This window comes from Chthonobacter albigriseus, from assembly GCF_013839445.1.
In the GTDB taxonomy this organism is placed as follows: Bacteria; Pseudomonadota; Alphaproteobacteria; order Rhizobiales; family Pleomorphomonadaceae; genus Chthonobacter; species Chthonobacter albigriseus.
The window spans coordinates 52846-108126 of record NZ_JACDIT010000003.1 but is presented as its reverse complement, the minus strand read 5'-3'; the positions used below and the strand labels follow the sequence as shown (position 1 = coordinate 108126).

Annotated in this window: 54 protein-coding genes (2 of these 54 cut by a window edge); 27 read left to right on the top strand and 27 right to left on the bottom strand. The window is 67.9% G+C overall.

All coding sequences use genetic code 11. The annotated features are described in order from the left end of the window. From HZ321_RS10795 to HZ321_RS10775, 5 genes are all read right to left on the bottom strand, one after another. A protein-coding gene (locus HZ321_RS10795) for a flagellin N-terminal helical domain-containing protein (protein WP_181702308.1) crosses the window boundary here: on the bottom strand, window positions 1-1143 show its 5' portion. 303 nt of this gene lie to the left of the window's left edge; only the first 1143 of its 1446 coding nucleotides appear in the window; the start codon lies at window positions 1141-1143; its stop codon lies off the left edge, out of view. A 351-nt stretch (window positions 1144-1494) separates the two neighbouring features. Then, complete coding sequence (locus tag HZ321_RS10790) at window positions 1495-1917, bottom strand: flagellar protein FlaG (protein ID WP_181702307.1); 423 nt, start codon at window positions 1915-1917, stop codon at window positions 1495-1497. A gap of 183 nt (window positions 1918-2100) precedes the next feature. Then, window positions 2101-2583, bottom strand: a complete 483-nt coding sequence (locus HZ321_RS10785; protein ID WP_181702306.1) for a flagellar protein FlgN — start codon at window positions 2581-2583, stop codon at window positions 2101-2103. After that, window positions 2580-2891, bottom strand: coding sequence for a rod-binding protein (locus HZ321_RS10780; protein WP_181702305.1), 312 nt, complete (start codon window positions 2889-2891; stop codon window positions 2580-2582). Before HZ321_RS10780 ends, HZ321_RS10785 begins: the two co-directional genes overlap by 4 nt. Continuing rightward, window positions 2891-4024 carry a flagellar basal body P-ring protein FlgI gene (locus tag HZ321_RS10775; RefSeq protein ID WP_244635795.1) on the bottom strand — a complete coding sequence of 378 codons (1134 nt, stop codon included), beginning with the start codon at window positions 4022-4024 and terminating at the stop codon, window positions 2891-2893. The genes HZ321_RS10780 and HZ321_RS10775 overlap by 1 nt, the downstream gene beginning before the upstream one ends. Window positions 4025-4248: 224 nt before the next feature. Here HZ321_RS10775 and HZ321_RS10770 point away from each other — a divergent pair, with 224 nt between their 5' ends. Next, window positions 4249-4686: a flagellar assembly protein FliX gene (locus tag HZ321_RS10770; RefSeq protein WP_181702304.1), complete on the top strand. Its 438-nt coding sequence runs from the start codon at window positions 4249-4251 to the stop codon at window positions 4684-4686. Between the two features lie 138 nt (window positions 4687-4824). Continuing rightward, window positions 4825-5241 (top strand): RNA polymerase-binding protein DksA, encoded by a 417-nt coding sequence (dksA, locus tag HZ321_RS10765; RefSeq protein WP_181702303.1) that lies wholly within the window; start codon window positions 4825-4827, stop codon window positions 5239-5241. Window positions 5242-5730: 489 nt separating this feature from the next. On the opposite strand, the gene flgH is transcribed toward dksA, so the two are convergent. Genes flgH through flgF form a run of 4 tightly spaced genes read right to left on the bottom strand, consistent with a single transcriptional unit; the run spans window position 5731 to window position 9039 of the window. Continuing rightward, on the bottom strand, window positions 5731-6489 hold the full coding sequence (gene flgH / locus HZ321_RS10760) for a flagellar basal body L-ring protein FlgH (protein WP_181702302.1): 759 nt from the start codon (window positions 6487-6489) through the stop codon (window positions 5731-5733). After that, a complete protein-coding gene (gene flgA / locus HZ321_RS10755) occupies window positions 6486-7478 on the bottom strand; it encodes a flagellar basal body P-ring formation chaperone FlgA (protein ID WP_181702301.1) in 993 nt (330 codons plus the stop codon). Before flgA ends, flgH begins: the two co-directional genes overlap by 4 nt. A gap of 11 nt (window positions 7479-7489) precedes the next feature. Beyond that, window positions 7490-8275 (bottom strand): flagellar basal-body rod protein FlgG, encoded by a 786-nt coding sequence (gene flgG, locus HZ321_RS10750; RefSeq protein ID WP_181702300.1) that lies wholly within the window; start codon window positions 8273-8275, stop codon window positions 7490-7492. 20 nt (window positions 8276-8295) lie between these two features. After that, entirely contained in the window at window positions 8296-9039 is a 744-nt protein-coding gene (gene flgF, locus HZ321_RS10745; protein WP_181702299.1) for a flagellar basal-body rod protein FlgF, read from the bottom strand. Between the two features lie 299 nt (window positions 9040-9338). Here flgF and HZ321_RS10740 point away from each other — a divergent pair, with 299 nt between their 5' ends. The 5 genes from HZ321_RS10740 (at window position 9339) to HZ321_RS10720 (ending at window position 17044) form a co-directional block, all read left to right on the top strand. Beyond that, on the top strand, window positions 9339-9857 hold the full coding sequence (locus HZ321_RS10740) for a flagellar basal body-associated FliL family protein (protein WP_181702298.1): 519 nt from the start codon (window positions 9339-9341) through the stop codon (window positions 9855-9857). Between the two features lie 13 nt (window positions 9858-9870). Beyond that, the gene (gene fliM / locus HZ321_RS10735) at window positions 9871-11082 is read left to right on the top strand and encodes a flagellar motor switch protein FliM (RefSeq protein ID WP_181702297.1); all 1212 of its coding nucleotides are present in this window, start codon (window positions 9871-9873) and stop codon (window positions 11080-11082) included. Next, a complete protein-coding gene (locus tag HZ321_RS10730) occupies window positions 11079-11831 on the top strand; it encodes a DUF6468 domain-containing protein (RefSeq protein ID WP_181702296.1) in 753 nt (250 codons plus the stop codon). Before fliM ends, HZ321_RS10730 begins: the two co-directional genes overlap by 4 nt. After that, entirely contained in the window at window positions 11828-12967 is a 1140-nt protein-coding gene (locus HZ321_RS10725) for a MotE family protein (RefSeq protein ID WP_181702295.1), read from the top strand. Before HZ321_RS10730 ends, HZ321_RS10725 begins: the two co-directional genes overlap by 4 nt. 114 nt (window positions 12968-13081) lie before the next feature. Further along, window positions 13082-17044 carry a hypothetical protein gene (locus tag HZ321_RS10720; RefSeq protein WP_181702294.1) on the top strand — a complete coding sequence of 1321 codons (3963 nt, stop codon included), beginning with the start codon at window positions 13082-13084 and terminating at the stop codon, window positions 17042-17044. 192 nt (window positions 17045-17236) lie between these two features. Here the strand turns inward: HZ321_RS10720 and fliP are convergent, their stop codons facing one another. Both fliP and HZ321_RS10710 read right to left on the bottom strand, forming a co-directional pair. Next, complete coding sequence (gene fliP, locus HZ321_RS10715; RefSeq protein ID WP_425305392.1) at window positions 17237-17929, bottom strand: flagellar type III secretion system pore protein FliP; 693 nt, start codon at window positions 17927-17929, stop codon at window positions 17237-17239. Window positions 17930-18023: 94 nt separating this feature from the next. Further along, a complete protein-coding gene (locus HZ321_RS10710; RefSeq protein ID WP_181702292.1) occupies window positions 18024-19769 on the bottom strand; it encodes a flagellar biosynthetic protein FliO in 1746 nt (581 codons plus the stop codon). A 291-nt stretch (window positions 19770-20060) separates the two neighbouring features. On the opposite strand from HZ321_RS10710, the gene flgB reads away from it, so the two are divergent. The 8 genes from flgB (at window position 20061) to HZ321_RS10670 (ending at window position 27422) form a co-directional block, all read left to right on the top strand. Continuing rightward, the gene (gene flgB, locus HZ321_RS10705) at window positions 20061-20468 is read left to right on the top strand and encodes a flagellar basal body rod protein FlgB (protein WP_181702291.1); all 408 of its coding nucleotides are present in this window, start codon (window positions 20061-20063) and stop codon (window positions 20466-20468) included. Window positions 20469-20487: 19 nt separating this feature from the next. Then, window positions 20488-20898 (top strand): flagellar basal body rod protein FlgC, encoded by a 411-nt coding sequence (gene flgC, locus HZ321_RS10700; RefSeq protein WP_181702290.1) that lies wholly within the window; start codon window positions 20488-20490, stop codon window positions 20896-20898. A gap of 32 nt (window positions 20899-20930) precedes the next feature. Next, entirely contained in the window at window positions 20931-21269 is a 339-nt protein-coding gene (gene fliE, locus HZ321_RS10695) for a flagellar hook-basal body complex protein FliE (protein ID WP_181702289.1), read from the top strand. 23 nt (window positions 21270-21292) lie between these two features. After that, window positions 21293-21556 carry a flagellar biosynthesis protein FliQ gene (gene fliQ, locus HZ321_RS10690; RefSeq protein ID WP_181702288.1) on the top strand — a complete coding sequence of 88 codons (264 nt, stop codon included), beginning with the start codon at window positions 21293-21295 and terminating at the stop codon, window positions 21554-21556. A gap of 5 nt (window positions 21557-21561) precedes the next feature. Continuing rightward, window positions 21562-22326: a flagellar biosynthetic protein FliR gene (gene fliR / locus HZ321_RS10685; RefSeq protein ID WP_181702287.1), complete on the top strand. Its 765-nt coding sequence runs from the start codon at window positions 21562-21564 to the stop codon at window positions 22324-22326. A 10-nt stretch (window positions 22327-22336) separates the two neighbouring features. Further along, a complete protein-coding gene (gene flhB / locus HZ321_RS10680) occupies window positions 22337-23413 on the top strand; it encodes a flagellar biosynthesis protein FlhB (protein WP_181702286.1) in 1077 nt (358 codons plus the stop codon). Between the two features lie 168 nt (window positions 23414-23581). Next, complete coding sequence (gene cckA / locus HZ321_RS10675; protein WP_244635793.1) at window positions 23582-26152, top strand: cell cycle histidine kinase CckA; 2571 nt, start codon at window positions 23582-23584, stop codon at window positions 26150-26152. Window positions 26153-26201: 49 nt separating this feature from the next. Next, the gene (locus tag HZ321_RS10670; RefSeq protein WP_181702285.1) at window positions 26202-27422 is read left to right on the top strand and encodes a cytochrome P450; all 1221 of its coding nucleotides are present in this window, start codon (window positions 26202-26204) and stop codon (window positions 27420-27422) included. A 7-nt stretch (window positions 27423-27429) separates the two neighbouring features. On the opposite strand, the gene HZ321_RS10665 is transcribed toward HZ321_RS10670, so the two are convergent. Next, window positions 27430-28350, bottom strand: coding sequence for a pseudouridine-5'-phosphate glycosidase (locus HZ321_RS10665; protein ID WP_181702284.1), 921 nt, complete (start codon window positions 28348-28350; stop codon window positions 27430-27432). Further along, on the bottom strand, window positions 28347-29288 hold the full coding sequence (locus HZ321_RS10660; protein WP_181702283.1) for a PfkB family carbohydrate kinase: 942 nt from the start codon (window positions 29286-29288) through the stop codon (window positions 28347-28349). The genes HZ321_RS10665 and HZ321_RS10660 overlap by 4 nt, the downstream gene beginning before the upstream one ends. A gap of 204 nt (window positions 29289-29492) precedes the next feature. Here HZ321_RS10660 and recA point away from each other — a divergent pair, with 204 nt between their 5' ends. From recA to HZ321_RS10645, 3 genes are all read left to right on the top strand, one after another. Continuing rightward, window positions 29493-30575, top strand: a complete 1083-nt coding sequence (gene recA, locus HZ321_RS10655) for a recombinase RecA (RefSeq protein WP_181702282.1) — start codon at window positions 29493-29495, stop codon at window positions 30573-30575. A 247-nt stretch (window positions 30576-30822) separates the two neighbouring features. Then, window positions 30823-33483, top strand: coding sequence for an alanine--tRNA ligase (gene alaS / locus HZ321_RS10650; RefSeq protein ID WP_181702281.1), 2661 nt, complete (start codon window positions 30823-30825; stop codon window positions 33481-33483). A 149-nt stretch (window positions 33484-33632) separates the two neighbouring features. Further along, window positions 33633-34859, top strand: a complete 1227-nt coding sequence (locus HZ321_RS10645) for a cyclic nucleotide-gated ion channel (protein WP_181702280.1) — start codon at window positions 33633-33635, stop codon at window positions 34857-34859. A 100-nt stretch (window positions 34860-34959) separates the two neighbouring features. On the opposite strand, the gene HZ321_RS10640 is transcribed toward HZ321_RS10645, so the two are convergent. Continuing rightward, complete coding sequence (locus tag HZ321_RS10640) at window positions 34960-36171, bottom strand: NADP-dependent isocitrate dehydrogenase (RefSeq protein WP_181702279.1); 1212 nt, start codon at window positions 36169-36171, stop codon at window positions 34960-34962. 211 nt (window positions 36172-36382) lie between these two features. On the opposite strand from HZ321_RS10640, the gene HZ321_RS10635 reads away from it, so the two are divergent. From HZ321_RS10635 to rpsD, 5 genes are all read left to right on the top strand, one after another. Next, complete coding sequence (locus tag HZ321_RS10635) at window positions 36383-38065, top strand: DUF1800 domain-containing protein (protein ID WP_181702278.1); 1683 nt, start codon at window positions 36383-36385, stop codon at window positions 38063-38065. Window positions 38066-38073: 8 nt separating this feature from the next. After that, complete coding sequence (locus tag HZ321_RS10630; RefSeq protein ID WP_181702277.1) at window positions 38074-39222, top strand: DUF1501 domain-containing protein; 1149 nt, start codon at window positions 38074-38076, stop codon at window positions 39220-39222. A gap of 93 nt (window positions 39223-39315) precedes the next feature. Further along, on the top strand, window positions 39316-40134 hold the full coding sequence (locus tag HZ321_RS10625; protein ID WP_181702276.1) for an RNA methyltransferase: 819 nt from the start codon (window positions 39316-39318) through the stop codon (window positions 40132-40134). Between the two features lie 5 nt (window positions 40135-40139). After that, window positions 40140-40910: a glutamate racemase gene (murI, locus tag HZ321_RS10620; protein ID WP_181702275.1), complete on the top strand. Its 771-nt coding sequence runs from the start codon at window positions 40140-40142 to the stop codon at window positions 40908-40910. A 234-nt stretch (window positions 40911-41144) separates the two neighbouring features. Next, window positions 41145-41762, top strand: coding sequence for a 30S ribosomal protein S4 (rpsD, locus tag HZ321_RS10615; protein ID WP_181702274.1), 618 nt, complete (start codon window positions 41145-41147; stop codon window positions 41760-41762). Window positions 41763-42258: 496 nt separating this feature from the next. Here rpsD and grxD read toward each other — a convergent pair whose 3' ends face one another. From grxD to purL, 3 genes are read right to left on the bottom strand one after another with little or no spacing between them, the layout of a single operon-like run. After that, window positions 42259-42597, bottom strand: coding sequence for a Grx4 family monothiol glutaredoxin (gene grxD / locus HZ321_RS10610; protein ID WP_181702273.1), 339 nt, complete (start codon window positions 42595-42597; stop codon window positions 42259-42261). A 57-nt stretch (window positions 42598-42654) separates the two neighbouring features. After that, window positions 42655-42891 (bottom strand): BolA family protein, encoded by a 237-nt coding sequence (locus tag HZ321_RS10605; RefSeq protein WP_181702272.1) that lies wholly within the window; start codon window positions 42889-42891, stop codon window positions 42655-42657. 23 nt (window positions 42892-42914) lie between these two features. Then, complete coding sequence (gene purL, locus HZ321_RS10600; RefSeq protein WP_244635790.1) at window positions 42915-45122, bottom strand: phosphoribosylformylglycinamidine synthase subunit PurL; 2208 nt, start codon at window positions 45120-45122, stop codon at window positions 42915-42917. A 192-nt stretch (window positions 45123-45314) separates the two neighbouring features. On the opposite strand from purL, the gene HZ321_RS10595 reads away from it, so the two are divergent. Continuing rightward, window positions 45315-45908, top strand: coding sequence for a Uma2 family endonuclease (locus HZ321_RS10595; protein WP_181702270.1), 594 nt, complete (start codon window positions 45315-45317; stop codon window positions 45906-45908). Between the two features lie 9 nt (window positions 45909-45917). Here HZ321_RS10595 and HZ321_RS10590 read toward each other — a convergent pair whose 3' ends face one another. The 8 genes from HZ321_RS10590 to purC form a co-directional block, all read right to left on the bottom strand. Further along, window positions 45918-47327 (bottom strand): pyridoxal phosphate-dependent decarboxylase family protein, encoded by a 1410-nt coding sequence (locus tag HZ321_RS10590; RefSeq protein ID WP_181702269.1) that lies wholly within the window; start codon window positions 47325-47327, stop codon window positions 45918-45920. An 88-nt stretch (window positions 47328-47415) separates the two neighbouring features. Then, window positions 47416-48087, bottom strand: coding sequence for a phosphoribosylformylglycinamidine synthase subunit PurQ (gene purQ / locus HZ321_RS10585; protein ID WP_181702268.1), 672 nt, complete (start codon window positions 48085-48087; stop codon window positions 47416-47418). A gap of 109 nt (window positions 48088-48196) precedes the next feature. Further along, complete coding sequence (locus HZ321_RS10580) at window positions 48197-49537, bottom strand: flavin monoamine oxidase family protein (RefSeq protein WP_244635810.1); 1341 nt, start codon at window positions 49535-49537, stop codon at window positions 48197-48199. A gap of 145 nt (window positions 49538-49682) precedes the next feature. After that, the gene (locus tag HZ321_RS21665) at window positions 49683-49802 is read right to left on the bottom strand and encodes a phosphoribosylformylglycinamidine synthase-associated small membrane protein (RefSeq protein ID WP_194304010.1); all 120 of its coding nucleotides are present in this window, start codon (window positions 49800-49802) and stop codon (window positions 49683-49685) included. A 7-nt stretch (window positions 49803-49809) separates the two neighbouring features. After that, the gene (gene purS / locus HZ321_RS10575; RefSeq protein WP_181702266.1) at window positions 49810-50052 is read right to left on the bottom strand and encodes a phosphoribosylformylglycinamidine synthase subunit PurS; all 243 of its coding nucleotides are present in this window, start codon (window positions 50050-50052) and stop codon (window positions 49810-49812) included. Window positions 50053-50072: 20 nt separating this feature from the next. After that, window positions 50073-50495, bottom strand: a complete 423-nt coding sequence (locus HZ321_RS10570; protein ID WP_181702265.1) for a type II toxin-antitoxin system VapC family toxin — start codon at window positions 50493-50495, stop codon at window positions 50073-50075. Further along, window positions 50492-50752, bottom strand: a complete 261-nt coding sequence (locus HZ321_RS10565) for a hypothetical protein (RefSeq protein WP_181702264.1) — start codon at window positions 50750-50752, stop codon at window positions 50492-50494. Before HZ321_RS10565 ends, HZ321_RS10570 begins: the two co-directional genes overlap by 4 nt. Before the next feature lie 81 nt (window positions 50753-50833). Further along, window positions 50834-51631, bottom strand: a complete 798-nt coding sequence (purC, locus tag HZ321_RS10560) for a phosphoribosylaminoimidazolesuccinocarboxamide synthase (RefSeq protein WP_181702263.1) — start codon at window positions 51629-51631, stop codon at window positions 50834-50836. Between the two features lie 320 nt (window positions 51632-51951). Here purC and HZ321_RS10555 point away from each other — a divergent pair, with 320 nt between their 5' ends. Together HZ321_RS10555 and HZ321_RS10550 are read left to right on the top strand one after the other, a co-directional pair. Continuing rightward, window positions 51952-52275, top strand: a complete 324-nt coding sequence (locus HZ321_RS10555; RefSeq protein WP_181702262.1) for a DUF1476 domain-containing protein — start codon at window positions 51952-51954, stop codon at window positions 52273-52275. A gap of 60 nt (window positions 52276-52335) precedes the next feature. Next, window positions 52336-53097, top strand: coding sequence for an aldolase/citrate lyase family protein (locus HZ321_RS10550; RefSeq protein ID WP_181702261.1), 762 nt, complete (start codon window positions 52336-52338; stop codon window positions 53095-53097). Here HZ321_RS10550 and HZ321_RS10545 read toward each other — a convergent pair whose 3' ends face one another. Next, window positions 53098-53646, bottom strand: coding sequence for an RBBP9/YdeN family alpha/beta hydrolase (locus tag HZ321_RS10545; RefSeq protein WP_181702260.1), 549 nt, complete (start codon window positions 53644-53646; stop codon window positions 53098-53100). Window positions 53647-53880: 234 nt separating this feature from the next. Here HZ321_RS10545 and HZ321_RS10540 point away from each other — a divergent pair, with 234 nt between their 5' ends. Beyond that, a complete protein-coding gene (locus HZ321_RS10540; RefSeq protein WP_181702259.1) occupies window positions 53881-55116 on the top strand; it encodes an MFS transporter in 1236 nt (411 codons plus the stop codon). On the opposite strand, the gene purB is transcribed toward HZ321_RS10540, so the two are convergent. Continuing rightward, window positions 55091-55281 carry the 3' portion of an adenylosuccinate lyase gene (gene purB / locus HZ321_RS10535; protein ID WP_181702258.1) on the bottom strand. The gene runs 1138 nt beyond the window's last position, so the window shows 191 of its 1329 coding nt (coding positions 1139-1329); its start codon lies beyond the right edge, outside the window; it ends in the stop codon at window positions 55091-55093. The genes HZ321_RS10540 and purB overlap by 26 nt on opposite strands.

Below are 55281 nucleotides of genomic sequence, written 5' to 3'. Positions count from 1 at the left end.
GACGTCCGACAGGCCCAGGTTCTGAGCGGTGATGGAGTCACCGTTCTTGGTCTGGATGTCGAGGGTCGAGGTCGACGTCTCGTTGAAGGTGATCGTCAGCTTGTCGCCGCGCAGAAGATTGATACCGTTGAAGGAGCTGTCGTCGGCCAGCTTGTCGAGCTGGTCGCGCAGTTCGTTGAACTGGTCGGCGATCTTCTTGCGGACCTGGTTGCCGCCGATCGTGGTGCCTTCCTGCTGGGTGGTGCCGTCCGTGATCTCAACCGACAGATCGCTGGTGGAGAGGTTCTCCAGGCGCAGGCTGCCGTTGTTGTTGGAGGCGCGGGCGCTGGCGCTGGCCAGCGAGTCGGCATTGATCGCAGCCACGAGCTCGTCGACGCTCTCGGCGGTGTCGGCGGCCGCGGTGGCGGTCGAGATACCGAAGGCGGAGGCGAGGTTGTCAACGCCGGCGCTGTCTTCCGAAGCGACCGAAAGGGTGCGGGCGGAGGAGGCGGTGATGCGCAGTTCGCCGTCGACGACCGAGGCGCGGACGCCCTGGGCGCCGTTGTCGGAGTTGCGCAGCGCGGTGTTGATCTTGTTGGCGATCTCCTTGGCGCTGTCGCCGGCCTTGATGTTGACCTCGACGTCGTCAAGGGCAGTGCCGTTGTCGTCCGTCATGGAGATCGTCATCGTCGAGTTCTCGACGTTGGCGACATCGAAGCCGGAGGACTCGACCGACTGGAGGGTGACGTCACGCTGCGCGCCGAACGAGCCGAGCTTGGCCGCGTCGGTGGCGAAGGAGACGACCTGCCAGGTGTCGGACGTGGCATCGAAGTCGAACGACTCCGTCTGGAACGACTTGTCCTGGCGCGCCTGACGGAGCGTGGACTGCATGGACTCCAGGTTCTTGGTGATGGAGGTGAGGCCGTTGTCGGCCGCCTCGAGCGTCTTCACGCCGTTGGACATGGCGTCCATCAGGTTTGAGAGATCCTTGGAACGGGAGCTCAGCGAAGACGCGGTGAAGAAGTTCGTCGGGTTGTCGAGCGCCGAATTGACCTTCTTGCCGGTGGCAAGGCGGTTCTGGGTCAGCGACATGTTCGCAGCGGTCGACTGCAGCGACAGGAGGTTCTGACGAACCGCAGACGAGAGAGTGACGTTACCAGCCATTTTCCGAGATCCTTCTCAGTACGCGCCTCATTCTTGAGGCATCCCGATCTTCATCTTGAGCCTTCAAGAAACTCTTAAATCGCTCGCAGAAAACCGTGAGTACTTGTGACAAACGGAGGATCCAATGGCCGTGGTTAATGGTGGAATAATAGAGAAAATGCCAACATTTTATGGTGAATGGACGGTAAACTACTTCGCCTTCTATGAAGTAGTCGTAAATCCAGGGCGATCATGGTGAATGCAAGCTGAACGCCGGGGGATCTTGGTTAGCAGATCCTGAACGGCTGCGGCCCGCGCCGGGGGAGGCGCAGGCTGATCGGCGGAAAGGAGCCGCCGATTATCCCGGTTTCGTCAGGCTTCCAGGTCGTAGGCGGCCGTGCGGCCCTGCTGGATGCCGGTGCCCCATGCGGCGATCGAGGCTCGCATTCTGAGGATCGCCTCCTCGGGCACCTGCTCGACCACGTCGCCCGTCTGGACGTCGAGCTTCTTGAAGACGAGGGCTTCCGTCTGGGGGTCCAACTCGACCTTGCGCTTCACCTCAGAGCCCGACGCCGAGAGCTTCTTCTCCCGCGATGCCTTGGCCGTTTCGGTGGTCTCCGCCCGCTGCTCGCCGGCGTAGGGGGTCTTGTCCTCCACCGACTGCCCTTCCTGGGCGTCGGTCACGGCGGAAGGACCCGCCAGGTCGGTGCGGACGGCCGTGTCTTGAGGGGCCGGCGCTCGTGGCGTCGGCGCGATCGAACCGGTGACGACCGGCCTGATGCTGCCGATTTCCATCTGCATCATCCTCCATGAGGGGCGGACGATCCGCCCCGGATGGATGACGCTAGGCATAGAGGTTTGAAAACGTAGTTCAGCGAATCGATAAAACTTTATCGACGTGCGACTTTTCTTCGGAGATTCTGCTGAACGTCCCGAGGCATAGGCGGGACGCTATCTGTCTACCCGAGCAGGGCTTAATCAGAGGTTTCTGTCGAAGGCGAATCCGCGGACGGGAGCCTCCGCCTGGGGGCGGGCAGGGTGGCCGTAGGTTGCCGGCTGGCGGGAGGCGCCCACCTCGTTGGCGACGGAGCGGAGCATCTCCTCGGCGACGTCGCGGGCGGTGGCCAGAACCGCGAGGTTGATCTGCACCTCGGCGCGGAACAGCTCGTGGCGGCGGCGCAGCGATTCCGTACCGACGGGGTCGTAGGCCTGCAGCGTCTCCACCTCGTCGCGGGCGGCGAGCATCAGGCGGGTGTACTCGGCGGCGCGCTCCTCCTTCTGGTGGGAAAGCTCGGAGGCCTCCTTCAGCTTGCCGGCCTTGACGAGACGGGTCTCCTCCTCCAGCAGCACGAGCAGGTCGTCCATCGCGCGGTGGAGGTCCTCGACCACGGCCTTGGCGGTTTGCGCGGAGGTGACGCGGGCCTCGACGGCGGGCCGCGCGGTCTGGGCGGATCTCATCATGGTCCGTGGGTCTCCTGGATCGCTAAGAGTTCGCGGGCGATCGACGGCGCGAGGCCGAGTCCGCCCTTGCGGGTCATGTCCTTGGCGTACTCGTCCATCAGAAGTTCGCGCCAATTTTGTGACCCGGTGCCGGCGCCAGTGACCGGATCGTTGCCGATCTCGGCGGTCATCATCTTCAGAGCATCGGCGAGGTAGACCGATTCGAACTCCTCGGCGATGCGCATCGCCTCGGCCTTGTCGCGGATGGCGCCGGTGCGCGGGCGGTCGGCGGCGGCCTGGATGGAGAGGGTGTCGAGGGCGGTGACCATCAGAGCACCTCGATCTCGGCCTGGAGGGCGCCGGCGGCCTTGATGGCCTGCAGGATGGAGATCAGGTCGCGCGGGCCGAGACCGAGGGCGTTGAGGCCGTCGACCAGCTCCTGCAGGCTGATGCCGGAGCGGACCACCGCCATCTTCTTCTCGCGGCCGTCCTGGACCTCCAGGGTGGTGCGCGGAACCGCCACCGTCTCGCCCTCGGCGAGCGGGTTGGGCTGCGACACCTGGATGTCCTCGGTGACGAGAACGGTCAGGTTGCCCTGAGCGACGGCCACGGTGGACACGCGCACCTCCTGGCCCATCACGATGATGCCGGTCGCCTCGTCGACCACCACCTTGGCCGGCAGGTCGGGCTCGACGATCAGCTGCTCGATGTCGGTGAGGAGATCGACGATGTTGCCGCGGAAACGCTCCGGCACGGTGACGCGCACGGTGGCCGGGTCCAGCGGCTCGGAGACGCCGTCGCCGAGCAGGTCGTTGATGGAGAGGGCGATGCGGCGGGCGGTGGTGAAGTCCGGGTTGCGCAGCGACAGGCGCAGCGAGGTCTGCGCCGCCAGCGTGTAGGGGATCTCCTTCTCGATCACCGCGCCGTTGGCGATGCGGCCCTGGGTGGGCACGCCGCGGGTGATGGTGGCCGCGTCGCCGGAGGCCTGGAAGCCGCCGATGGCGATCGGACCCTGGGCGATGGCGAACACCTCGCCGGTGGCGCCGATCAGCGGCGTGACCAGCAGCGTGCCGCCCTGCAGGCTCTTGGCGTCGCCGATGGCGCTCACCGTCACGTCGATGCGGGCGCCGGCGGTGCCGAAAGGCGGCAGGTTGGCGGTGACGATCACGGCGGCGGAGTTGGCGGTGCGGATGTTGGCGTCGCGGATATTCAGCTTGCCGAGCATCTCGAACATGGTCTGCAGGCTCTGCTTGGTGAAGGGCGAGTTGTTCAGGCTGTCGCCCGTGCCCTGCAGGCCCACCACCAGGCCGTAGCCGATCAGCTGGTTCTCGCGCACGCCCTCAACGTCCACGATGTCCTTGATGCGGGACGCCGCGTTGCCGGCTCCCGTCAGCGACACCAGGGTGAGGACGGCCAACCCCACGAGGCCGATCCAGCGATTGCGCATTGTCGTCCGATCCATGTCCAAAGGCTCCCGGGCCAGCCTCCGCAAGCGGCGTGCCATTCCCAAGGCGAGTCCGGAAAGCTGAACAACCTCTTGCCAGACAACAACAATCCGTTGCCGAGCGTGGCGCGTGGAAAACGTCGCACGGCCGTCGGCGGCAAGAAGTGCCGGGTCGTTAACGCGGTGTTAACTCTGGAGGGGCGTTATTTTCCCGGCAGCGGCAACGAGGGCTCTTCCAAGCGATGCGGATCACCGGACCCGGACGTCCGATCGGCCCCCAGGGCGGGGCGTCGGTGCGCCGAGCCTCCGACGGCGGGGCCAGCTTTGCGCCGGCGTCGGCGGAGACGCCGGCCCGCGGCGCCCAGACCACTTCGGCCGGTCCGCTCTCCAGCCTCGATTCCCTCATCGCCCTCCAGACCATCGAGGAGGATCTGCCGCGGCAGCGGCGGCGGCGGGTGGTCAAGCGCGGACACGACATCCTCGACGTGCTCGACGAGATCAAGATCGGCCTGCTCGCGGGGCAGCTGTCGGGCGTCGCGCTCGACCGCGTCGTGGCCCTGCTCGGGTCCCTGGAACCCTCCGGAGACCCGGCCCTCGACGGCCTTGTGGAGGACATCGCGCTCCGGGCGGAGGTCGAACTCGCCAAGCTCGGCCGCTACTTGGAAAGGACCCGCGGTTGAGCAGTGCCGGCTAACAAATTGCCAATGAACCTTTTTTCGATGCGGGACGCGCGTTGCGGACGGCGCCTTTTTAGCGTTGTGGCAGAGTGACCCAGTGGATATATTCCGCCGCGCGTTGGACCAGGGAGAGGACACCGGATGTCGATCGAGCTGGCTGAAGACTATCGGCCGACCGAGGACGAGCCTTTCATGAACGACCGCCAGCGGGAGTACTTCCGGCGGAAGCTCATGAGCTGGAAGGATGAGATCCTGAAGGAGAGCAAGGAGACTCTCCAGCATCTGCAGGATGAGAACATCAATCTGCCCGACATAGCGGACCGCGCCTCCTCGGAGACCGACCGCGCCATCGAACTCCGCGCCCGTGACCGGCAGCGCAAGTTGATCTCCAAGATCGACTCCGCGCTCAAGCGTCTGGACGACGGGTCCTACGGCTATTGCGAGGAGACCGGCGAGCCCATCTCGCTCAAGCGCCTCGACGCCCGGCCCATCGCCACACTGTCGATCGAGGCGCAGGAACGCCACGAGCGACGCGAGCGCGTCTACCGGGACGACTAGGGTGGTTCGGGTGGCTGGACCGGTCGGCGAGCGTTGCGGTCACCCCCACTCCTACCTTTTCCGCAAGCCTGAGAGCGCGGGTTTCGGCTGAAGAAGCCGGACGTCTTCCGCAGGACTCAATCGTCGTGGTCCGCGGCTGCGGACCACCCACCCATTTTTCGCGGGGCGATGGAGGGTGGGGAAGGGTGCAAAGTCGTTGGTGGTCCGCCTGCGCGGACCATGACGGCCGGGTGGAGGTAAACCTCCGCCCCCTGAACAGCCGGTTTCTCCCATCACCCGAAACCCCATCCCACGGGCGCGGCGTCCGCTTGAGGAGCCGGAGCGCCGCGCCCGTCGGGGGTGGTCGTCCGCGCTGTGGGGAGCTGGCGGGCGACCGTGGAACCCCGCGGGCCCCGTTGGGGAGCCGGGCGCGCGGGGGATCCGCGGCGGCGCCGGACCTGGGGGAACGGCGGCGCTGCGAAAGGCGGGAGAAGTTGAGCGGCAAACGCCTCAGAAGGGCAGCAGGATGTCGAGCACCTGCTGGCCGTAGCGGGGCTGCTGGACGTCGGTGATCTGGCCGCGGCCGCCGTAGGCGACGCGCGCCTCCGCGATCTTGGCGCTGTCGATGGTGTTGTCGGAGGCGATGTCCTCCGGGCGGATCACGCCGGCTATGATCAGTTCGCGCACCTCGAAGTTGACACGGACCTCCTGGCGACCCTCGATCACCATGTTGCCGTTCGGCAGGACCTGGGTCACCACGGCGGCGACGTTGGTGGTCAGTTCCTCGCTGCGGTCCACCGAGCCGCTGCCGGTGGCGCTCATGTTGCCGCTGTTGGAGATCAGGCCGGATGCGTTGGGACCCGGCGAGATCACGTCGGCGATCACCGCGCCCATCGCACCCTGGACGCCGAGGCTGTCAGACGAGGTGCGGGTGCGCTGGGTGGTGTTCTCGATCGAAGCCTCGTCGGTGATCCGGACGCGGACGGTCAGGATGTCGCCGATGGTGCGGGCGCGCTGATCCTTGAAGAAGGTGCGCGAGCCCGACTGCCACAGTGAATTCGGGCTGTAGGCGACCGGCTCGACCTGCGGCATCGGCATCTGCACCGGGCGATAGCCGGGCTGCGCCGTGGGGTTCTCGATCGCCGACAGGGCAGGTGCCTGGCCGACGTTCTTCAACCGGTCCACCGCGGAGCCGCAGGCTGACAGGGTGAGCGCGGTCCCGGCTGCGAACGCGAGACGAAGGACGGTGCGGGCGAGGGGGCGGCTCATGGGGTGCTCTCTGCGATGCTGGCGAAGCGGGGCGTGACCGGTTCGACGCGAACCGTGCCGGCGGAGACGGCGACCGCCTGGATCGTGCGGCGGGACTGTTCGTTGAGGACGCTGACGATTTCGCCGGCGGATGCGTCCGACAGGGCGCGGCCACGAGCGGTCAGGGTCAGGCCGGGGCGCTCGTAGACGATGGTCACGTATTCGTTGCGGCCGACGACCTTCGGCGCATTCACGTCGGAGGCCGACAGCGTATCGCCGGGGCGGAGCTGCCGGCTCGCGGCCATGCCGATCACCGCCTTCATGTCGCCGAGCGCATTGGCGGCGCGCTTGCGGTCCACCCGGGCATAGCCGACGTCGGCGGAGGTGAGGACGGCGCCGCGGGCGACCGGGCGGGAGACCACCGGGACCTCCACCGTGGCGGTCGCGGTGCCACCGAAGTCCAGCGTGCGGGTGGCGCCGCCACCCAGGTCGACCGCAAGCCGGGCGGCGAAGCGGCCGTTGGAACCCTGCATCGACATGGCCAGGATGGTCGCCGGTTCGGCGGCGAGGGTGCTCGCGTGGACCGTCTCCACGAGGCCGTCGAACGCGACCTCGACGTCCGCCGCGTTGATACCGAGGCGGGAGGCGGCAGCCCGGGCAATCACATGCTGGAAGGCGCTGGCGTCGAGCGGCACCGAGGCGCGTACCACCTTGACGGTGTCCGCCTCGACGCCGGAGACCTCCAGGCCGGCCTTGGCGGCCGCTGCGAGCGCGGCGCTGGCCGGGAGGGCGCCGTCGACGCCGGGGTCCGGGGCGCGGAAGACGGGGGTGGAGGCGAGGTCGCCGGCGCCGGCGAACAGGTCGCCCAGGGTGACGACGTCGCCGGTGACGACCACGTCGGCCCGGAGCAGCGCGGCTGCCGCCGCGGGGCGGATCGCGATGCCGGCGGCGATCGCGGCTGCGATGCCGGCCGCCAGCAGAAGGCGCGCGAGGAAGGAGCGGAAGGTCATGGCGTCTCTCCTCAGCGCAGGTTCGCGGTGGCCTGCGCCATCTCGTCGGCGGCGCGGATGATGCGGGAGTTCATCTCGTAGGCGCGCTGGGCGGCGATCAGCGACGACAGCTCGGAGACGGCAACGACGTTGGCGCTTTCCAGGTGGTTCTGGAGGATCGTGCCGTAGCCTTCGTCACCGGGGTTGGCGACCTGCGCGGGGCCGGAGGCGGCGGTCTCGACGAACAGGTTGTCGCCGATCGCTTCCAGGCCGCCCTTGTTGATGAAGCGGGCGAGGGTGATCTGGCCGAGCACCGTGGAGACGGAAGCGTTGCCGACCACCACCTGGACGGAGCCGGTGGCGCTGATCGTAAAGTCCTTGGCGTTCGCCGGGACGGTGATCGCCGGGTTGAGCTGGTAGCCGTCCTGGGTGACCAGCGTGCCGTTGGCGTCGAGCTCCAGCGAGCCGTCGCGGGTGTAGGCGGTGCGGCCGTCCGGCAGCTCGACTTGAAAGTAGCCTTCGCCGCGGACGGCGACGTCGGTCTCCTTGCCGGTCTGCTCGATGTCGCCCTGGGTCATGATTCGGGGCGTCGCGACGGTGCGGACACCGGAGCCGACGGAGACGCCGGTCGGAACCTGGCTGCCGTTCTCGGAGGTTTCCGTGCCGACCCGGCGCATGTTCTGGTAGAACAGATCCTGGAAGTCGGCGCGCTGGCGCTTGTAGCCCGTGGTGCGCATGTTGGCGATGTTGTTGGAGATGACGTTGACGTTCATCTCCTGCGCCATCATGCCCGAAGCCGCGATGCGGAAGGCTTTCATCTCATGTCACTCCTTCGCCCTCAGGCGGTTGTGTCGCCGAGGCGTTCGATGGCCTTGCTGCGCAGGTCGTCGTGTTCGCTGATCATCTTGGAGACGGACTCGTAGGCGCGCGTCACTTCCATCAAGCGCGTCAGCTCGATGATCCCTTCCACGTTGGACTTCTCGATCGAGCCCTGTTTGAGCATGAAATCGGTCGCCGGCAGCGAGGTGCCCGAGGCGGAGAAGGTGTTGTCGCCCTGGTGGGAAAGGACCGCGTCGTCGGCGAAGGAGACGAGGCGCAGGGAGCCGCGGGGGCCGACGTTGGTGGCGACCGTGCCGTCGTTGTTGATCAGCACGTCCTTTTCGTTGGCCGCGAAGACGATCTCGCCGCCTTCGCCCATCACGGCGTGCCCGTCGGCCGTCACCAGGCGGCCGGTCTCGTCGATCTGGAAGTTGCCGGCGCGGGTGTAGCGCTCCTGGCCGCCCTCGGTCATCACCACGAAGAAGGCGTCGCCCTGGATGACGACGTCGAGCGGGTTGCCCGTCGTTTCGGTCGGGCCTTCCTCGAAGTCGGCGGTGGTGTTCCAGTCCTCGACGAAGGAATGCACCTGGTCGCGGCGCTGGAACGTGTTCGCCCGCGCGACCGGCATCTTGTATTCGTCGAGTTCCAGCGAGAGGCGCTTGTAGCCGACAGTGTCCAGGTTGGCCACGTTGTTGGCGATCACGTCCAGCTTGCGCCTGAGCACCAGCTGGCGAGACAGCGCCACGAGGGATGTGTTCTCCATCGTGCCGTATTCCCCAAGTCCGTTGGCAGCGTTGCGCTCCCCAGCGGCGCTACCGACGGCATCCTCGCAGGATGCGTGCCAGCAACGAACCCTTAAGGAAAACAGACGGTTAACCGGAAAGACGGCATTCGACGCAAGGGGCTGAAGCTGCCGGTCGGCAGGTCGGAGCGGCAAGATTTGCCGCACGGTTAACGCTTCATCAACGTTTCGTTAACCTTTGTGGTCCCACCTTCAGCACAGAGCCGGTGAAGGCCGCGGCAGAGTCGCGGGGCCGGCATCCCAATGATGGTTCAGGGGCGATGGCTGACAAGGGCGAAGAGGGCGGGGCCGAAGGCGAGGAGAAGCCGAAAGGCCTGATCGGAAAGCTGCTCGGCAACAAGCTGATCCTGATCGGCGTCGGGGTGGTGCTGCTGCTCGGGGTCGGCGGCGGGGCCTACTTCTTCCTGTTCGCCGGCGGCGAGAAGACGGCGGAGGAGGCGGCACTCGATCATCCCGCGGCGCCGCCTGAGCCGAGCGCCTACTACATGGACCTGCCGGTGATGATCGTGAACCTGTCGTCGGTGGACAACACTGCCGCCTACGTGAAGCTGGCGGTGACGCTGGAGGTGTCCAACCAGGAGATGCTGCAGGTCATCGAGCCCAACATGCCGCGCGTGCTGGACGCCTTCCAGACCTATCTCCGCGAGCTCAGGACCAGCGACCTGCAGGGGTCGGCGGGTCTCTACCGTCTCAAGGAGGAGCTGCAGCGCCGCATCAACGTGGCCGTCTATCCGGCGCGCGTCGACGACGTGCTCTTCAAGAACGTCATCGTCCAGTAACCGGGGTTTGTCGATGGAGAACGAGGACGAAGATCTCTCCGCTGACTGGGGCGCCGCGCTCGCCGAGCAAAAAGGCGACGACATGGACGATCTCGCCGCGGAGTGGGGCGCGGCGCTGGAAGAGCAGGGCGTGGAGAACGCCGACGCGATGGCCGCCCAGTGGGCCGCCACGCTCGACGACACCGACACGGACATGGAGTCGTCCTCGCGCGGCGCCGACCGCGTGCTCAACCAGGAAGAGATCGACAACCTCCTCGGCTTCAACGTCGACGACCACATCGCCAACGACCAGAGCGGCATCCGCGCCCTGATCAACTCGGCGATGGTGTCCTACGAGCGTCTGCCGATGCTGGAGATCGTGTTCGACCGGCTGGTGCGCGAGACCACGACGAGCCTGCGCAACTTCACGTCCGACAACGTGGAAGTCTCGCTCGACAGCATCTCCTCGGTGCGCTTCGACGACTATCTGAACTCGATCCCGCTGCCGGCGATCCTGGCGGTGTTCAAGGCGGAGCAGTGGGACAACTTCGGCCTGATGACCGTCGATTCCTCGCTGATCTACTCCATCATCGACGTGCTGCTCGGCGGCGGGCGCGGTACCACCGCGATCCGTGTGGAGGGGCGGCCCTACACCACCATCGAGATGAACCTCGTCCGGCGGATGATCGAGATCATCCTGGCCGATACGGAGAAGGCCTTCGCGCCGCTCACCCAGATCAAGTTCTCGCTGGAGCGTCTGGAGACCAACCCGCGCTTCGCGGCGATCTCGCGGCCGAAGAATGCAGCGATCCTGATCCAGTTCCGCGTCGACATGGAGGACCGCGGCGGCAAGGTGGAGATGCTGCTCCCCTATGCCACGATCGAACCGATCCGGAACCTGCTCTTGCAGATGTTCATGGGCGAGAAGTTCGGCCGCGACCACATCTGGGAAGGGCATCTCGCCACCGAGATCTTCCACGCCAACGTCGCCGTCGACGCGGTGATGTGCGAGGAGCACTTGCCGCTGTCGATGGTGCTGGATCTGGCGGTCGGGCAGACGCTGCTGTTCAACACCGGACCGGGCGACCCGATCGCGGTGAAGTGCGGCGACATCCAGCTCACCTCCGGCCACATCGGCCGGCTGGGCGAGAACGTCTCCGTCAAGGTGTCCAAGCCGCTCCGCCGCCCGCGCATGACGCTCGCGGCGTTCGAACGGGCCGTCCAGAAGGAAATGGAAAAGACATGACCGGCCTGAACCTCGGAATGGTCATCGAGATCATCGTGGCGGCGCTGCTGGTGCTGACGATCGCCTATTGCATGATCCTCAACCAGCGGCTCACCCGGCTTCGCGCGGACGAGGAGGTGCTGCGCGCCACCATCGCCGAGCTGATCACTGCCACCGAGATCGCGGAGCGGGCGATCCTCGGCCTCAAGGCCACCGCGTCCGACTGCGAGAAGTCGCTCGGCGGCCGGCTGACCTCGGCGGATGCGGCGATCTCGGAGCTCGACCGCAAGATCGCGCTCGGCGACGACGTGCTGCGCCGGCTGGTCGCTGCCGCCTCCGGGCGCGGCGGTGAGCCCCACCGCGAGGCCGCGCCGATGCGCGTGCCGGAGCCGCAGCGCCAGAGCGAACCGCAATACCGTCAGCCGGAGCCGCAGCGTCTGCCCGAACCGCAATACCGTCAGCCGGAGCCGCAGCGTCAGCCCGAGCCTCAATACCGTCAGCCGGCCCCGCGGCCCGCCGCGCCGCCGACGCCCGGTTACGGCTTCGCCATGGCGCAGCCGGCGCCGGAACCGCAGCCGGCCTACTACGGCTACGACGAGCCCCCGGCGCCCGCCGCCTACGCGCCGGCCCCGCAGACCTACGCGCCGCCGCAGGCCCAGCCCCAGGTTCAACAGCGCGAGCCGGTGTCCCGGTCCCTGCAGGCCGCAGCGGAGGCCGCCGCGGAGCGACTCTCCGCCTATCGCAGGGCGCAGCGCGAGGAGGCCGCGTGAAGGATATCCGCTTGCTGCCGATCGTGCTGTTCGCAGTCTCGGCGCTTCTCGTCCTCAAGGTTCTTGGCATGGCGACCGGGTCCGGCTCCTTCGCGGTCGGCCCGGCCACCGCCGTCGCGGCCGGCGGCGGGGAGCACGGCGAGGAAGCTCCCGCCAAGACGCAGGGCGATAATTTCGACGACCCGCTGATCCTCGGCCCGCCAATCGATCTGGCCCGTGAGGCCGAGGAGCTCGCCAAGCAGAAGGCTGCCAGTGGCGGACATGACGCGCCCGCGGCCGACGCCCACGGCGAAGCCCCCGCCGCCGACGCCCACGGCGAAGCTCCTGCCGCAGACGCCCATGGCGACGCTCCTGCCGCGGACGCCCATGGCGAAGCTCCGGCCGCCGACGCACACGCCGAAGCGCCTGCCGCCGACGGACACGCCGAAGCGCCTGCCGCCGACGCGCATGCCGAGGCTCCCGCCGCCGACGGACACGCCGAAGCTCCCGCCGCCGCCAACGCTGAAGCCCCGGCCGCCGCCGCTCACGGCGAAGCCCCGGCCGCTGACGGGCATGGCGGTGGCGAATCGACCCTGCCCGCCAACGTGTCCACCACCCGCCCTGAGGAATTCCAGCCGATGAAGTCTCAGGCGGAGCTGGCGATCGAACGGTCGCTTTCCGAACGCCGGCAGACGCTGGACCAGCGGGAGGACGATCTCACCACCCGCCTCAAGCTCCTGGAGGCGGCAGAGGGGCGCCTGCAGCAGCGGATGGAGGAGATGAAGGGCTTGAAGGCCGCCGTCGATGCCCAGGCCAACGCGGCCCCGCCAGGACCGTCGGAACAGGTCCGCGGCCTTGCCACCATGTACGAGAACATGAAGCCGAAGGCTGCCGCAGCGGTGTTCAACAAGCTGGAGCTGCCCATCCTGATCGAGCTCAGCCGCGCCATGAACCCGCGCAAGATGTCGGCGATCCTGGCGGTGATGGATCCGGAGCGTGCCGGCAGCCTTACCACCGCGCTCGCCGCCTACGGGATGACAGTGCAGGTCCAGGCCCCTCCCGTCACGCCGGATGTGCCCGTCGCCAGTTCGCAGGCTGCGGTTCCGAGCGATGCGCAAGGGCTTGACGCACTGCCGAAGATCATGCCGGCCCAGTAATGCAAAAGCTCGGGATTCCAGCGCTTTCCGCCCTCGGCGCAACAGCCTGTTAAGGGCCCTCGCATAGGCTTCCTGCCAAGTGCGGCCGTGTGTCGGTCCGCAGGCGGGTTGCGTATGGTTCAAATCGTCTCCTCCTGGATGGAACGTTTCGCTGCGTTCCTCCGCCGGCCGATGTCCCTGGCCGGGCGGTGTCTTGCCGGCGTTTTCGTCGTGCTGATGCTGTCGCAGCATGCCCCGGCGGCCGAAAAGGCCACCGTGACGGTGGAGGACTGGGAAACCTACGGCCGCGTGATCCTGGACTTTCCGGATCTCAACATCCTGCCGAAGCACACCATCCGATCCAGCAACGGGGTGCTGGTCATCGAGTTCGCGGCCGAAGCGCCGCTCGACATCTCCCGGATCCCGATCACGCTCGCCCGCTACATCACCATCGCTCGCGCAGATCCGGACGATCGCGGTGCCCGCTTCGCATTGGCCCGCGGCGTTCGCGTCAACACCATGGAAGCCGGCGCCAAGCTTTTCCTCGACTTCCTGCCGTCCGGCTGGTCCGGACCGCCGCCGCGGCTGCCGGACGACGTGGTGGCCGAACTCGCCCGCCGGGCGGAGGAGGCGGCCCTGCAGGCCAAGGAGGCGGCGTTGCTGCGCCAGGTCGGCGACACCAAGGTCCGGCTCGACCTCCGGGTCGGCCGCACGCCGACCTTCTCGCGCTTCGTGTTCGCCTGGAACGTGCCGTTCGAAGCCACGCTGAAGCGGACGGACGGCGTCCTGGCTGTGGCCTTCAACCGCAACGCCCCGGTCGACCTGTCGCCCATCCGGGCCGACCTGCCGCCCTTCGTGGATGACATCGAGATCGATACGGAGGTACCCGACGGCCTCGGTTTCCGCATCCTCGTGGCGCCGGACGCCGACGTGCGGGCCTTCCGCGAGGCGGACACCTATGTCGTCGACATCGAAGGCAAGGTGGGCACCAAAAACGACGATGCCGTCCGGCGGCTCCTCGGAGCGGCCCGCGGCGATGCCGGTGGCACGGATGCGAACAGCAAGGACCTGATCCGCTACAAGGGCAGCATACCCGACGCCTCCGGATCGGAGCAGGCGGGTTCGGTCGCCGAACCGGTGGCGCCGCCGACCGTGCCTCCCGCAAGCCAAGACCATGCCTCGGCCGAACCACATGCCGCGCCCACGGAGCACGCCGCTGCCGATCCGCACGGCGAGGCCGCCTCGCCGGACCCGCATGCCGCAACGGGCGAGCATGCCGCGCCTGCCGAGCATGCCGCCGCCGACCCGCATGCCGAACCCGTCGAGCATGCCGCTGCCGACCCGCATTCCGACCCCGCGCAGCCCGCGGCGGATGCGGAGGCGCCGAAGCCCGCCGCGCCTCTGGCCCACGGCAATCCGGGCGAGATGGCGGAGGTGCCGGAGGGGCGCTCCGTCGACCTGACCGATGCCGTGTTGCGGGTGGAAGCCAAGCGGATCGGCCGGGCGACCCGGCTGGTCTTCCCGTACAAGGCCGAGATCGGCTCGGCGATGTTCACGCGCGGTGGCACGTTGTGGCTGTTGTTCGACGATCCCGCGCCGCTCGGGGTGGAGAGCCTTCAGAACGCGCTGGCCGGCATTGCATCGGTGATCGAGCCGATCACCGTTGGCGAGGCGCGGGGCCTGCGCATCACGCTTGTCGAGCCGCTGCTCGCCACGCTCAACCCAGACGGCACCTTCTGGGTCGTCACCATCGGCGATATGGTCACCCAGCCCATCCGGCCGCTGCAGATCAAGCGGCAGATCCGCGACAACGGCGCGGTTTCGCTGGAGGTGCCGTTCGGTCCGGTGAACGGCATCCACCGGGTGATGGACCCGACCGTGGGCGACGAGATCGTGGTCGTCACGGCACTCGGCCCGCCGCGCGGCCTGACCAAGCCGCAAAGCTTCGTCGATGTCGACGCGCTTTCCTCCGGCCACGGCCTCGCCATCGTGCCGAAGGTCGACGACGTTTCGGTCCTCGCCCGCGAGACCACGGTGGTGATCGACCGCCCGGACGGCATGGCGGTGTCCACTGCCGTGCCGGTCGAACGGGCGTCGCTGCTCGATCTGCCATCGGCGATGGGCGTCCTGTCGACCGAGCGGCAGGCCTTCATGGACCTCGGCGCAGTGGACACTTCGGACCCCCGCAAGTTCTGGGAGCGCCGGCACGAACTGCATGCCGCGGCCGCACAGGCGCAGACGAAAGATGAGAAGGTCAAGGTCTGGTACGAGTTCGCCGAGTTCAACCTGGCGAACAGCCTCGGCTATGAGGCGGGCGGAGTGCTCGACTACATCTCCGCATTGGCGCCGGAGGAGGCTACCTCCAGCCGCATGGGCATTATGCGGGCGGCGGCGGCGGTTCTTTCCAGCCGCTACAAGGACGTGCTCACCTACCTGGAAGGGCCGGAGTTCGCCGATCATCCGGAGGCGGCGATCTGGAAGTCGATCGCGTTGACCGAACTCGGCGACTATCCCGCGGCCCGGCGCAGCTTTCCGCGCGCCGAGGTGGCGGTCGGGCGCTATCCGGTCGCCATCCAGAACAAGTTCCTGATCGCCGGCATCAAGGCGTCGATCGAACTCAACGACTATGGCAAGGCGCGCAGCTTGATGGCGCAGTTGGAACCGAAGACCCTTTCGCCCAACGAACTTGCCTCCATCGACATTCTCAACGCTCGCGCTGCCGACGCCACCGGCCATTCCACGGACGCGATGGAGTTGCTGTCCAAGGCCGTCCAGAACGCGCGGGGCCCTGTCGAAGCGGAGGCGACCTATCGTCTTGTAAACCTGCAGCGGCGCGAGGGGCTGATCACCCCCGACCAGGCTGCCGATCGTCTGGAGCAGCTCGCCATCTCGTGGCGCGGCGACGATGTGGAACTCCGGACGCTCCGCACCCTGGGGCAGCTTTCCGTGGAGCGTGGCGACTTCCGCCGTGGCTTCGAGCTGATGCGGGTCGCCAACGTGGTCGACAGCCAGGCCGAGACCACGCGCCTGATGCAGGAGGAGATGCAGTCGGCCTTTGCCTCGCTGTTTCTCGACGGGAAGGCCGACGACTTGAAACCGGTGGACGCCCTCGCCCTCTACTACGATTTTCGCGAGTTGACGCCGCCCGGGAAGCGGGGCGACGAGATGGTGCGCAATCTCGCCAGCAAGCTGGTCGACGTCGACCTTCTGCCGCAGGCGGCGCAACTCCTCTCCTATCAGGTCGACAACCGGCTCCGTGGCGCCTCCAAGGCAAAGGTCGCGGCGGATCTCGCGCTCGTCTACCTGCTCGACAAGCGCCCGGAACAGGCGCTGATGACGCTCGGCCGGACTCGCCAGGCCGAGCTTCCCGTGGACATCGAGCGCCAGCGGCGGCTGGTCGAGGTGCGGGCCCTGGCCGATACGGGCAAGTATGATCTCGCGCTGGAACTCCTGAAACCGTTGGCCGGCTCGGACGTCGACCGGCTACGCGCCGAGGTTCTCTGGGGCGCCGACCGCCACCAGGAGAGCGGCGAGCAGTTCGAGCGGCTGCTCGGCGGACGCTGGGCGGAAGACCTCGCCCTTGACGAGCGCGAGCAGCACGACGTGCTGCGCGCCGGTGTCGCCTATGCGTTGGCGCAGGACGAGGTCAGCCTGGACCGGCTGCGCAACAAGTTCGGCGGCAAGATGTCGGGCACCAAGAGCGCGTCCGCCTTCGACGTCGTCACCGGCCCGATCGACGGCACCGGAGCCGAATTCAACCAGGTGGCGCAGCAGATCGTCGCCTCCGATTCCGTCACCGCCTTCCTCGCCGAGTACCGCAAGCGCTACCTCACCTCCGGGCGTGCCGGCGCCGCCTATCTCGTCGAGCAGAAGCGCCCCGAGGAAGAGGTGCCCGTGGAGGTGCCCGGTACCGCGCCCGACGGGCCCGTCGATGCGGCTCATGGTCCCGACGCGCAGCATGGCGACCCGCAGGCCCCGGAGGGCGAACACGGGACCGCACCGGCGCCTGACGCCGGCCATGGCGGCGCGGCAGGGCATTCGGCTCCAAGCGCGCTCGCCGATCCCGCCGGTGACGGGCAGGCGGCGCAGGCCGGTTGAGCCGGACCCGTTCAGACTAACCGGGATCGCGCGGCCGGGGATAACTTCGTCTCCAACGGGGATAGTGCGCCACCGAAGTCGACCAGCGGTCCCCTTGGCTCCCCGTCGTCACCGCCGGGATGTTCCAGGGCTACGTAGCGGGCGGGTGAGACTACAAAACACGGAAAAGGCGCTACGTAGCCGCCGGAAGATCTAGGCGCCTGTGTAGGAGCGGATCAGGCTGCCGGCGACCAGCGACCATCCGTCCACCAGAACGAAGAAGATCAGCTTGAACGGCAGTGAAACGACCACTGGCGGCAGCATCATCATGCCCATCGCCATCAGGATGGATGACACGACCAGATCGATGATCACAAACGGCAAGTAGAGAAGGAACCCGATCTCGAAGGCTCGTCTCAGCTCGGAGATCATGAAAGCCGGGATCAGGATGCGAAGGCTGATCTCTTCTGCGGTGGCGGGGGCGGGCTGGTTGGAAAGATCTATGAAGAGCGCGAGGTCTTCTTCCCGGACATGCTGGCGCATGAAGGCGTGGAAAGGAACGACGGCTGCTTCGAAGCCCTGCTGCAGGTCGAGCGTTCCGTCGATGACCGGCTGCACGCCCTCGTCGTAGGCCGTCTGAAAAACTGGGGCCATGATGAACGCGGTCAAGAAGAGCGCAAGTGAAACCATCACCGCGTTGGGTGGTGCGGCCTGCAGACCGATCGCCGTTCTCAGAAGAGACAGGACGACGACGATCCGGGTGAAGGACGTCATCATCACGAGAATGGAGGGGGCGAGGCTGAGGACTGTGATCAGTCCGATCAGCTGGACGGCGCGCTCGGTCAAGGTCTGGCCTTCACCGAGCGAGATCGAGACATCCTGAGCGATCGCGGGGGCGGAGACCATCGCCACCACGAAGGCAGTCACCGCCGCCGCCCGAGGTCCCCACCGCCGCATAGTCATGTCCGCATCTGTCCGCTCGGCGGACCTAAAAAACGGCTCAATTCCGCGGTTTTCCGGGCCGCGGGATATCACCCGCGAGCTCGTCCAGCAGCCGCGCCATCTCGTCCTCCAGGGAGGTGAAGTCCGGATCCTTCTGCTCGTCGGCCCGCACCGGCACCGGCGGCGGGACTACCGGAACCGGGGCGGGGACAGGCTTCGGGGGTTCGGGCTTCCAGACGTCGACGACCGGCTCGATCTTCGGAGAAGGTGTTGATTCGGTTGCAGGTTCCGCTTCGACGAGCAGGTTGTCCAGGTCGTCGGAGAGGCTGTCGGAGAGGTCGAAGTCCGGCGTTGCGGCCTCCGGTTCCGGCGCTGGCGGCTCGACGTTGGGCGGCGGAAGGTCGGGCGCGACCTCGACCGCCGGCAGCACCGCGGCCAGGCCACCGACCCGGGCGATCGTCTCCGGCTCGACGGCCGGAATCCGAACGGCCGGCGGGTTCGCCTCGACCGGCTTCAGGCCAAGATCCTCCGGTTCCACCCGCTCGGCGGGCTGCGGCGGCGGTTCCGGCTTGCGGTCGAACTTCTCGTCGGCGGATTTGATCTGGGCCGGAGTCCGGGGGCGGAACCAGGCGCTGGCGGCGCCGAGCATCGAGCGGTTGAGGTCGTCGGCCGGCGGCGCGGGGGGCGGCGGCGGGGCAACCGGCTCGGGTGCGGACACCACGATTTCCGGCTCCGGTTCGGGCTCCGGCGCGGGCGGTTCGATCGGCGCAGGCTCGACCTTGGGCGTTTCCGCCCGGATCGGTTCGGGCGCCGGAGGCGGCTCGCGGTCGCGCCGGGAAAAGGTGATCGGCCCGCGGGTGTTGCGCATGAAGGCCGGCGGTTCGGTGACCGCGGGAGCCGCCGCCACGACGACCGGGGCGACCGGCGGGGTCGGCGCAAAGCTCGGCTCCACCTTGGGATTCTCCTCCCGCAGGGCCTCGTCGAGGCGCAGGGCAAGGTCGTCGAAGGCGTCGTCCGCCGGTTCCAGCGGAGGGAGGCTCACATCGGGGGCGGCGCCGCGGTCGAGCACCTCGTCGGACGGGCTGAACGTGGGCGCAGGCACCGGCTCGGGCCGGCCGGAGACCGGCGGGGCATAGGTCTGGCGTGCCGTGCGGAAGCTGGCAGGACGGGTGTCCGCCAGCGGTTCCGGCGGGATATCGGACGGCATCGGCGCGGGAACGCGCGGCTCCATGGAGGGGAGCGGCTCGTCGTAGCTCTGCTCGGAGACCGGCGGAGGCGGGGGCGGCGCGGACCGGCGCGGCTCCGGAGCCGGCATGGCGGGGCGGACGACCGTCGGTGCGGGCTCGGGCACCTCCTCCGGAGCGGCTATGGCGGCAGCCGCCATCGCCGCGGCCACCTTGGGTTCGGCGGGCGCTTCACGGGCCGGCATCCGCCGCGGCGGCGGCGGACCGTCCACCTGCGGCTGCTCCTGGGTAGGGCGGGGGAACCGGCCCATCGTGCCGACCGGCACGCCCTTGATGATGGTCTGTTCGACGACGATGTCGGTCGGGCCGCCAACCAGGAGGAGATGCTCCACCCCGTCGCGACGCACCAGGACCAGCCGGCGACGCTCGTCGACCACCGTGACGTCCATGACGGCGAGGCGCTGCTGCTTACCGCGAGGTCGCATCGCGCCACCGCGCGAAACGCTCTTCAGGATCCAGCGCAGGGCGAGAAGCAGGACAAGAACCACCGCGAACGCGATCACATACCGCGCGGCCGTCGCCCCCGATGTCCCAAACCACTGTACGAGCAGTTCCTGCATATTGTATCTCTCGTTCCAGGCGTCTCGCCGCAAAAACACGTTCGACGAATCTTACAGATTTCGCGATTGTAAACGGTGCGGCAACGATTTCCGACTCCCGTGTCGCGTCGGTGAACAAACCTCACCGAAACCTTTCCGTCACCGCAGTTTCAGGCACTTAGGTGGGGTTGTCCCGGCCGCTGCGCAGGCGATTAACCAGTCGTTAACCATCAATGCGGCAAAAATTGCCCAGCTTCTCCCCGGTCGAATCCTTTTCGGTCAGGTCGAAGCGGTGGTGGGGAGCCGCAGAGTATGGGTATTTCGGACGTCGGCATCGTTCGCGCCTTCAAGGAGAAGCTGCGTTTCCACGAGCAACGGCAGAAGGTTCTGGCGGAGAACATCGCGAACGCCTCCACCCCGGGCTACACCGGTCGGGACGTGAAGGCGCCCGACTTCTTCAGGGTGGCCGCGGAGATGCGGCCGGACCCCAACGTGCTGCCGGTCCGCACGGATGCCCAGCACATTCCCGGACGGCCGCTGGTGGCCGGCGGCGCCTTCAAGGACGGCAAGGTGGCCGGCTACGAGATCACACCCGACGGCAACGCGGTGGTCCTGGAAGAGCAGATGATGAAGGTGTCCAACAACCAGATGGACTACCAGGTGGCGACGTCGCTCTACCAGAGGAGCCTCGGGCTGCTCCGGACCGCGATCGGCCGCTGACGGCTGAAGGGACAGGGCCATGGACTTCCTGAAGACACTGATGATCTCGGCCTCCGGACTGAAGGTCCAGTCGGGTCGGATGCGGGTGATCGCGGAGAACATCGCCAACGCCGACAGCGCGGCGCGCACGGCGCAGGACGACCCATACCGGCGGAAGATCCCGACGGTGCAGTCCAAGTTCGACGCGGAACTCGGGGCGCAAGTCGTCCAGCTCGGCAAGATCGACCGGGACAAGGCGCCGTTCGACGAGCGCTACGAGCCAGGCCATCCCGCCGCGAACGCGGACGGGATGGTGCGGTATCCCAACGTGTCGCTGCTGATCGAAGGCGTCGACATGCGCGAAGCGCAGCGGACCTACGAAGCCAACCTCAACGTGGTGACCGCGACGCGCTCCATGCTGCAGCGGACCATCGATCTCCTGAAGCGCTGACCAGCCCTTTTCCCCGACCTTGAGGCACTGAAATGGCGATCACCACGGCCCTGAACGCTTCCAGCATCTACGGCGCCATGGCGCGGATGGCGAATCGAGGCCCGGAAGCGCAGACTAAGGATGCGCTGGGAGCGGTGGCGGGCGCGAAGGACCCGTCCGGGTTCGCCGATCTCATCAAGGACCAGGTGGCTTCGGTCATCGAGCAGGGCAAGGCGTCGGACACGGCGCAGCGCGACCTGATGGCCGGCAAGGCCGACGTGATCGACGTGGTGACGGCGGTGTCTGAAACCGAACTCGCGCTGGAGACGATGGTCTCGGTGCGGGACCGGGTGATCAACGCCTACCAGGAAATCATGCGGATGCCGATCTGACGGCGTCTGCCGGGAGAGACAGGATGACGGGCCCGGAGGTTCTCGACATCGCGCGGGATGCGATCTGGGTCACCGTGGAAATCTCCGCGCCGACCATGCTCGTCGGCCTCGCCATCGGCCTGGTGGTGGCGCTGATCCAGGCGCTGACGCAGATCCAGGAGATGACGCTGGTCTTCATCCCGAAGATCATCGCGATCTTCCTGGTGCTGATCCTGACACTGCCCTTCATGTCGGACGCGTTGAACGGGTTCATGGCCCGGATCACCGAACGCATCGTCGCCGGGTAGCGGCGGTGACGATCACCATCCTCCCGGACGTCACGGTTCTGTTCCTGCTGCTGTTCGCGCGCCTCGGCGCGCTGGTCATGCTGATGCCGGGAACGGGAGAGCAGCCGATCCCGGTCAACGCCCGGCTCGGCATCGCGCTGACCCTTTCGCTGGTGTTCTACCCGACCGTCGCCGGGACCTTGCCGCAGGGGCTCGCCAACGACCTGACGCGGCTGGTCGTGGCGATGATCGGCGAGATCCTGATCGGGATCGCGATCGGGCTGATTGCCCGTATCATGATGTCGGTGACGCAGATCGCCGGCACCAACATCGCCAGCCAGATCGGCCTCGGCTTCGCCATGTCGGTAGACCCGACCATGGGGCAGCAGGGCGCCATCGTGGCGGGATTCCTGTCGGTGACGGCGATGGTGCTGATCTTCGCGGCCGACATCCACCACATCGCGATCGCCGCGATCGCCGACAGCTACACGATGTTTCCGCCGGGCTCGCCGCCGCCGATCGGCGACTTCGCCGACGTCGCGGTGACGACCGTCGGAGAGGCTTTCAAGATCGGTATCGAGATCTCCGCGCCGTTCATCGTGTTCGGCCTGGTGTTCAACTTCGGCCTCGGTGTGCTCGCCAAGCTGATGCCGCAGCTGCAGGTGTTCTTTCTCGCCATGCCGGTCTCGATCGGGGTCGGCCTCATCCTCTTCGCCTTCCTGGTCACCACCATGATGGGGCTCTACGCCTCCCATCTGGAGGACGGCCTGATGCGCTTCATCGGACCGTGAGGCGCACGCGATGGCAGAGGCCGGCGACGACAACGAAAAAACAGAAGAACCAACACAGCGAAGGTTGGACGACGCCTTCGAACGCGGCGACGTCGTCAAGAGCCAGGAGGTCTCAACCTGGTTCACCCTGGCCGCGGTGGCGCTGGTGGTCGGCATGGCAGGCGGCCCCGCCTCCAAGACCCTGACCGACCCGCTGCGCGGGCTGCTGGAGCATGCGGCCGACTTCTCGATGGACGGCGGCGGGCTCAGGCGGCTGTTCATAGCGGTGCTCGGCGCGGTGGGTGCGGCGATGGTGTTGCCGGTGCTGATTATGATGGTGGCCGGTGTGGCCGGGCACATGGTGCAGCACCGGATGGTGTTCACGGCCGAGAGCCTGAAGTGGAAGCTGGAGAAGATCTCTCCGCTCAGCGGCTTCAAGCGGCTTTTCTCGGCCGAGGCGATGATGAACTTCGCCAAGGGCATCCTGAAGATCGTGCTGGTCGGCGTGGTGATGATGATGGTGCTCTGGCCGGAGCGTTCCCGGCTGGAGGCCATGGTGACCATGGACCCGGCGTCGCTGCTGACGCTGACGCAGACGCTCAGCATGAACGTGCTCGGCGCGGTGCTCGCCATCATGTTCCTGGTGGCGGCGGCCGACTATCTCTGGTCGCGCCAGCGGTGGCTGAAGAAGCACCGGATGTCGATCCAGGAAATCAAGGAAGAGCACAAGCAGAGCGAAGGCGACCCCGCCATCAAGGCAAAGATCCGGCAGATCCGCATCGAGCGGTCGCGCAAGCGGATGATGTCGGCGGTGCCGACGGCGACGGTGGTCGTCACCAACCCGACCCACTACGCGGTGGCGCTGAAGTACGAGACCGGCATGCAGGCCCCGGTGTGCGTGGCCAAGGGCGTCGACGCGGTGGCGCTCAGGATCCGCGCGGTGGCGACGGAGGCCAACGTCACCATCGTGGAAAATCCGCCGCTGGCGCGGACGCTCTATGCGTCGGTGGACATCGACGAGATCATTCCCGAGCAGCACTACAAGGCCGTCGCCGAGGTGATCGGCTACGTCATGAATCTGAAATCCAAGCGCTCCTGGCGCAACTGAACGCTGTCGGCAGGCGTTCCCGCACCCTGTGCCGGAAAGGCACGCTTTTGCGGAAATCAGCGGCCGGCCGTTTGCGCCGCTCTGACGAGGCGGTACATAGATCTGAGACAGTCCCGCGCGTGATTCTCCTGCAGTCCGCGCCCATCCTCCAGACGACGAACCATGCTTATGAAACCAAGCAATTCCGGCATGACGGAAGCGGAGGTCGGCCCGACGGTCGAGGCGGCGCTGATCGACAAGTCGGACCGTGGCGGCAATGTCGGACTGCTGGTGGCGCTGGCGCTTTCGCTGGTGACGGCGGCGGCCGTGTTCGCGATGCTGGACCGCACGCGGGCGGAGCCCTACGTGCTCGGCCTGCTCGGGCTCCTCGCCGTCGTCGGGGTGTTTTCGTTGTTCGCCGGTGCGATCGGCCTGCTGCGCTTCGGTGCCCGCACGGACGGCGGGCAGAGCCTGGCGCGGCGGTTCCTCGACACCATGAACGACGGTGTCTGCGTGACCGATCCGGAGGGGCGGATCGTCTACGCCAACGCGGCCTACGGACGTCTGATCCGGGCGGGCACGGCGAGCGAAGTGCGCACCGTGGAGCGCGTGTTCTCCGGCGACAGCGAAGCCGTGGACGTGATCTTCCGGCTGGCGCAGGCCTCGCGCGACGGCCGGCGGGCGGAGGAGGAGGTGCGGGTCTCCCATCCCCTCGGCCGCACGGAAGGCCAGGCGCGCTGGTACCGGATCCGGGTTCGCCCGTTGCCGGCGGAAGGCACCAAAGCGCTCAACATCTGGCAGATCGCCGACGTGACGCGCGACCGCGACGCCCAGGAGGACAGCTTCCAGGCGCTGCAGCGGGCCGTGAACTTCCTGGACCATGCGCCGGCCGGGTTCTTCTCCACCGACGCGCTCGGCGGCATCGTCTACATGAACGCCACGCTCGCGGATTGGCTGGGCTACGACCTCGCCGAGTTCGACGTGGGTTCGGTGAAGCTGACCGACATCGTGGCCGGCGACGGGGCGGCGCTGCTGGACGGCGTGCGCGGCGCGCCGGGCGAGGTGCGGACGGGCATCGTCGACATCGACCTCCTGAAGCGCAACGGGCAGAGCCTGCCCGTCCGCCTGATCCACCGGGTGCCGGTGGCAGCCGAGGGCACCGTCGGCGACAGCCGGACACTGGTGATCAACCGCTCGCCGGGCGAGGACATCTCCGAGGCGCTGCGGGCGGCCGAGGTGCGCTTCGCGCGCTTCTTCAACAACACGCCGATCGCCATCGCGGGCGTCGACAAGGAAGGCCGGATCGGCCGCACCAACGCGCCGTTCATGAAGCTTTTCGGATCGTTCGTGAAGGCCGATACAACGGCAAGCCGCGGGCGGCTTTCCGACGTGGTGGCGGAGAAGGAGCGCGAGAGCCTCGCCCAGGCGATCCAGGCGGCGGCAAGCGGGCAGAGCCAGATCCCGCCGATCGACCTGCCGCTGGCCGACGACAAGGGCCGCTCGGCGCGGTTCTTCGTTTCGCCGGTGGAGGAGGGGGCCGGCGACGGCGAGGTGGCCGTCGTCTACGCGCTGGAGACCACCGAGCAGCGGGCGCTCGAGGCCCAGTTCGCCCAGGGCCAGAAGATGCAGGCCGTCGGGCAGCTGGCCGGCGGCGTGGCGCACGATTTCAACAACGTGCTGACCGCCATCATCGGCTTCTCCGACCTCCTGCTCGCCAACCACCGGCCGACGGACCCGTCGTTCCAGGACATCATGAACATCAAGCAGAACGCCAACCGCGCGGCCGGACTTGTCCGGCAGCTGCTGGCGTTCTCGCGGCGGCAGACGTTGAGACCGACGATGCTGACGCTGTCGGACGTGCTCGCCGACCTGACCATCCTGCTCGACCGGCTGCTGGGCGAGAAGGTCAAGCTGAAGGTGGTGCACGGGCGCGACGTGTGGCCCGTGATGGCCGACCTCAACCAGTTCGAGCAGGTGATCATCAACCTTGCCGTCAACGCGCGGGACGCGATGCCCGGCGGCGGCAAGCTGGAGGTCCGCACGGCCAACGTGACGCCGGCCCAGGCGGAGGCCTACGGCTATCAGGGGCTGGTTCCGGCGGAATACGTGATGATCGAGGTGCAGGACACCGGCACCGGCATGCCGCCCGACGTGATGGAGAAGATCTTCGAGCCGTTCTTCTCCACCAAGGAGGTGGGCAAGGGCACAGGGCTCGGGCTTTCCACCGTCTACGGCATCATCAAGCAGACCGACGGCTACATCTACGTGGACTCCGAGGTGGGGGCGGGCACGACGTTCCGGATCTTCCTGCCGCGGCACTTCCCCGTGCAGGAAACCGGTCAGGACGAGGGCGGCAAGAAGCCGGAAGCGCCGCCGGTGGCGGACCTGACGGGCAGTGCGACCATCCTCCTCGTCGAGGACGAGGAGGCGGTGCGGGCCTTCGCCGCGCGGGCGCTACAGTCGCGCGGCTATACCGTGCACGAGGCCGGTTCGGGGACGGAGGCGCTGGAGGTGATGGAGCACGCCGGCGGCCACATCGACCTCGTGGTCTCCGACGTGGTGATGCCGGAGATGGACGGGCCGACGCTGCTGCGCGAGCTGCGCAAGACGCGGCCGGACCTCAAGATCATCTTCGTCTCGGGCTACGCCGAGGACGCCTTCAAGAAGAACCTGCCGGAGAACGAGCAGTTCACCTTCCTGCCGAAGCCGTTCAGCCTCAAACAGCTGGCGACCACGGTGAAGGACACGCTGCAGAGCTGATGGACAGGCTGCCCGTGCATGCCGCATCCGACCCCCTGCCAGGTTTCCGATGACCGCCCACGCGCCCTCGTTCCGCCAGTCCCCGACCGATCCGGCCTTCGTGCAGAATCCCTATCCGGTCTACGAGCGGATGCGGGCGCTCGGGCCGGCGTTCTTCTGGGAGGACTACGGCTTCTGGTGCTTCCCGGGCTTCGAGGCCGTCAACGGCCTCCTGCGCGACCGCCGCTTCGGGCGCGACGTGCTGCACGTGGCGACACGCGCCGAACTCGGCTGGCCGGAGATTCCGGAGCACGTACAGCCGTTCTACGACGTTGAGGCGCATTCGCTGCTGGAACGGGAGCCGCCCGTCCACACGCGGTTGCGCACGCTGATCACCCGCGCCTTCGTGAGCCGGGCGATCGAGCGCCTGCGGCCGCGGATCCAGGCGCTGTCCGACGACCTGATCGACGGGTTCGAAGCCGGCGGAGAGGTGGATCTCCTGGCGGCCTATGCCACGCCGATCCCGGTGATCGTGATCGCGGAGCTGCTGGGCGTTCCCGTCGACATGGCCGACCAGTTGCTCGACTGGTCGCACCGGATGGTGGCGATGTACCAGTTCAACCGCACGCGCGAGATTGAGGACGACGCGGTGCGCGCGACGCAAGCCTTCGTCGCGTTCATGCGGGGCTATGTCGACGAACGGCGGGCGCGGCCGGGCGACGACCTGATCAGCCACCTGATCGCGGCCGAGGAGGCCGGCGAGAAGCTTTCCACCGACGAGCTGATCACCACCTGCATCCTGCTGCTCAACGCCGGCCACGAGGCGACGGTGCACGCGATCGGCAACGGCGCCAAGGCGGTGCTGGAGGCCGGCGTCGATCCCGCCGTCGCGTTCCGGTCGGAGACGGCGACGGAAAACGCGGTCGAGGAGTTGATCCGCTTCGACGCGCCGCTCCACCTGTTCACCCGCTACGCGCTGGAGAACCTGGAGATCGGCGGTATAGCGCTGAAGCGCGGCGACAAGATCGGCCTGATGCTCGGCGCCGCCAACCGCGACCCGGCCCGCTTCCGCGATCCGCACCGGCTGGACCTCGACCGGGCGGATGTCGCCAGCGTCTCCTTCGGCGCCGGCATCCACTTCTGCATCGGCGCACCATTGGCGCGGCTGGAACTGCAGGTGGCGCTGCCGACGCTGTTCCGCCGCCTGCCGGGCCTGCGCCTCGCCGAAGCGCCGGTCTATGCCGACCGCTATCACTTCCACGGGTTGGAACGGCTGGTCGTGCGGTGGTGACCGTCCGTTAGCGCGGGCCGACCAGCGCCACCGCGATCTCGGCCGCCACGCGGGCGTTGTTCTTCACCAGGGCGATGTTGGTGGCGAGGCTGGCGCCGCCGGTGCGCTCCAGGATGTTGCCGAGCAGGAAGGGCGTGACGGCCTTGGCCGAGATGCCGCGGTGCTCGGCTTCGGTGAGCGCGGCGTCGATGTGGCGGGCCATCGCCTCGGCGGTGATCTCGGCTTCGAGCGGAACGGGGTTGGCGACGAGCATGCCACCGATGAGGCCGAGCGTCTGGCGGGTGGCGGCGAAGCGGGCGATCTCGGCGGCAGTATCGAGCCTGAGCGGTGCCTTCAGGCCCGATGCGCGCGACCAGAAGGCGGGGAACTCGTCCGTGCCGTAGCCGATCACCGGCACGCCCTTTGTCTCCAGAACCTCCAGCGTCTTCGGCAGGTCGAGGATAGCCTTGGCGCCTGCGGCGACCACGATCACCGGCGTGCGGCCCAGTTCCTCCAGGTCGGCGGAGATGTCGAAGGTGGTTTCCGCGCCGCGGTGCACGCCGCCGATGCCGCCGGTGGCGAACACCCCGATGCCGGCGAGGGCGGCTGCGATCATGGTGGCGGCGACGGTGGTAGAGCCCGGCCGGCCGGTGCAGACCGCAAAGGCGAGGTCCGCCCGCGAGAGCTTCATCACGTCCGTCATGGTGCCGAGGCCGTCGAGCGTCGCGGCGTCGAGGCCAACGCGGATGGCGCCGTCGAGCACGGCGATGGTCGCCGGTACGGCGCCGCTTTCCCGAACGACAGCCTCGACCGCCCGCGCGGTCTCGACGTTGGCGGGATAGGGCATGCCGTGGGTGACGATGGTCGATTCCAGGGCGACGATCGGCCGGCCGGAGGCCCGGGCCGCCGCGACCTCTTCGCCGAAGACCAGGGGGAGGGCGTTCGTCATCGGGGTACTCCGGTTTGCATTGTTCCGTTGCGGATGGCAGCGACGAGCGCGGCCGGAAGGGCCGGGAGCGCGCCCCGCACGGCGAGCGCGGCTTGCGACGCCGCGATCCCGCCCGACAGCGCATCGATAAGCCGGCGGCCTCCGATAAGCGAGAGCAGCGTTCCGGCAATCAGCGCGTCGCCCGCTCCGGTCACGTCGGCGACGTCGGCGGCCGGCACGGGAAGCTCGTCGACACCGCCGTCGTCCAGAACGGCAAGCGGCCGCCCTCCGTCCGTCACGACGAGCCGCCGGGCGCCGGCTGCGGCAAGGGTCGCGGCCGCCTCGATCGCGGACGTGAACGGACGGCCGGAGAGCGCCTCGGCCGACGTGCGGTTGACGAAGACGAGGGCGCCCGCCCGCAACGGGGCCGCCACGCGCGGTGCCTTGGCGCGGGATATGGCATCAACCGCCAGAGTCCGGGGAGCGAGCGCGGACAGCGCCTCCAGCGTTGCGGCGGGGAGGTTCGCGTCGGCAAAGACGAGCCCGGCGTCTGCGATGGCCGCCCGAGGAAGCGCTTCGGGGCGGATCGCGTCGTAGATGGAGAGGTCGGACAGCGCGGCGGCGAGTTCGCCCGAACGGTCGTGCAGGGCGATGTAGGTCCCGGTTGCGGCGGCGGGATCGACGTCGACCAGTTCGGTCCGGACGCCGGCGGACCGAAGGGCGGCGGAAAGCGCGCGGCCCGCGGCGTCGTCGCCGATCCGGGTGGCGAGCGCCACCGTCAGGCCGGCGTTTGCCATCAGGACGGCCACGTTCCGGGCAACGCCACCGCTGGTTTCGGTGATCTTGCCCGGGCAGGAGGTTGCAGGCTCGAACGCGGCGTCCGTGCGGCCGACGAGGTCGCGGTGGCAGCCGCCGATCGCCAAGCAGTCGAGGCGGGTCCCTTGCGCCGGGTCAACCATGGTCCGCCTCGCTCTGGCCCCGTCGAATCAGCCGGGTCCGATCATCGTCCCGATCGTTCGGCGTGCTATGAACGTCCCGTGAACACATGCGGGAAAAATATTGTGAATCAATTTGTTGGCTGGCGTCTTGCAAATCGGAACAAAGCATGTACATTCAGCCTTCAATTGAATCGACCTGCGGCACGTGGAATAAGGGCCTCAACCATGTCACAGAACACGCTTCGTCTCATCGAGGGGACTTCAATGGACAAGACCAAGGCCCTGGACGCCGCCCTCTCGCAGATCGAGCGGGCCTTCGGCAAGGGTTCTATCATGCGCCTCGGCCAGGGTCAGGTCGTGGAGGTCGAGACCGTGCCGACGGGGTCGCTCGGGCTCGACATCGCGCTTGGCGTCGGCGGGCTGCCGCGCGGCCGCATCGTGGAGATCTACGGGCCGGAGTCCTCCGGCAAGACCACGCTGGCACTGCACACGGTGGCGGAAGCGCAGAAGCGGGGCGGGGTGTGCGCCTTTATCGACGCGGAGCACGCGCTCGACCCGATCTACGCCCGCAAGCTCGGCGTCAGCCTGGAAGACCTGCTGATCTCGCAGCCCGATGCCGGCGAGCAGGCGCTGGAGATTTGCGACACGCTGGTGCGTTCCGGCGCGATCGACGTGCTGGTTGTCGATTCGGTCGCCGCGCTAACGCCGAAGGCTGAGCTCGAAGGCGAGATGGGCGACAGCTTGCCCGGCATGCAGGCGCGCCTGATGAGCCAGGCGCTGCGCAAGCTCACCGCGTCGATCTCCAAGTCGAAGACGATGGTGATCTTCATCAACCAGATCCGCATGAAGATCGGCGTGATGTTCGGTTCGCCGGAAACGACCACGGGCGGCAACGCGCTGAAGTTCTACGCCTCGGTGCGCCTGGACATCCGCCGCATCGGTGCGATCAAGGCGCGCGACGAGATCGTCGGCAACCAGACCCGCGTCAAGGTGGTGAAGAACAAGCTGGCGCCTCCGTTCAAGGAGGTCGAGTTCGACATCATGTACGGCGAAGGCGTCTCCAAGCTCGGCGAACTGATCGACCTCGGCGTCAAGGCGGGGATCGTGGAAAAGTCGGGTGCCTGGTTCTCCTACAACAGCCAGCGGCTGGGGCAGGGGCGCGAGAACGCCAAGGTATTCCTGAAAGAGAATCCGGCCGTCGCCGACGAGATCGAGCAGGCCATCCGCCAGAATGCGGGCGTGATCGCCAACTCCATCCTGCAGGGCGCTCCCGAGCCGGACGGCGACGCGGCGTCGCCCGACTTCTGAGGCGACGGCGGCGCGGTCCCATTCCCGCGGGATCGCCGCCGCTTCTCCTGGACAGGCTCCGTTCGCGCGGATAAAACCCGGAAAACACCGCCGCGGACCATGGGTCCCGCGGCGGTTCCCGTTCGTCCGGTCGGCTGGATCGGGTGGCGGGCGGCGGGTTCCCGGTGGCGGGAGCCGGCCGCGGGAGAGAGGTGTTCCGCCGGAGGCCTCGAGCATCGGCGGGCGTTGGGGAGTGACGAGACAGATCATGAGCGGCGTCAACGAAATCCGGTCTACCTTCCTCGACTTCTTCGCCAAGAACGGCCACGAGGTCGTCTCGTCGAGCCCGCTCGTCCCGCGCAACGATCCGACGCTGATGTTCACGAACGCGGGCATGGTGCAGTTCAAGAACGTCTTCACCGGCCTGGAGAAGCGGCCCTATTCGCGCGCCGTCACGGCGCAGAAGTGCGTTCGCGCCGGTGGCAAGCACAACGACCTCGACAATGTCGGCTACACGGCGCGGCACCACACCTTCTTCGAGATGCTCGGCAACTTTTCGTTCGGCGACTATTTCAAGGAGCGCGCGATCGAGCTCGCCTGGACGCTGATCACCAAGGAGTACGGTCTTGCCAAGGACCGGCTGCTGGTCACCGTCTATTCGGAGGACGAGGAGGCGGCCGGCTTCTGGCGCAAGATCGCCGGGCTTTCCGACGACCGGATCATCCGCATCTCGACCTCGGACAATTTCTGGGCGATGGGCGACACCGGGCCCTGCGGTCCGTGCTCGGAGATCTTCTACGACCACGGCCCGGGGGTGGCCGGTGGTCCTCCGGGCTCGCCCGAGCAGGACGGCGACCGCTTCATCGAGATCTGGAACCTCGTCTTCATGCAGTACGAGCAGGTCACCAAGGAGGAGCGCGTCAGTCTACCGCGGCCGTCGATCGACACGGGCATGGGGCTGGAGCGCATCGCGGCGGTGCTGCAGGGCGTCCACAACAACTACGAGATCGATCTCTTCAAGGCGCTGATCCGCGCGTCCGTTGAGGCCACCGGCGTGGCGGCCGAGGGCGGCCAGACCGCCAGCCACCGGATCATCGCGGACCACCTGCGCGCCTCGTCCTTCCTGATCGCCGACGGCGTGCTGCCGTCCAACGAGGGCCGCGGCTACGTGCTCCGGCGCATCATGCGGCGGGCGATGCGGCATGCGCACCTCCTGGGCGCGGTGGATCCGCTGCTGCATCGGCTGGTGCCGGCGCTCGTGCGCGAGATGGGCGCCGCCTATCCGGAATTGGTTCGCGCGGAATCGCTGATCACCGAGACCCTGCGCCTGGAGGAGACGCGGTTCCGCCGCACGCTGGCGCGCGGGCTCGGCCTCCTGGAGGAGGCCACCGGGACGATGTCGGCCGGGCAGAGCCTCGACGGGGAAACGGCCTTCAAGCTCTACGACACCTACGGCTTTCCGCTCGACCTGACACAGGATGCACTGAAGGCGCGCGGCATCGACGTGGATACCGCCGGGTTCGCGACCGCCATGGAGCGGCAGCGGGCCGAGGCGCGCGCCAGCTGGTCGGGTTCGGGGGAGGCTGCCACCGAAACGGTGTGGTTCGCGCTTCGCGAGCGGCTCGGCGGCACCGAGTTCCTCGGTTACGAGACGGAGACCGCCGAAGGCGTGGTCACGGCGCTCGTCAAGGACGGCCGGGAGGTGCAGGCGCTGGAGGCCGGGGAGAGCGGTGCGCTGATCCTCAACCAGACGCCGTTCTATGGCGAAAGCGGCGGCCAGGTCGGCGACACCGGCTTGGTCAGCGGCGCGGGCGTACGCGCACGCGTCACCGACACCCAGAAGAAGGCCGACGGGCTGTTCGTCCACCTGGTCACCGTGGAGGAGGGCAGCCTCACTGTCGGCGCGCCGCTGGAGCTCGTCGTCGATCACGGGCGCCGCGGCAAGATCCGCGCGAACCATTCGGCGACCCACCTGCTGCACGAAGCGCTGCGGCAGGTGCTCGGCACGCACGTCGCGCAGAAGGGTTCGATGGTGTCGCAGGACCGGCTCAGGTTCGACTTCTCCCACCCCAAGCCCGTGGACGACGGCGAACTCGGCGAGGTCCAGCGGATCGCCAACCGGATCATCCTGCAGGATGCGCCGGTGGTGACACGGCTGATGGCCGTCGACGAGGCGATCGAGTCCGGTGCGATGGCGCTGTTCGGCGAGAAGTACGGCGACGAGGTCCGCGTCGTGTCGATGGGCACCGCCGTCGAAGGCGAGAAGGCCGGCAAGGCCTATTCGGTGGAGCTCTGCGGCGGCACGCATGTGGGCCGCACCGGCGAGATCGGCCTCGTCCATCTCGTCAACGAAGGCGCGGTGGCGGCCGGTGTCCGGCGCCTCGAGGCGCTCACCGGCGAGGCGGCGCGGCGGCATCTCGACCAGCAGGAGCGCCGGCTGAAGGAGATCGCGGCGACGCTGAAGGTGTCCGTCGCCGACGTGGCGGAGCGAGTGGCGACACTCGTGGAGGATCGGCGCAAGCTGGAACGCGAGCTGGCGGAAGTCCGCAAGAAGCTGGCGATGGGCGGCGGTGGCGCGGCTGCCGCGGAAGTGCGCGAGATCGGCGGCGTCAAGTTCCTCGGCCGCGTGGCCGAGGGCGTCGCACCGAAGGACCTCAAGGGTCTGGTCGACGAGGGCAAGAAGCAGGTCGGCTCCGGCATCGTGGCGCTGATCGGCGTGTCGGAAGACGGCAAGGCCGGTGTCGTGGTGGGCGTCACCGACGACCTCACCGCGCGCTTTTCGGCCGTCGACCTCGTCCGCGCGGCGTCGGAAGCGCTGGGCGGCAAGGGTGGCGGCGGCAGGCCGGACCTGGCGCAGGCCGGCGGACCGGACGGCGCGAAGGCGGCCGAAGCGCTGGCCGCCGTGGAGGCTGTGCTCGGCGGGGCTTGAACGGGGGCGTCCGGCCCCGGTGCAGCCAGATCCGCGCAGTCCCCGCACTGGTACGGGGCGCCTGGGGCGGATGCAGCGGCGCGCGCAGTTTTCCGGATGCCTGAGGCCGCCGGAATTTGCCACCATCGGACCGGGGGGATGGTGGCGACATGCGACGCAGGCTCTACGAGATCCTCGAGGTAGGCAGTCCCGGCGATCCCACCGCCCGCGCGGTCGACGTGCTGATCATCGCGTTCGTGGTTCTCAACGTCGGCGCGGTGATCCTGGAGACCGTGCCGGACCTGAAGGCGCGCTATGACGCGGTGTTCCTGGCGATCGAGGCAGTCACGGTGGCCGCCTTCATCCTGGAGTATGCGGCGCGCCTGTGGGTGGCGCCGCTGCACCCCTCGCTGTCGCGCCTGCCGCCGCTCCGTGCGCGGTTCTCCTATGCCCTGCAGCCCTTCGCGCTTGTCGACCTCCTGGCGATCCTGCCGCCGGTGGTGGGCGCGCTGTTTGGGCGGTTCGACGTCGGCTTCGCGGTCGCCTTCCGGCTGGTCCGGTTCCTGAAGCTTGCCCGCTATTCGCCGGGCATGCGGTCGCTGGCAGCCGCCGTCATTTCCGAGCGGCGCGCGATCCTCGCCTCGGCGGTGATCATGCTGGGGCTGGTGATCGCCGCGGCGACGCTGATGCACGCGTTGGAGGGCGAGATCCAGCCCGACAAGTTCGGCTCCATCCCGCTGGCCATGTACTGGGCGGTGACCACGCTCACCACGGTCGGCTACGGCGACGTCGTGCCGGTCACAGTGGCCGGCAAGCTGCTCGCCGGCATCACCATGGTGATCGGCTTCACGATGTTCGCGCTGCCGGTCGGCATCATCGCCACGGCCTTCGCGCGGGAGATCCGCCAGCGCGACTTCGTGGTGACGTGGTCGATGGTGGCGCGGGTGCCGCTGTTCAGCGAACTCGGCGCCGCTGAGATCGCCGACGTGATGCGGCTGCTGCGGGCGCAGACCGTGGAGGCGGGCACGATCATCACCTATGCCGGCGAACCGGCGAGTTCGATGTACTTCATCGTGTCCGGCCAGGTGGAAATCGACCTGCCCAAGGGCCGCAGGATCCTCGGCGAGGGCAAGTTCTTCGGCGAGATCGCCGTGCTCCGGCGGGCTCGGCGATCCGCAGACGTGGTGGCGCTCGCCCGCACCCGCCTCCTGGTGCTGGACGCGGAGGATCTCCACCACCTGATGCACCGCCGCCCGGAGATCCGGCGCCACATCCACGACGTGGCGCACGAACGGATCGAGGCCGACGCGGTGACGCCGAAGGGCGACATCGCCGGCGAGGAGATCCGGTCGGAAACGCCGGTCGATCGCCCGTTCAAGGACATCGATCCGATCTGACGGGAGACGAACCCGGCAGCCGGAAACGAAAACGGCGGGCGCAAGGCCCGCCGTCCGTGTGATCGTCGACCGAAGTCCGAAACCCGCAGATCGCCGGGTTTCACCCCATCGCCTTCTGCAGGTTCTCGTCGATCTTGTCGAGGAAGCCGGTGGTGGAGAGCCAGCCCTGGGTGTCGCCGACCAGGAGGGCGAGGTCCTTGGTCATGTAGCCGGCTTCGACGGTGTCGACGCAGACCTTCTCCAGCGTGGTGGCGAAGCGGGCGAGTTCGGCATTGTCGTCCAGCTTGGCGCGGTGGGCGAGACCGCGGGTCCAGGCGAAGATCGACGCGATCGAGTTGGTCGAGGTCTCCTTGCCCTGCTGGTGCGTGCGGTAATGGCGGGTGACGGTGCCGTGGGCGGCCTCGGCCTCCACGGTCTTGCCGTCCGGCGTCATCAGCACGGAGGTCATCAGGCCGAGCGAGCCGAAGCCCTGCGCGACGGTGTCGGACTGCACGTCGCCGTCGTAGTTCTTGCAGGCCCACACATAGCCGCCGGACCACTTCAGCGCCGAGGCGACCATGTCGTCGATCAGGCGGTGCTCGTAGGTGATCTTCGCCTCGGCGAACTTGTCCTTGAACTCGGCGTCGAACACCTCCTGGAACAGGTCCTTGAAGCGGCCGTCATAGGCCTTGAGGATCGTGTTCTTGGTGGAGAGGTAGACCGGATAGCCGCGGTTCAGGCCGTAGTTCAGCGAGGCGCGGGCGAATTCGCGGATGGAATCGTCGAGGTTGTACATCGCCTGGGCGACGCCGCCGGCGGGGAAGTCGAATACCTCGTGCTCGATCGTCTTGCCGTCGTTGCCGACGAACTTGATCGTCAGCTTGCCGGGGCCGGGCACCACGAAGTCGGTCGCCTTGTACTGGTCGCCGAAGGCGTGGCGGCCGATGATGATCGGCTTGGTCCAGCCGGGGACGAGGCGCGGCACGTTCTTGCAGATGATCGGCTCGCGGAAGATCACGCCGCCAAGGATGTTGCGGATCGTGCCGTTCGGCGACTTCCACATCTTCTTGAGGTTGAATTCCTTCACCCGGGCTTCGTCGGGCGTGATGGTGGCGCACTTCACGCCGACGCCGTACTTCTTGATCGCTTCGGCGGCGTCCACGGTGACCTTGTCATCCGTGGCGTCGCGGTGCTCCATGCCAAGGTCGTAGTAGTGCAGGTCCACGTCGAGATAGGGGTGGATCAGCTTGTCCTTGATGGCCTGCCAGATGATGCGGGTCATCTCGTCGCCGTCGAGTTCGACGACTGGATTGGCAACCTTGATCTTCGCCATCTGTTGGGACCTTTCGGCGTTTTGAGCGGGTGGGCGGCCGGGCGCTATCGGCACCGCGACAATCGGGCGCTTCCATAGCATCGTGCAGCGCACACTGAAAGGCCGGACCGATTGAACGATCGTAGCGGGCTGGAAACCCTCCTGGTAGGTTTGCAGAGGGAGAATCAGCGTGAATCGGCCGCGCAGGGACACCGGAGCCACTTCGTCGACGTTGAGCCGCAGAGCCCTGCTGCAGGGCGGCGCGGGCGGGCTCACCGCCGCGCTGGTGCTTGGCGGGTTGAAGCTTCCGCGGGCGTTCGCGTTGCAGGCGCCCGACGCGGCGGCAGATCGCGCTGCGCTCGGCCGGCTGACCTTCGGTCCGACTCGGGCGGAGTTGCAGCGCCTTCAGGCGATGGGGCTGGAAGCCTGGCTCGACGAGCAACTCGCGCTGCCGGACCGCGATGCCGATCTGGACCGCCGGCTGGGTGCGATCCGGCTCAAGATCGCCTACGAGGCCGGGACGGATGAGAATGGCGGCAGCTGGCCCGCGGCCGAGAAGCTTCGACCGCTCGGCTTCATCGCGGACGAGGCCACGGAACCGCTGGTAGACCTGACGGACTGGCAGAAGCCGATGGCCTACGGGGAGCGGACCCGTCCGGCTGACGAGGTGATCGCGGCGTCGCTGGTCCGCGCCGTCCACGCGCCGGCGCAACTGCGTGAGGTGATCACCCAGTTCTGGCACGACCATTTCAGCGTCAACGCGCTCGCCAACGAGGTCGTGGCGGCGCACTTCGCCCGGCACGACGCGGCGATCAGAAGCCACGCGCTGGGCAACTTCCGGGCGCTGCTCGGAGCTGTGGCGCGGTCGCCGTCGATGCTGGCCTACCTGAACAATGCCGACAGCCGGGCGAGCCCGGCCAACGAGAACTATGCGCGCGAGCTTCTGGAGCTTCATACGCTGGGCGCCGATAACTACTGGGCCGGGCGGGCCGACCGGTGGGACGCCGTTCCAGGGGCGACAGACGGCCTGGCGGCAGGATATCTGGACGACGACGTCTACGAGGTGGCCCGCGCCTTCACGGGTTGGACCATCGGCGACGGACGCTGGGTGGCGGACGGTGAGACGACGCCGCGGACGGGTGCCTTCGCCTATGTGGACGCGTGGCACGACCCCTACCAGAAGCGCGTGCTCGGGCGGGAACTTGCCGCCTATGGCGCGCCGATGGCCGACGGGGAGGCCGTGCTCGACATTCTGGCGGCGCATCCCGGCACGGCGCGCTTCGTATGTGCCAAGCTGGTGCGGCGCCTGCTCGCGGACGATCCCCCGGCCGTCTTGGTGGAGCAGGCCGCGGAGAGCTTTCTCGACCACCGCGACGCGCCCGACCAGATCGCCCGGGTGGTCCGAACCATCGTCCTCTCCGAGCCGTTCACCGCCACGCCGCCCGCCAAGCTGAAGCGGCCGTTCGAGCATCTTGCCTCGCTGGCGCGGGCGCTCGGCGCCGACGTGGCGGTTGGCGAGCATATCGGCTGGGCGCTGCCGCAGACGGGGTGGCGGCAGCACCAGTGGCGGCTGCCGAACGGTCATCCCGACGTGGCCGCTGCATGGTCCAACACCGCGACGGTGGCGGGGATGGTGACGCTCACGCTGCAGGTGTTCGAGGACTGGTTCGGTCTGTTCTCCGGCGATCCGCTGGACGCGATCGCCTCGGGCGCCCCTTCCGTGCGGGCCTGCGTGCGCGAGATCGCCGACCGTCTCCTGGTCGCGCCGGCCGACGATCGCTTCATCGCGGCCGTCGCTGCGGCCGTCGCGGAAGATCTGGACTCCGCGGTGCCGGACGGCGATTGGGAGCGCAGCTCGATGCTGCGGGGCGCGGTGCTGCTGGTCGCGCTCAGTCCCGAATTCCTGGCGCGATAGGGGGCGGGATGAGCGAGCCCAAGCTTGTGGTCGTGTTCCTTCGCGGCGGAATCGACGGGCTGTCCCTCGTCGCCCCGTCGGGAGACGCGGACTATGTCGCGGCGCGGCCGCCGCAGCTCCGCGTCGGTCGGAGCGGCGACGACGCGGGCCGGGTGCTCGGCGATGCCATCGCGGACGCCGATTTCCGCTTCCACCCGCAGGCGGGCGGACTGGCGGACCTCTACGCGTCGGGCCACCTCGCAGTGATCCACGCGGCCGGCCTCCGGCACGCCACGCGCAGCCACTTCGAAGCCGAGGGGATCATGGAACGGGGCGGCGCCCAGGGCGCCACGGACGGTTGGCTGGCGCGGTTCCTGGCGGAGACGTCCTTCGACGGGCTGATGCCGGTGCTTTCGGCCGGCGGCGCGGCTCCGGAGATGCTGTCGGGGGCGGGGAACACGCTGGTCACGCCGTCGCTCGAAGCGATCCGCCTCGCGCCCTGGATCGCCGGGCGGGACAAGGTGATCGCCCGGCTCGGCGCCCAACTGGCGGGTCATCCAGACTTCGGTCCGCCGGTCGCGCGGCTGATCCGGCTGAGCGAGGCCATCGAGCGGAAGATCCCGATCCGCGAGGACGGCCAACTGACCCCCTACGCGCCCGACCCGCGGGCGGCGTACCCGGACAGCGAGCTCGCGCGGAACCTCAAGTCGATCGCCTGGGCGATGAAGCTGGACCTCGGCCTGCGGGTGGCGACCGTGGATGCCGGAGGATGGGACACCCACTTCGACCAGGCGCGCCTGTTCCCGATGCTGACGGCGGATCTCTCGGCGTCGCTTTCCGCGTTCTGGACCGACCTCGGCGCGCATGCGGAGGAGACGGTCGTGGTGGTGATGAGCGAGTTCGGCCGAAGGCTGCGCGCCAACACCGGCGGCGGCACCGACCACGGGCATGGCAATGTCATGCTGGTGCTCGGCGGCCCGGTGCGCGGCGGCCGCATGTTCGGCCGATGGCCCGGCCTTTCCAACGATGCGCTGGACCAGGGGGCGGATCTGGCGATCACCACGGACTACCGCCAGGTGCTTGCCGAGGTGCTGGCGACCCACATGCGGCATACGGTGTCCGAACGCATCTTCCCGGGTTTCCGGGAGCCCTCGCTCGATGTGTTCGGGGCGGCTTGACCCTCGATCCGTCCCTGCGGTTCTGGACTTCGCGGCCGCATCCGCCTAACAACCGGGGCTGACCCTTCGACCGTTTCCGGCGAGCCGACCGATTTGACGTCCAGCGATCCATCCCCCGCCATCATTCTCTGCGAGCCCCAGATGGGCGAGAACATCGGGGCCGCGGCGCGCGCGATGGCCAATTTCGGGCTGTCCGACCTCCGGCTGGTGCGCCCGCGCGACGGCTGGCCAAACGAGAAGGCGGTGGCGGCAGCGAGCCGGGCCGATCACGTCATCCGCGCCGTGCAGGTCTTCGACAGCGTGGAGGCGGCCGTGGCTGACCTCTCCTTCGTCTACGCGACGACCGCGCGAGACCGCGACGTGACCAAGGAGGTGCGCGGGCCGGTGCACGCGGCGGCGCATCTGCGCGCGCTGGAAGGGCAGGGCGTGCGGGCCGGGCTGCTGTTCGGGCGCGAGCGATGGGGCCTCAACAACGACGAGATCGCGCTCGCCGATGAGATCCTGACGCTGCCGGTGGTGCCGGAGTTCGCTTCGCTCAACATCGCGCAGGCGGTTCTGGTGATCGCCTACGAGTGGCGCAAGGCCGGCTTCGAGGCTGTGGACGGCGGGTTGCCGTTCGGCATGCCGGAGCGGTCGCCCCCGGCGACGAAGGACGAGATCCTGCACCTCTTCGAGCACCTGGAAACCTCGCTTGACGAGCGCAACTTCTTCCGGCCCGTGGAGAAGAAGGAGCACATGGTGCGCAACCTGCGCGCCATCTTCCAGCGGATGTCTCTTACGGCCCAGGAGGTCCGTACGCTGCGCGGCGTGATCGCGACGCTGGAGGGCCGGCCGAACCGGCCGACCAAGGTCAAGGGACCGAAGCCCCGGCGGAAGAGCGGGCCCGCGGCGCCTGCCGACGCTGAAGGCTGACGGGCATGCGGCTCCTGGTGTTCGACAGCGGCGTGGGCGGGCTCTCCGTGGTGCGGGAGATCCGTCGGTTGCTGCCGGACGCGGCGATCACCTATCTGGCGGATACCGCGGTGTTCCCCTACGGCGGCCTGGAGCCCGAGGCGCTGGTGGCGCGGGTGACGGCCCTGATGGAGGCGGTCATTCCCGAGGTCGATCCGGCGGCGGTGGTGATCGCCTGCAACACGGCCTCGACCCTGGTGCTGCCGCCGCTGCGGGCGCGCTGGGAGGTGCCCTTCGTCGGAACGGTGCCGGCGATCAAGCCGGCCGCGGCGCAGAGCCGGACACGCCTTGTGTCGGTGCTGGCGACCCCGGGCACCGTGAAGCGCGACTACACGCGGTCGCTGATCGCCGAGCACGGGCAGGACTGCCGGTTCACGCTGGTCGGCTCGGTGGCGCTCGCCGGGCTCGTGGAGCGGACGCTCGGAGGAGAGGCCATTCCCGATCAGGCTTTCGCGGCGGAGATCGCGCCTTGCTTTGTGGCGGAGGGCGACGCCCGCACGGATACCGTGGTGCTTGCCTGCACGCATTATCCGTTGGTGCTCGACCGCCTCAAGCGACTGGCGCCCTGGCCGGTCGAGTGGATCGATCCGGCGCCGGCCATCGCGCGGCGCGTCTCGGCCGTGACGGAGGGCCGGGCCGGGATCGGCGGCGGTGGCGACCGATTCCTGGCGACCGGGTATCAGCCCGCCCCGGCTCTGCTGGCGCAGTTCGGGTTCGGCGCGGCCGAAAGCGCTTGAATCAGCCTGAGATGACCGCCCAGAGCACGCCGAGGCACGTTGACAGGGCCGCCCGCCTCCGTTACACACCCCGGCAACACGCGGGTCCAAACGGGCCCGCGTGGTCGTTCACGCACCCGTGGAGACGATGCAAGCGCGCATCCGATCCTGTCGGTTCGGCGGCGGCTTCGGCCGGCGAAGAACAGAGGAGGGCGTGTGTCCTGAACAACCAACGTTCAAAGAACGGGATACGCGATGTCAAAGCGCCATAGCGCCAAGTACAAGCTCGACCGCCGCCTCGGCGAAAATCTCTGGGGCCGCCCGAAGAGCCCGGTCAACCGCCGCGAATACGGCCCCGGCCAGCACGGCCAGCGCCGCAAGGGCAAGCTCTCCGACTTCGGTCAGCAGCTGCGCGCCAAGCAGAAGCTCAAGGGCTACTACGCCAACATCTCCGAGAAGCAGTTCTACGCCATCTACGAGGAAGCCTCGCGTCTGCGCGGCGACACCTCCGAGATGCTGATCGGTCTCCTGGAAAGCCGCCTCGACACCATCATCTTCCGCGCGAAGTTCGTGCCGACGCCGTTTGCCGCCCGCCAGTTCATCAACCACGGGCACATCAACGTCAACGGCCGCCGCGTCAACATCTCCAGCTACCGCTGCAAGCCGGGCGACCTCATCGAGATCCGCCAGCGCTCCAAGGAACTGACGATCGTCCTGGAAGCCGTCTCGCTCGCCGAGCGTGACGTTCCGGAGTACCTGGAAGTCGACAGCTCGAAGATGACCGCCAAGTACATCCGCGTCCCGGGCCTCAGCGATGTGCCCTATGCGGTGCAGATGGAGCCGAACCTGGTCGTCGAGTTCTACTCGCGTTGATCGGTTCGCCCTGGCGAAAACACAAGAACCGCCCGAGCGATCGGGCGGTTTTTTCGTGCGTGGCACCAGGAGAGTCCGGACGGACGGCAGGCCCCGGTCCTGCTGGCGGGAAGCCTGCCGGAAACGAGAAAGCCGGGACCCTCCTGGAGGATCCCGGCTTTCCGGAAATTGCCGTCCACCGGCAATGGGGCGGTGGGGGGCGATGACTCCATCACCAAGTGGACGGCGCCGACTTCCGACGGGGAAGCCGGTTCTGAACAACGCCTGCCGGCGGACCCGATCGGATCCTGCGGCAGCGTTGAATAAGGCATGTGGAAACACCCCACCCAGCCGATAAACCGATGTGATGGAGTTTGGTTCCGGCCGATCCAGAAAAAATTCGTTTGTCCGTCGAACCGGGTGCCGGGTTGCCGGAAACGGAAAAAGCCACCCCGTGCGGGATGGCTTTCTGCTCGGTCGGGAAGCGGCGGGGCGGATCTGATCCGACCCGCGCCGATCAGGCGTTCGACTTCACCGGCACGCCGGCGGAGGTCATGTGGGCCTGCAGTTCGCCCTGTTGGAACATCTCGCGGACAATGTCGCAGCCGCCGACGAACTCGCCCTTGACGTAGAGCTGGGGGATTGTCGGCCAGTTGGTGTAGGTCTTGATCCCGTTGCGAATTTCCTCGTTGTCCAGGACGTTGATGCCCTTGTAGGGCACGCCGAGGTAGTTGAGGATCTGCACGACCTGGCCGGAGAACCCGCACATCGGGAAATCCGGAGTGCCCTTCATGAAGAGCACCACGTCGTTGGACTTGACCTCGTTGTCGATGAAGGCGTGAGTGGCGTCGGACATCGTATTCATCCTTTCTTCGCCGGGTTCAAGGCGCGGCGGTGGACATGGGCTTCGAAATCAGGAGGTAGGAGCGCTGGTCTGAAGGGCGAGGGCATGCAACTGCCCGCCCATCTTGCCCTGCAGGGCGTTGTAGACCAACTGGTGCTGCTTGACCCGCGTCAGACCGCGGAAGGCTTCGGACACGACGATGGCCGAGTAGTGGTCGCCGTCGCCGGCCAGATCCCGGATCTCGACCTTCGCGTCCGGAAGCGCTTCCTTGATCATCGCCTCGATCTCACGGGCCTGCATGGCCATGTCGTCGTTCCCTTCCGTTCTCGTCAAGCCGCCTTGCCGCCCATGAAGGTCTCGAACCAACCTTCGTGAGCCGTGCTCAGGCTCGCAACAGATATGGACCCGGCGGAACCGAGGTTCAACGCGGAACCGCCAACCGTGCCGAGGCGCACCACCTCGACTCCTGCCCGGCGACCGGCGGAGACGAACGCGTCGGCCGATCCTGCCGGAACCGTCACGCAGTAGCGCGCCTGGTCCTCGGCGAACAGTGCCACGTGGGGCGTCACGCCGTCGAGGGCCACAGTCGCGCCACGGTTACCGCTCATCGCCATCTCGGCCAGCGTCACGGCGAGTCCGCCGTCAGAGAGGTCGTGACAGGCGGTGACGGTGCCGGCGCGGATCGCGGCGCGCACGAAGTCGCCGTTGCGCTTCTCCAGCTGGAGGTCCACCGGCGGCGGCGCGCCGTCCTCGCGGCCGAACAGTTCGCGCAGGTAGATCGACTGACCGAGGTGGGAGCCGTGGCCGCCGACGAGGAGGATCTCGTCGCCATCGGTCTTGAAGGCGACCGTGGCCATCGCATCGACATCCGGAAGCAGGCCGACGCCGACGATGGTGGGGGTCGGCAGGATCGCCTGGCCGTTGGTCTCGTTGTAGAGCGACACGTTGCCGGAGACGACCGGGAAGTCCAGCGCGCGGCAGGCCTCGCCCAAGCCTTTGATGGCGTGGACGAACTGGCCCATGATCTCCGGCTTTTCCGGGTTGCCGAAGTTCAGGTTGTCGGTGACGGCGATCGGGTCGGCGCCGACGGCGGTGATGTTGCGCCACGCCTCCGCGATCGCCTGCTTGCCGCCCTCGTAGGGGTCGGCCTCGCAGTAGCGCGGCGTCACGTCGGAGGACATGGCGAGCGCCTTCTTCGTGCCCTCCACGCGCACCACACCGGCGTCGCCGCCGGGGATCTGCGCCGAGTTGCCCTGCACCAGCGTGTCATACTGCTCGTAGACCCAGCGGCGGGAGGAGTGATCCGGCGAGCCGACGATCTGAAGCAGCGCCTTGCCGATGTCGTTGACCGCAGGCACCTCGTCGGGCGCGATCGTGGCGGGGGTCTTCGGGGCCACCCAGGGGCGGTCGTATTCCGGCGCCTGGTCGCCGAGGTCCTTGATGGGAAGATCGGCCACCACGTCGCCGTGGTGCTTGACGCGGAAGCGGAGGTCGTCGGTGGTCACGCCGACGACGGCGAAGTCGAGCTCCCATTTACGGAACACCGCCTCGGCCTCGGCCTTCTTGGAGGGCTCCAGCACCATGAGCATGCGCTCCTGGCTCTCGGAGAGCATCATCTCGTAGGCCGACATGTTCTCCTCGCGGGCCGGAACCTTGTCGAGGTCGAGTTCGATGCCGAGGTCGCCCTTGGCGCCCATCTCGACCGCCGAGCAGGTGAGGCCGGCGGCGCCCATGTCCTGGATGGCAATCACGGCGCCCGTCTTCATCAGCTCCAGGCAGGCCTCCAGCAGGCGCTTCTCGGTAAAGGGATCGCCGACCTGAACGGTGGGACGCTTCTCCTCGATCGTGTCGTCGAACTCGGCGGAAGCCATGGTGGCGCCGCCGACGCCGTCGCGCCCGGTCTTGGCGCCGAGGTAGACGACCGGCAGGCCGACGCCCTTCGCCTCGGAGAGGAAGATGCCGTCCCGGTCCGCAAGTCCGAGGGCGAAGGCGTTGACGAGGCAATTGCCGTTATAGCGGGGATGGAAATTCACCTCGCCGCCGACCGTCGGCACGCCGAAGGCGTTGCCGTAGCCGCCGATGCCGGCCACCACACCAGCCACCAGATGCCGCGTCTTCGGATGCTCCGGCTCGCCGAAGCGAAGCGCGTTCATCGCGGCGATCGGCCGGGCGCCCATGGTGAAGACGTCGCGCAGGATGCCGCCGACGCCAGTCGCCGCGCCCTGGTAGGGCTCGATGTAGGACGGGTGGTTGTGGCTCTCCATCTTGAAGACGGCGACCTGGCCATCGCCGATGTCGATCACGCCGGCGTTCTCGCCCGGGCCGATGATCACCTTGTCGCCGGTGGTCGGCAGCGTTTTCAGCCACTTCTTGGACGACTTGTATGAACAGTGCTCGTTCCACATCGCCGAGAAGATGCCGAGTTCGGTGAAGGTCGGCTCGCGGCCGATCAGGTCGAGGATCTTGCGGTACTCGTCCGGCTTCAGACCGTGCGAGGCGACCAGTTCGGGCGTGATCGGAATGTCATTGCGGAGCAAGGCGAGTGGTCCCTTCGGAGGCGGACGACGGCTTGGGGCAGGGGATAGAACGCCAGCCCGCCGAGCGCAAGAATGGAAGGTGACGGATGGCGGAAAAGCGGCGGAGAATGTGGTAGGTTGCGACCGTGAGTTCATTCCGGTCGAGTGGCGCAAGCTGAAGCGCCGGCCGACCGTTTGGAGTTCCGGGTCACGATGAGCACCGTCAAATCGAGCGGCCCGGTCGAGCAGCCGTGGTCCCTCGAAGAGTTCCTGGAGATCCTTCCCGAGATGCCCGACGGAGAGCGTTGGGAACTCATCGGCGGGCGAATCTACAAGATGATGGTGGGCGGCACCACGCGCCACCGCCGAATCGTGGCCAATGTCGCCTATCACCTGTCCGCTCAGTTGCGGCGGAGCGGGCGTTCCTGCGACGTTTACTCTGAAAGCACGCGTGTGCAGTCCGCGTCAGCCAGCTTCTTTCCCAATGTGGTCGTTACTTGCGAACCGCAGCAGGTCAACAGCACCGCGATCGAGAGTCCGACAGTCCTGGTGGAAGTGTTGTCCCGGACGACCAGGGAAAAGGACGAGACAACCAAGCTCGACGCCTATCGATCCATTCCATCCCTGGTGAACTACATTATCATCGACCAGACGCGGTTGCTTGTTCGGATCACGGAGCGGCAGTCGGATGGGACGTGGAGCTGGCGGACACTGGAGAGCCAGGAAGCAGGTTTCGACCTTGCCGCCATTGGGGCGTCGCTCACGCTTGCCGAGATCTACGAGCGGGTGTTCGAGGATGTCGGCTGAGGCCTCCGATTACAGCCGCGCGGCCACGTCCTTGATGGCCGTCCAGCTGTCCTCGATGTCCGCCCGGGTCGCGTCGAAGGAGCCGACCTGGATGCGGATGGCGATCCGGCCGTCCACCTTGGTCTGCGTGACGTAGGTTCGGCCGTCGTCGTTCACGGCGTTGACTAGGCGCATGTTCAGGTCGTCGAGATCGGCGGCCCCGGCGGGAGAGTATCGGAAGGTGAACAGCGACAGCATCGGCGGGGTCACGATCTCGAAATCGGGCGTCGCTGCGATCGTCTTGGCCAGTGCTTCAGCCCACGCGACGTGGTCGTGGATCATCCGGCGTAGGCCATCCAGACCGTAGGCGCGGAGCAGGAACCACAGCTTCAGCGCGCGGAACCGGCGGCCGAGTGGGACCGACCATTCGGAGTAGTTCACCACATCGGACTTGCCGTAGGTCTTCAGGTACTCCGGCCGGATGGCCAGCGTACGGACGAGGTCGGCCGGCTCGCGGACGAAGTGGGCGGAGCACTCGAAGGGCGCGCCGAGCCACTTGTGCGGGTTCATGACGATGCTGTCGGCGCCGTCGATTCCTGCCCACCACGCGCGGAACTCCGGGCAGATCATCGCCGAACCCGCCCAGGCGGCGTCGACGTGGACGAAGAGGGCGTGCTTCTTGGCGACCGCCACTACAGCGGCGATGTCGTCCGTCGAACCGACCCCCGTCGCGCCGACGCAGGCGATCACGCCCGCGGGCCGGTGGCCGGCTTCAAGGTCGGCGCGGATGGCGGCATCGAGGGCGGCTGGGTCCATGCCGCGGTTGGGGCCGGTGCCGGGGATCTTGACGAGGTTGTCCTGACCGATCCCGCTGATCCAGATCGCCTTGTCGATGGAGGTGTGCGTCTGGTCGGAAGCATAGACGCGCAGCCGGGGCTGCCCGACAAGGCCTTCCCGATTGCCGGCGAAGCCCAACGCCTTCTCGCGCATGGTCAGAACGGCCGCCAGCGTGGCGGTGGAAGCGCTGTCCTGCAGCACGCCGTCGAAACCGGCGGGCAGGCCCAGCGCATCGCGGAGCCAGCCGACGACCACGCGCTCCAGGTCGGTGGCCGCCGGCGAGGTCTGCCAGAGCATGCACTGGGCCGCGATGGCGGAGGCATAGATCTCGGCGACCACCGCCATGGGCGCGGCGTTGGCGGGGAAGTAGGCGAGGAAGCGCGGGTGCTGCCAGTGCGTCATGCCGGGGACGATCAGGCGCTCGAAGTCGCCGACGATGGTCTCCATCGGCTCGGCACTGTCGGGAGCGGCGGCAGGAAGTCGGCCGATCAGATCGCCCGGCGACACGGCGGGCCGCACCGGGCGGTCCCGCAGGGTGCGGCGATAGTCGACGCCCCAGCGCGCGGCGCGGACGGCGAAGGCTTCGAAGTCGTCTGAATTCATCGGATGCACGGCTCCCGCTCGCCCACGGCTGCCGCCGGGGACGCGCTGGAGATAGCCGGGTGGCGCGTCGGCCGCAATCCGTCGGTCGTCAGGCCGCGACGGACTCCACGACGCTCTGGAACAGGCCGCGGCCGTCCAATCCGCCATGCAGCTTCTCGATCAGGTTCTCAGGGTGCGGCATCATGCCGAGCACGTTTCCGCGTTCGTTGAGGATCCCGGCGATGTCGTTCAGCGAGCCGTTCGGGTTGGTCCCCTCGGCATAACGGAAGGCCACGCGACCGTCGCCCTCCAGCCGCGCGAGCGTCTCGGGGTCGGTGAAGTAGTTGCCGTCGTGGTGGGCGACCGGGCAGTCGATCACCTGGCCTTGCATGTAGGCGCGGGTGAAGTCGGTGTCGGCGTTGGCGACCTTCAGCTTCACCCGCTTGCAGACGAAGCGCAGGTTGGCGTTGCGCATCAGCACGCCCGGCAGCAGGCCGGCTTCGGTGAGGATCTGGAAGCCGTTGCAGACGCCGAGCACCCGGACGCCGGCTTCCGCCTTGCGGGCGACGTCGAGCATGGCCGGGGACCGGGCCGCGATGGCCCCGCAGCGGAGATAGTCGCCGTAGGAGAAGCCGCCCGGCAGCACGATCAGGTCGACGTCGGGGATGGTGGTGTCCTGGTGCCAGACCACCACGGGCGCGCGGCCAGTAACCTTGGTCAGCGCGGCGACGGCATCGCGGTCGCGGTTCGAACCGGGGAAGAGGACGACGGCCGAGCGCATGGGGGTCTCCGGGCGGTGAGGCTTATCTCGGCGCCTCAATGCCATGAAGCAGGCGGAAAAGTCCACCGAAAGGGGAGCCGTGGCCTTCGGTTTCCAGAGCTGGCGCGCCTCAACTGCCGAACAATGCCTTGACCTGGAGGACGCCCGATACCAACGCCCCGTGAACGGTCCCGGGGTGGCTGGTGCTGACATGCTCGCCGGCCAGGATGATCCGGTCGTCGAAGCGGGCGGCGAGTGCCGCTCGATCGTCCGCTCCGGTGGCCAGGCTCGGGTAGGAGTAGGACAGGCCGGCCAAGGGATCGCGCGTCCAGGCGTGGCGGCGCAGGCCGACAGGAGCGGGGACGGAGGTTCCGTAGAGCCCTTTCATGACCTCGTGGATCGCGGCCTCTGCGTCCGTGTCGGACATCGCCTCGACCTCTCGTGCGAAGCTCCCGGCGCAGAAGGATACGAGCACCGGCGCCTTGGCGACGCGGTTCATGTTGAGGAAATCGAACCAGCCGTCGCTTTCGGCCCCACGCTGGATGACGGTGCTGTCGTCCCAGAACACCTCGGGAAAGCGGACGAAGGTCTTGGCGAGCGCGCCTGCGCCGAGCCGCTCGATGGCGCCCGTGACCTCCGCCGGCAGGCCCGGCTCGAAGGCGATCGTGCCGGCCTTCAGCACGCCGAGGGGAACCGTGACGATCGCGTAGTCCGCCTCCACCGGGCCGGCGGAGGTCTCGATCACCAGGGAGGGACCGTCCTTGCGGATGCTGGTGACGGTCACGCCGAGGCGGATGTCGAGGCCGGCGGCGAGGTGCGTCGTGATGCCATCGAAACCGCCCGGCAGCATGACGTCGTATCCGCCGTAGGCCTCGTCGTCGCCGAGGCGGCAGGCCGAGAGGTCCGATGGGTCTGCCGCCCAGTCACCGCCGACGGCGTTGTAGAGCGCCAGTGCGGCGAGCGGGCCGGCCGCGGCGAAGAGCTCAGGGTCGGCGGCCTTCACCGCGTCGACGATTGATCCTGCGCCCTGGCAGGATGGATCGGCCACCAGGTCGTCGATCAGGCTCTCCAGGTCCATCAGGGCTGAATAGGCCTCGCCGTCGGCTTCGGCGCCGGTCGGCAGCCGAATCACGGCATCGTCGTCGTGGGTACGCTGCATCTTCAGCTTGGCGTTGCGGATCACCGGCACGATCGGGTTCTCGTCCGTGCCATGCAGCCAGGAGGCGCCAAGATCGGCGGGGCAGTCGGCCCAGGTGCGGTCGGTCACGATCCGGCCGCCGATCCGGTCGCGGGCTTCCAGGATCACCGGTTCGGCGCCGAACTCGCGCAAGGCGCGGGCCGCGGCGAGGCCGGCGATCCCGGCGCCGATGACGATCCCGCGGGCGCCCTGGGCGCGGGCCGGTCCGGTGACCGCCGTGGCAAGCAGGGCGGAGGCGAGGGCGAGAACGTCGCGGCGGGAGGGGCGGATCATCGACACGGGCAGCATCCTCTCGGGCAAGGCCCCTCGCTCGCCGGCGATCAGGGCCGGGGCGAGAGATCGGTGTGCGCCCGAGGGAGAGGCGGCTTCGGTCGCGGATGATGACACGCCGGGCCGAGAGAGCAAGGGTGCGGCGCGCTCACGGCATCAGGAAGAGCACGGCGAGCAGGGCTGCGACCAGCGGGATGCCGATGAAGACCGCCGCCTTGACGATCATGAAGCGGACGATGCGGGCGGTATCGTCTTCCGGGCCGGGCATGGCGGCCTCAGCCGAGGATGTCGATCGCGTAGTTCTCGATCACCGTGTTGGCGAGGAGCTTGTCGCACATGGCGGCGATCCGCTCGCGCGCCTTCGCCGGATCGGTATCGGCGAGATCGAGGTCGATCACCTTGCCCTGGCGGGCGGCATCGACGCCGTCGAAGCCGAGGCCCTTCAGCGCCCCTTCGATGGCCTTGCCCTGCGGATCCAGGACGCCGTTCTTCAGGGTGATGATGACGCGCGCTTTCATGGGGTGCTCCGGCCTCTCAGTCACGGGTCGCCGAGGACCGCGACCCCTTCCGTCCGCGCGGCGCGTAACATGGCGTCGTCGAGACTGGCAAGGACGGAGTTCGTCCGGACGGCGAGATCGACGTAGAGGGCGTCGTAGATCGTGAGGCGGTGGCGCACGGCAAGCGCAGTGATGCGGTGAAGGTCGGCTTCGGTGGGGGGTGGCTCGATGGTGGGGAGACACTGGAAGCAGCGGGCAAGGCTGTCCTGTCGGCTGGTATTCGAAATACGACCTTTCCGCTCGGCCATCAGAAGCGCGTTTGCGACCTCTGACGGCCATATAGATGGCACGAGGATCTCCAACTCTGGACGTCGGAGCAGTCTCTCGAAAACACCAACCAGGTCGGAGATCGTCTCACCGAGTGCGGATGCGACTACGATGGAACAGTCTGCCACCACCCTCATCCGTCGCGGTCCCGGTCCTCGCGGATCAGCGCGACAATCTCTTCGGTGGTCATCGGGTTAGGGTTGGACGCGCGCAAGCGTCTGAAACCCTCGACTGCCCGCCGTCGCGACGCCTGCACTTCAGCGGAAATCTCCACGGGGCGCACGTGTCCGACCACGCGGCCGTGCTGGAGGAGGGTGACTTCCTCACCGCGCTTCACATGCTCCAGGATCTCGTTCATGGCCTCGGGGGCCTCGATGCGGATGCCTTCGGTCATCGGACCTTCCTCGCCCGGGCGAAAAGAAAAACCCGCCGGAGCACTCCGGCGGGTTCAACATAGCAGAAACGGCCAGCCGGTTCACTTCACCAGCGTCGGACCACCGGTGCGGGCGGGGCCTTCCTCGTTGAGGATGCCGAGCCGGCGCGCCACTTCCGTGTAGCTTTCCAGAAGGCCGCCCATGTCCTTGCGGAAGCGGTCCTTGTCCAGGCGGTCGCCGGTGGAGATGTCCCACAGGCGGCAGTTGTCTGGGCTGATCTCGTCGGCGACGACGATGCGCATCATGTCGCCTTCCCAGAGCCTGCCGCATTCCATCTTGAAGTCGACGAGCTTGATGCCGACGCCGAGGAAGAGACCGGCGAGGAAGTCGTTGACACGGATGGCGAGCGCCATGATGTCGTCGATCTCCTGCGGGGTCGCCCAGCCGAAGGCGGTGATGTGCTCTTCGGAGACCATGGGATCGTTGAGCGCGTCGTTCTTGAAGTAGAACTCGATGATCGAGCGCGGCAGCTGCGTGCCTTCCTCGATGCCGAGGCGGGCCGACAACGATCCGGCAGCGACGTTGCGCACGACGACCTCGAGCGGGATGATCTCCACTTCACGGATCAACTGCTCGCGCATGTTGAGCCGCTTAATGAAGTGCGTCGGGATACCCATGTTGTTCAGATGGGTGAAGACGTACTCCGAGATACGATTGTTGAGCACGCCCTTGCCGTCGATGATCTCGTGCTTCTTCGCGTTGAACGCCGTGGCGTCGTCCTTGAAGTGCTGAATCAGCGTGCCGGGTTCAGGACCTTCGTAGAGGATCTTCGCCTTGCCCTCGTAGATGCGCCGTCGGCGGTTCATGGGGATGTACCGTGGTCTGTTGATGAAATCCATGTAGCCGGGTCACTCCGGGTCGATAGGGATGATGGTCGACGGCCGTTGCACGCCTCGGCTCAAGTGACGAAAGCGGGCGGATTGGGTCCGCCCGCTGACGCAGTGGCGCGGACACTACTCGATCGGCCCACCGATAACAATCCCGAACACGCATCGAACACCGCGTTTCCGCGGCCCAGCCATGCATCGGGTGCATGATGCAGCGTCCGCAGGGACGCATGAGCCTTTCTGCCACTCGGGCACCCGATTGATTTGGGGTAGGGTGGGCGATATGCAAGGCGCCGACCGATTTTCCTTCGTCGACGCGACGGGAGTTTGCCATGAGCTCGTTCAGTGACCGTGAAAAGGCCTTCGAAGAGGCCTTCGCCCATGATGAGGCCCTGAAATTCAAGGCCTATGCGCGGCGCAACAAGCTGCTCGGCCTGTGGGCGGCCGAAAAGTTGGGCCTCACCGGCGCCGCCGCCGAGGATTATGCCCGCACCGTCATCCGCTCGGACATCGAGGAAGCCGGCGAGGAGGACGTCTACCGCAAGATCAGCGCCGACCTTAACGAGAAGGGCGTCGTTCAGTCCGAGCACCAGATTCGGCGAACGATGAGCGAGCTGCTGGCGACGGCGATCCAGCAGGTGCAGACCGAGGGCTGACGATCCTGCCGGTCCGGTGGTTGTGACACACCGGTCCGCTCGAGGTGATGGAGTACGGCCGTGAGCATATCGATCGCCGAGCGGTTCGAGGCAGGCGAGAGCCTCCTGATGGGCTGGATCAGCCTGCCGGAACCGCTGGTGGCCGAGGCGGTGGTGCGGGCGGGGTTCGACACGCTGCTGATCGACATGCAGCACGGCCTGGTGGATCTGGCCTCGGCCTTCCGCATCGTTTCTGCCGTCCGCGCTGCTGGCGGCCGTTCCCTGGTGCGCATTCCCGTCGGTGAATTCGCGACGGCATCGAGGCTGCTGGACGCGGGCGCGGACGGCGTCGTCGCGCCGATGATCGAGACGGTCGAGGATGCGCGGGCGTTCGCGGCCTTCATGAAGTATCCGCCAGCCGGTTCCCGGTCGTGGGGACCAACCCGGGCGGTCCAGTTGGATCGGGTGACGCCGCAGCAGTACCGGGCCGAAGCGAACGGACGGACGATGGCCTTCGCCATGATCGAGACGCGGCGGGCGCTGGAGGAGATCGACGCCATCCTGGCCGAACCGGGCATCGACGGCGTTTTCGTGGGTCCGGCCGATCTTTCCATCGCCCTGTCCGGCGGCACGCTCGACACCGAAGCGCCGGCCGCGCAGGCCGCCATCGCGAAGGTCGCCGGGCGGGCCAAGGCCGCCGGCAAACCGGCCGGCATCTATGCGGGGACGCCCGCCGAGGCGCGGCGCCGGCTGGACGGCGGCTATCGATTCGCCACGCTGATGAGCGATCTCGGCTACATCACCGCCGGCGCGCTGGCAGCCATCGACGCGGCGAAGCCGTGATCAGATACGCTGCAGCAGGGTCGCAAACCGCGTGAGGCCTTCCGGCCACGGGCCGTGGCCGGACGCGGCGTTGATGTGACCCGCCTCTCCCGCATCGACCAGCAGCGATCCCCAGGCCGCGGCGAAGTCGTCCGCTGCGTCGAAGGCGCAGTAGGGATCGTTGCGGCTGGCGATCAGCATCGAGGGAAAAGGCAGGGGTTCTCGGGGCACGTCGCGGAAGGTCCGCGATACCTCGGGCGGCATGTCCTTGCGGGTGGTGTCCGGCGGCGCGACCAGGAAGGCGGCCCGCACGCGTCCCTCCAACTCGGGAGCGGCATGGGCCACTGTCATCACCCCGAGCGAATGGGCCACGATCACGACCGGACGGGTCGCCTGGCAGACGGCCTGCACCAGGCGCTCGACCCAGGTGGCCCGGTCGGGGTCGTCCCAATCACCGAGCGGCGCGCGACGGGCCGTGGGGAGCTGGCGCTCCCAGCGGCTCTGCCAATGGTCCGGGCCGGAATTGCCCAGGCCAGGTACGATGAGGATGTCGCATTCAGCAGTTTTCATGCCCGACACATCAGCAAGCGGCGCGGGCAAAGGCAAGTCCCCGCGCCGAGCGGTTTGCCGCGCCGGTTCGAGAGGGCGTCTCAGGTCGGTCCGGAGCGCGCGGACCGGCTTGCAGATCCTGGACGGCGCGCCGGACGCTGATTGGTCCGATCAATGAAATGAATTGGAGCGGACGGGGCTGGTCGGCCTATAGAGGTTCGCGCCGGTCGAGCCGGCCGAATCCTGGAGCCCGTCATGACCGCCGCCACCCTGGAAAGCCGCACCCGGTGGGGCGTCGTGATGCTCGGTTTCCTGGCAGGGACGGTCGGCATGTTCCAGACCGCGAAGATGAGCGTCGTGCTGGTGGACGTGCAGCGTGACATTGGCCTCGATCTGGTGGAGGCGAGCTGGACGACCACGGCGACGTCGCTGCTCGGCGCGATCCTGGGCGTGCAGGCGGGCCGGATCTGCGGCGAGTTCGGGCTGGTCCGGATGCTGATCGCCTCGCTGATCGTGTCGACCCTCGCGGCCGTGGTGACGGCGCTCGTCAGCGACCCCGCCATCTTCTTTGCGTCCCGAATCGTGGAGGGGCTGGGCTACCTCTTCATCTGCGCAGCCTCACCCGCGCTGATGGCGGCTGTCGCGGCGCCCCGCGACAAGGGCGTGGCGCTGTCGATCTGGGGCGCGTTCGTGCCCGTCAGCGTCTCGCTGATGTCGATCGCCGGCCCGCCGATCGACGCCGCCTACGGGTGGCGCGTGCTGTTCCTGGCAAGCGCCGCGGCCGTCGGCGTCACGGCTGTGCTGGTGATCCTCGCCGTCCGCGATCCGGAACCGTTTCCCCGGGCGGCGGCAGGCCGGATCGCGGCGATGGCGCGCGAAGCGCCCGGCCTGCACCTGCGCCTCTACCGGTCGCGACCGCTGATGGGACTGGCCATCGCCTTCCTCAGCTTCGCCGCCCTGCAGGTGGGCGTGATCGCGCTGCTGCCGACCTATCTGATCACCGGCGCGGGGTTGACGGCCGGCGAAGCTGGAACCGTCCTGTCGGCGATCACGCCGTTCGCGATCGCCGGAACCGTGGTGGCGGCGGTGCTGCAGAAACTGAGGGCGCCGGATCTGCCGTCGGCGTTTGTCGCTTTCGCCGCGATGGGGCTGACGTCGGCCGGACTGTTCCTGGTCGGGGGCGACATGGCCGCGTTGATCGGTATCGGGATGGCGCTGTTCACGGCCGGCGGCGTGGTGGCCTCGGTGATCTTCGCCAGCCTGTCCAAGCGCTCCGACAACGCCTCGGAGATGGCGCTCTATTCCGGACTGATCGTCCAGTTCGGCAACATGGGCGCCCTGACCGGCGCGCCCATCCTGGCCAGCGTGGCCGAGCGGTGGAGCTGGGCCGCCGCACCCACCGCCGTGGTCTCCATGGCGGCGCTCGGCATGGTCGGCGTGATCCTGGCGCGTGAGCAGCCGGCCGTCAGGCGCGGCCGAACACGCGGCTGAAGATCGTATCGACGTGCTTGGTGTGGTAGCCGAGGTCGAACTTGTCGCGGATCTCGGCCTCGGACAGCGCCGCCCGGACCTCGCCGTCCTTCAAAAGCTCGTCGAGGAAATCGACGCCCGCGCTGCCGGCCTGCTGGTAGCTGTCCCAGACCTTCATCGCGTTGC

What these genes read in the sequence shown, in the direction of transcription:
- HZ321_RS10595 (WP_181702270.1), top strand. Translation starts at nt 45,315, where the DNA reads ATGAGCACCGTCAAATCGAGCGGCCCGGTCGAGCAGCCGTGGTCCCTC.
- HZ321_RS10720 (WP_181702294.1), top strand. Translation starts at nt 13,082, where the DNA reads ATGGTTCAAATCGTCTCCTCCTGGATGGAACGTTTCGCTGCGTTCCTC.
- HZ321_RS10790 (WP_181702307.1), bottom strand. Translation starts at nt 1,917, where the DNA reads ATGGAAATCGGCAGCATCAGGCCGGTCGTCACCGGTTCGATCGCGCCG.
- alaS (WP_181702281.1), top strand. Translation starts at nt 30,823, where the DNA reads ATGAGCGGCGTCAACGAAATCCGGTCTACCTTCCTCGACTTCTTCGCC.
- HZ321_RS10740 (WP_181702298.1), top strand. Translation starts at nt 9,339, where the DNA reads ATGGCTGACAAGGGCGAAGAGGGCGGGGCCGAAGGCGAGGAGAAGCCG.
- HZ321_RS10630 (WP_181702277.1), top strand. Translation starts at nt 38,074, where the DNA reads ATGAGCGAGCCCAAGCTTGTGGTCGTGTTCCTTCGCGGCGGAATCGAC.
- HZ321_RS10545 (WP_181702260.1), bottom strand. Translation starts at nt 53,646, where the DNA reads ATGAAAACTGCTGAATGCGACATCCTCATCGTACCTGGCCTGGGCAAT.
- HZ321_RS10555 (WP_181702262.1), top strand. Translation starts at nt 51,952, where the DNA reads ATGAGCTCGTTCAGTGACCGTGAAAAGGCCTTCGAAGAGGCCTTCGCC.
- purC (WP_181702263.1), bottom strand. Translation starts at nt 51,631, where the DNA reads ATGGATTTCATCAACAGACCACGGTACATCCCCATGAACCGCCGACGG.
- HZ321_RS10670 (WP_181702285.1), top strand. Translation starts at nt 26,202, where the DNA reads ATGACCGCCCACGCGCCCTCGTTCCGCCAGTCCCCGACCGATCCGGCC.
- HZ321_RS10785 (WP_181702306.1), bottom strand. Translation starts at nt 2,583, where the DNA reads ATGATGAGATCCGCCCAGACCGCGCGGCCCGCCGTCGAGGCCCGCGTC.
- HZ321_RS21665 (WP_194304010.1), bottom strand. Translation starts at nt 49,802, where the DNA reads ATGCCCGGCCCGGAAGACGATACCGCCCGCATCGTCCGCTTCATGATC.
- HZ321_RS10640 (WP_181702279.1), bottom strand. Translation starts at nt 36,171, where the DNA reads ATGGCGAAGATCAAGGTTGCCAATCCAGTCGTCGAACTCGACGGCGAC.
- flgC (WP_181702290.1), top strand. Translation starts at nt 20,488, where the DNA reads ATGGACTTCCTGAAGACACTGATGATCTCGGCCTCCGGACTGAAGGTC.
- fliE (WP_181702289.1), top strand. Translation starts at nt 20,931, where the DNA reads ATGGCGATCACCACGGCCCTGAACGCTTCCAGCATCTACGGCGCCATG.
- HZ321_RS10660 (WP_181702283.1), bottom strand. Translation starts at nt 29,288, where the DNA reads ATGGTTGACCCGGCGCAAGGGACCCGCCTCGACTGCTTGGCGATCGGC.
- HZ321_RS10775 (WP_244635795.1), bottom strand. Translation starts at nt 4,024, where the DNA reads ATGGATCGGACGACAATGCGCAATCGCTGGATCGGCCTCGTGGGGTTG.
- HZ321_RS10780 (WP_181702305.1), bottom strand. Translation starts at nt 2,891, where the DNA reads ATGGTCACCGCCCTCGACACCCTCTCCATCCAGGCCGCCGCCGACCGC.
- HZ321_RS10565 (WP_181702264.1), bottom strand. Translation starts at nt 50,752, where the DNA reads ATGACCGAAGGCATCCGCATCGAGGCCCCCGAGGCCATGAACGAGATC.
- rpsD (WP_181702274.1), top strand. Translation starts at nt 41,145, where the DNA reads ATGTCAAAGCGCCATAGCGCCAAGTACAAGCTCGACCGCCGCCTCGGC.
- flgA (WP_181702301.1), bottom strand. Translation starts at nt 7,478, where the DNA reads ATGACCTTCCGCTCCTTCCTCGCGCGCCTTCTGCTGGCGGCCGGCATC.
- dksA (WP_181702303.1), top strand. Translation starts at nt 4,825, where the DNA reads ATGTCGATCGAGCTGGCTGAAGACTATCGGCCGACCGAGGACGAGCCT.
- flgF (WP_181702299.1), bottom strand. Translation starts at nt 9,039, where the DNA reads ATGGAGAACACATCCCTCGTGGCGCTGTCTCGCCAGCTGGTGCTCAGG.
- recA (WP_181702282.1), top strand. Translation starts at nt 29,493, where the DNA reads ATGTCACAGAACACGCTTCGTCTCATCGAGGGGACTTCAATGGACAAG.
- HZ321_RS10580 (WP_244635810.1), bottom strand. Translation starts at nt 49,537, where the DNA reads ATGATCCGCCCCTCCCGCCGCGACGTTCTCGCCCTCGCCTCCGCCCTG.
- HZ321_RS10730 (WP_181702296.1), top strand. Translation starts at nt 11,079, where the DNA reads ATGACCGGCCTGAACCTCGGAATGGTCATCGAGATCATCGTGGCGGCG.
- HZ321_RS10590 (WP_181702269.1), bottom strand. Translation starts at nt 47,327, where the DNA reads ATGAATTCAGACGACTTCGAAGCCTTCGCCGTCCGCGCCGCGCGCTGG.
- flgH (WP_181702302.1), bottom strand. Translation starts at nt 6,489, where the DNA reads ATGAGCCGCCCCCTCGCCCGCACCGTCCTTCGTCTCGCGTTCGCAGCC.
- purQ (WP_181702268.1), bottom strand. Translation starts at nt 48,087, where the DNA reads ATGCGCTCGGCCGTCGTCCTCTTCCCCGGTTCGAACCGCGACCGCGAT.
- grxD (WP_181702273.1), bottom strand. Translation starts at nt 42,597, where the DNA reads ATGTCCGACGCCACTCACGCCTTCATCGACAACGAGGTCAAGTCCAAC.
- flgG (WP_181702300.1), bottom strand. Translation starts at nt 8,275, where the DNA reads ATGAAAGCCTTCCGCATCGCGGCTTCGGGCATGATGGCGCAGGAGATG.
- fliQ (WP_181702288.1), top strand. Translation starts at nt 21,293, where the DNA reads ATGACGGGCCCGGAGGTTCTCGACATCGCGCGGGATGCGATCTGGGTC.
- HZ321_RS10770 (WP_181702304.1), top strand. Translation starts at nt 4,249, where the DNA reads ATGCGGATCACCGGACCCGGACGTCCGATCGGCCCCCAGGGCGGGGCG.
- cckA (WP_244635793.1), top strand. Translation starts at nt 23,582, where the DNA reads ATGAAACCAAGCAATTCCGGCATGACGGAAGCGGAGGTCGGCCCGACG.
- HZ321_RS10570 (WP_181702265.1), bottom strand. Translation starts at nt 50,495, where the DNA reads ATGAGGGTGGTGGCAGACTGTTCCATCGTAGTCGCATCCGCACTCGGT.
- murI (WP_181702275.1), top strand. Translation starts at nt 40,140, where the DNA reads ATGCGGCTCCTGGTGTTCGACAGCGGCGTGGGCGGGCTCTCCGTGGTG.
- fliP (WP_425305392.1), bottom strand. Translation starts at nt 17,929, where the DNA reads ATGGTCTCCGCCCCCGCGATCGCTCAGGATGTCTCGATCTCGCTCGGT.
- flhB (WP_181702286.1), top strand. Translation starts at nt 22,337, where the DNA reads ATGGCAGAGGCCGGCGACGACAACGAAAAAACAGAAGAACCAACACAG.
- purS (WP_181702266.1), bottom strand. Translation starts at nt 50,052, where the DNA reads ATGAAAGCGCGCGTCATCATCACCCTGAAGAACGGCGTCCTGGATCCG.
- HZ321_RS10645 (WP_181702280.1), top strand. Translation starts at nt 33,633, where the DNA reads ATGCGACGCAGGCTCTACGAGATCCTCGAGGTAGGCAGTCCCGGCGAT.
- fliM (WP_181702297.1), top strand. Translation starts at nt 9,871, where the DNA reads ATGGAGAACGAGGACGAAGATCTCTCCGCTGACTGGGGCGCCGCGCTC.
- HZ321_RS10605 (WP_181702272.1), bottom strand. Translation starts at nt 42,891, where the DNA reads ATGGCCATGCAGGCCCGTGAGATCGAGGCGATGATCAAGGAAGCGCTT.
- flgB (WP_181702291.1), top strand. Translation starts at nt 20,061, where the DNA reads ATGGGTATTTCGGACGTCGGCATCGTTCGCGCCTTCAAGGAGAAGCTG.
- HZ321_RS10665 (WP_181702284.1), bottom strand. Translation starts at nt 28,350, where the DNA reads ATGACGAACGCCCTCCCCCTGGTCTTCGGCGAAGAGGTCGCGGCGGCC.
- HZ321_RS10710 (WP_181702292.1), bottom strand. Translation starts at nt 19,769, where the DNA reads ATGCAGGAACTGCTCGTACAGTGGTTTGGGACATCGGGGGCGACGGCC.
- HZ321_RS10540 (WP_181702259.1), top strand. Translation starts at nt 53,881, where the DNA reads ATGACCGCCGCCACCCTGGAAAGCCGCACCCGGTGGGGCGTCGTGATG.